44 protein-coding genes, 3 tRNA genes and 1 pseudogene (1 of these 48 only partly in view) are annotated in these 45,497 nt (G+C 44.8%); 33 read left to right on the top strand and 15 right to left on the bottom strand.

The annotated features are described in order from the left end of the window. The first annotated feature begins 3 nt into the window (after positions 1-3). From FE810_RS00455 to FE810_RS00440, 4 genes are all read left to right on the top strand, one after another. Positions 4-79: transfer RNA gene (locus tag FE810_RS00455), tRNA-Glu, on the top strand. A 109-nt stretch (positions 80-188) separates the two neighbouring features. Then, positions 189-264, top strand: a tRNA-Glu gene (locus FE810_RS00450). Positions 265-343: 79 nt separating this feature from the next. Beyond that, positions 344-419, top strand: a tRNA-Glu gene (locus tag FE810_RS00445). A gap of 282 nt (positions 420-701) precedes the next feature. Then, positions 702-947 (top strand): DUF6868 family protein, encoded by a 246-nt coding sequence (locus FE810_RS00440; RefSeq protein WP_138318062.1) that lies wholly within the window; start codon positions 702-704, stop codon positions 945-947. 22 nt (positions 948-969) lie between these two features. Here FE810_RS00440 and FE810_RS00435 read toward each other — a convergent pair whose 3' ends face one another. Next, the gene (locus FE810_RS00435; protein WP_138318061.1) at positions 970-1,590 is read right to left on the bottom strand and encodes an arylesterase; all 621 of its coding nucleotides are present in this window, start codon (positions 1,588-1,590) and stop codon (positions 970-972) included. Between FE810_RS00435 and FE810_RS00430 the strand changes: the two genes are divergently transcribed. Together FE810_RS00430 and FE810_RS00425 are read left to right on the top strand one after the other, a co-directional pair. Continuing rightward, positions 1,589-2,296, top strand: a complete 708-nt coding sequence (locus FE810_RS00430; protein ID WP_138318060.1) for an ABC transporter ATP-binding protein — start codon at positions 1,589-1,591, stop codon at positions 2,294-2,296. The two genes, FE810_RS00435 and FE810_RS00430, sit on opposite strands and share 2 nt — an antisense overlap. 2 nt (positions 2,297-2,298) lie before the next feature. Next, complete coding sequence (locus FE810_RS00425) at positions 2,299-4,806, top strand: ABC transporter permease (RefSeq protein WP_138318059.1); 2,508 nt, start codon at positions 2,299-2,301, stop codon at positions 4,804-4,806. A 90-nt stretch (positions 4,807-4,896) separates the two neighbouring features. On the opposite strand, the gene FE810_RS00420 is transcribed toward FE810_RS00425, so the two are convergent. Next, positions 4,897-5,802, bottom strand: coding sequence for a TIGR01777 family oxidoreductase (locus tag FE810_RS00420; RefSeq protein WP_306416792.1), 906 nt, complete (start codon positions 5,800-5,802; stop codon positions 4,897-4,899). 170 nt (positions 5,803-5,972) lie between these two features. On the opposite strand from FE810_RS00420, the gene FE810_RS00415 reads away from it, so the two are divergent. Next, complete coding sequence (locus tag FE810_RS00415; RefSeq protein WP_138318058.1) at positions 5,973-7,100, top strand: AI-2E family transporter; 1,128 nt, start codon at positions 5,973-5,975, stop codon at positions 7,098-7,100. 23 nt (positions 7,101-7,123) lie between these two features. After that, positions 7,124-7,921: a polysaccharide deacetylase family protein gene (locus FE810_RS00410; RefSeq protein ID WP_138318057.1), complete on the top strand. Its 798-nt coding sequence runs from the start codon at positions 7,124-7,126 to the stop codon at positions 7,919-7,921. Positions 7,922-8,068: 147 nt separating this feature from the next. On the opposite strand, the gene FE810_RS00405 is transcribed toward FE810_RS00410, so the two are convergent. The 10 genes from FE810_RS00405 to FE810_RS00360 form a co-directional block, all read right to left on the bottom strand. Next, the gene (locus FE810_RS00405; protein ID WP_138318056.1) at positions 8,069-8,365 is read right to left on the bottom strand and encodes a YciI family protein; all 297 of its coding nucleotides are present in this window, start codon (positions 8,363-8,365) and stop codon (positions 8,069-8,071) included. Position 8,366: 1 nt separating this feature from the next. After that, positions 8,367-8,957, bottom strand: a complete 591-nt coding sequence (locus FE810_RS00400; protein ID WP_138318055.1) for a septation protein A — start codon at positions 8,955-8,957, stop codon at positions 8,367-8,369. Between the two features lie 91 nt (positions 8,958-9,048). Then, positions 9,049-9,714: a sulfotransferase gene (locus tag FE810_RS00395; RefSeq protein ID WP_246036819.1), complete on the bottom strand. Its 666-nt coding sequence runs from the start codon at positions 9,712-9,714 to the stop codon at positions 9,049-9,051. Then, positions 9,707-10,933, bottom strand: coding sequence for a M24 family metallopeptidase (locus FE810_RS00390; protein ID WP_138318054.1), 1,227 nt, complete (start codon positions 10,931-10,933; stop codon positions 9,707-9,709). Before FE810_RS00390 ends, FE810_RS00395 begins: the two co-directional genes overlap by 8 nt. 160 nt (positions 10,934-11,093) lie before the next feature. Further along, a complete protein-coding gene (yfaE, locus tag FE810_RS00385; RefSeq protein WP_138318053.1) occupies positions 11,094-11,360 on the bottom strand; it encodes a class I ribonucleotide reductase maintenance protein YfaE in 267 nt (88 codons plus the stop codon). A gap of 12 nt (positions 11,361-11,372) precedes the next feature. Then, positions 11,373-12,503 carry a class Ia ribonucleoside-diphosphate reductase subunit beta gene (gene nrdB, locus FE810_RS00380; protein ID WP_138318052.1) on the bottom strand — a complete coding sequence of 377 codons (1,131 nt, stop codon included), beginning with the start codon at positions 12,501-12,503 and terminating at the stop codon, positions 11,373-11,375. Between the two features lie 137 nt (positions 12,504-12,640). Further along, complete coding sequence (nrdA, locus tag FE810_RS00375) at positions 12,641-14,914, bottom strand: class 1a ribonucleoside-diphosphate reductase subunit alpha (protein WP_138318051.1); 2,274 nt, start codon at positions 14,912-14,914, stop codon at positions 12,641-12,643. Positions 14,915-15,339: 425 nt separating this feature from the next. Then, positions 15,340-16,005 carry an HAD family hydrolase gene (locus FE810_RS00370; protein ID WP_138318050.1) on the bottom strand — a complete coding sequence of 222 codons (666 nt, stop codon included), beginning with the start codon at positions 16,003-16,005 and terminating at the stop codon, positions 15,340-15,342. Between the two features lie 106 nt (positions 16,006-16,111). After that, the gene (gene ubiG / locus FE810_RS00365) at positions 16,112-16,834 is read right to left on the bottom strand and encodes a bifunctional 2-polyprenyl-6-hydroxyphenol methylase/3-demethylubiquinol 3-O-methyltransferase UbiG (protein WP_138318049.1); all 723 of its coding nucleotides are present in this window, start codon (positions 16,832-16,834) and stop codon (positions 16,112-16,114) included. A 92-nt stretch (positions 16,835-16,926) separates the two neighbouring features. Continuing rightward, positions 16,927-17,139, bottom strand: a complete 213-nt coding sequence (locus FE810_RS00360) for a TIGR02922 family protein (protein WP_138318048.1) — start codon at positions 17,137-17,139, stop codon at positions 16,927-16,929. Between the two features lie 355 nt (positions 17,140-17,494). Between FE810_RS00360 and gyrA the strand changes: the two are divergent. The 10 genes and pseudogenes from gyrA to FE810_RS00310 form a co-directional block, all read left to right on the top strand. Further along, a pseudogene (gene gyrA, locus FE810_RS00355) lies at positions 17,495-19,951 on the top strand (DNA gyrase subunit A); the annotation flags it as partial. Positions 19,952-20,266: 315 nt separating this feature from the next. Next, positions 20,267-21,352: a 3-phosphoserine/phosphohydroxythreonine transaminase gene (gene serC / locus FE810_RS00350; RefSeq protein ID WP_138318046.1), complete on the top strand. Its 1,086-nt coding sequence runs from the start codon at positions 20,267-20,269 to the stop codon at positions 21,350-21,352. 55 nt (positions 21,353-21,407) lie between these two features. Next, a complete protein-coding gene (gene aroA / locus FE810_RS00345; RefSeq protein WP_138318045.1) occupies positions 21,408-22,742 on the top strand; it encodes a 3-phosphoshikimate 1-carboxyvinyltransferase in 1,335 nt (444 codons plus the stop codon). Beyond that, positions 22,735-23,421, top strand: a complete 687-nt coding sequence (gene cmk / locus FE810_RS00340; RefSeq protein WP_138318044.1) for a (d)CMP kinase — start codon at positions 22,735-22,737, stop codon at positions 23,419-23,421. The genes aroA and cmk overlap by 8 nt, the downstream gene beginning before the upstream one ends. Positions 23,422-23,523: 102 nt before the next feature. Further along, positions 23,524-25,185 carry a 30S ribosomal protein S1 gene (gene rpsA / locus FE810_RS00335; protein ID WP_138318043.1) on the top strand — a complete coding sequence of 554 codons (1,662 nt, stop codon included), beginning with the start codon at positions 23,524-23,526 and terminating at the stop codon, positions 25,183-25,185. Positions 25,186-25,266: 81 nt separating this feature from the next. Then, on the top strand, positions 25,267-25,554 hold the full coding sequence (ihfB, locus tag FE810_RS00330) for an integration host factor subunit beta (RefSeq protein ID WP_138318042.1): 288 nt from the start codon (positions 25,267-25,269) through the stop codon (positions 25,552-25,554). Between the two features lie 125 nt (positions 25,555-25,679). Further along, entirely contained in the window at positions 25,680-25,907 is a 228-nt protein-coding gene (locus FE810_RS00325; RefSeq protein WP_246036816.1) for a lipopolysaccharide assembly protein LapA domain-containing protein, read from the top strand. Positions 25,908-25,935: 28 nt separating this feature from the next. Continuing rightward, complete coding sequence (gene lapB, locus FE810_RS00320; RefSeq protein WP_138318040.1) at positions 25,936-27,105, top strand: lipopolysaccharide assembly protein LapB; 1,170 nt, start codon at positions 25,936-25,938, stop codon at positions 27,103-27,105. A 4-nt stretch (positions 27,106-27,109) separates the two neighbouring features. Then, positions 27,110-27,811, top strand: coding sequence for an orotidine-5'-phosphate decarboxylase (pyrF, locus tag FE810_RS00315; protein ID WP_138318039.1), 702 nt, complete (start codon positions 27,110-27,112; stop codon positions 27,809-27,811). Positions 27,812-28,019: 208 nt separating this feature from the next. Then, complete coding sequence (locus FE810_RS00310; RefSeq protein ID WP_138318038.1) at positions 28,020-28,316, top strand: ComEA family DNA-binding protein; 297 nt, start codon at positions 28,020-28,022, stop codon at positions 28,314-28,316. Between the two features lie 230 nt (positions 28,317-28,546). Here FE810_RS00310 and rne read toward each other — a convergent pair whose 3' ends face one another. Beyond that, positions 28,547-31,669, bottom strand: coding sequence for a ribonuclease E (gene rne / locus FE810_RS00305; protein WP_138318037.1), 3,123 nt, complete (start codon positions 31,667-31,669; stop codon positions 28,547-28,549). A gap of 677 nt (positions 31,670-32,346) precedes the next feature. Here rne and rluC point away from each other — a divergent pair. After that, on the top strand, positions 32,347-33,351 hold the full coding sequence (rluC, locus tag FE810_RS00300; protein WP_138318036.1) for a 23S rRNA pseudouridine(955/2504/2580) synthase RluC: 1,005 nt from the start codon (positions 32,347-32,349) through the stop codon (positions 33,349-33,351). A gap of 54 nt (positions 33,352-33,405) precedes the next feature. On the opposite strand, the gene FE810_RS00295 is transcribed toward rluC, so the two are convergent. Beyond that, the gene (locus FE810_RS00295) at positions 33,406-33,996 is read right to left on the bottom strand and encodes a Maf family protein (protein ID WP_138318035.1); all 591 of its coding nucleotides are present in this window, start codon (positions 33,994-33,996) and stop codon (positions 33,406-33,408) included. A gap of 222 nt (positions 33,997-34,218) precedes the next feature. Here FE810_RS00295 and yceD point away from each other — a divergent pair, with 222 nt between their 5' ends. The 14 genes from yceD (at position 34,219) to FE810_RS00225 (ending at position 45,159) form a co-directional block, all read left to right on the top strand. Continuing rightward, a complete protein-coding gene (gene yceD, locus FE810_RS00290; RefSeq protein ID WP_138318034.1) occupies positions 34,219-34,731 on the top strand; it encodes a 23S rRNA accumulation protein YceD in 513 nt (170 codons plus the stop codon). A 23-nt stretch (positions 34,732-34,754) separates the two neighbouring features. Continuing rightward, positions 34,755-34,925 (top strand): 50S ribosomal protein L32, encoded by a 171-nt coding sequence (gene rpmF, locus FE810_RS00285; RefSeq protein ID WP_138318033.1) that lies wholly within the window; start codon positions 34,755-34,757, stop codon positions 34,923-34,925. 11 nt (positions 34,926-34,936) lie between these two features. Next, positions 34,937-35,965: a phosphate acyltransferase PlsX gene (gene plsX / locus FE810_RS00280; RefSeq protein ID WP_281278306.1), complete on the top strand. Its 1,029-nt coding sequence runs from the start codon at positions 34,937-34,939 to the stop codon at positions 35,963-35,965. 9 nt (positions 35,966-35,974) lie between these two features. Then, positions 35,975-36,934, top strand: coding sequence for a beta-ketoacyl-ACP synthase III (locus FE810_RS00275; protein ID WP_138318031.1), 960 nt, complete (start codon positions 35,975-35,977; stop codon positions 36,932-36,934). Positions 36,935-36,946: 12 nt separating this feature from the next. Then, complete coding sequence (gene fabD / locus FE810_RS00270) at positions 36,947-37,876, top strand: ACP S-malonyltransferase (RefSeq protein ID WP_138318030.1); 930 nt, start codon at positions 36,947-36,949, stop codon at positions 37,874-37,876. Positions 37,877-37,888: 12 nt separating this feature from the next. Then, positions 37,889-38,635, top strand: a complete 747-nt coding sequence (fabG, locus tag FE810_RS00265) for a 3-oxoacyl-ACP reductase FabG (RefSeq protein ID WP_138318029.1) — start codon at positions 37,889-37,891, stop codon at positions 38,633-38,635. Between the two features lie 332 nt (positions 38,636-38,967). Beyond that, the gene (gene acpP / locus FE810_RS00260) at positions 38,968-39,201 is read left to right on the top strand and encodes an acyl carrier protein (protein WP_138318028.1); all 234 of its coding nucleotides are present in this window, start codon (positions 38,968-38,970) and stop codon (positions 39,199-39,201) included. 76 nt (positions 39,202-39,277) lie between these two features. Continuing rightward, positions 39,278-40,513 carry a beta-ketoacyl-ACP synthase II gene (gene fabF / locus FE810_RS00255; protein WP_138318065.1) on the top strand — a complete coding sequence of 412 codons (1,236 nt, stop codon included), beginning with the start codon at positions 39,278-39,280 and terminating at the stop codon, positions 40,511-40,513. Positions 40,514-40,611: 98 nt separating this feature from the next. Beyond that, positions 40,612-41,400, top strand: coding sequence for an aminodeoxychorismate lyase (gene pabC / locus FE810_RS00250; protein WP_138318027.1), 789 nt, complete (start codon positions 40,612-40,614; stop codon positions 41,398-41,400). Beyond that, positions 41,400-42,392, top strand: coding sequence for an endolytic transglycosylase MltG (gene mltG / locus FE810_RS00245; protein WP_138318026.1), 993 nt, complete (start codon positions 41,400-41,402; stop codon positions 42,390-42,392). Before pabC ends, mltG begins: the two co-directional genes overlap by 1 nt. Then, on the top strand, positions 42,389-43,024 hold the full coding sequence (gene tmk, locus FE810_RS00240; protein ID WP_138318025.1) for a dTMP kinase: 636 nt from the start codon (positions 42,389-42,391) through the stop codon (positions 43,022-43,024). Before mltG ends, tmk begins: the two co-directional genes overlap by 4 nt. 5 nt (positions 43,025-43,029) lie before the next feature. Beyond that, positions 43,030-43,995 carry a DNA polymerase III subunit delta' gene (gene holB, locus FE810_RS00235; protein ID WP_138318024.1) on the top strand — a complete coding sequence of 322 codons (966 nt, stop codon included), beginning with the start codon at positions 43,030-43,032 and terminating at the stop codon, positions 43,993-43,995. Positions 43,996-44,007: 12 nt separating this feature from the next. Beyond that, the gene (locus tag FE810_RS00230; protein ID WP_138318023.1) at positions 44,008-44,334 is read left to right on the top strand and encodes a PilZ domain-containing protein; all 327 of its coding nucleotides are present in this window, start codon (positions 44,008-44,010) and stop codon (positions 44,332-44,334) included. Between the two features lie 54 nt (positions 44,335-44,388). Then, positions 44,389-45,159, top strand: a complete 771-nt coding sequence (locus tag FE810_RS00225) for a TatD family hydrolase (RefSeq protein ID WP_138318022.1) — start codon at positions 44,389-44,391, stop codon at positions 45,157-45,159. A gap of 42 nt (positions 45,160-45,201) precedes the next feature. Here the strand turns inward: FE810_RS00225 and FE810_RS00220 are convergent, their stop codons facing one another. Then, positions 45,202-45,497 carry the end of a BatD family protein gene (locus tag FE810_RS00220; protein ID WP_171022163.1) on the bottom strand. It continues 1,081 nt past the right edge of the window, so the window shows 296 of its 1,377 coding nt (coding positions 1,082-1,377); the start codon falls outside the window, past its right edge — the gene reads right to left on this strand; it ends in the stop codon at positions 45,202-45,204.

Raw genomic sequence — 45,497 nt, 5'->3', positions numbered from 1 at the left:
TGCGTCCCCTTCGTCTAGAGGCCTAGGACACCGCCCTTTCACGGCGGTAACAGGGGTTCGAATCCCCTAGGGGACGCCAACTTATTTAATTACAATTAGGTGACTTGTTCTGGTGCCGATGAGGTTTACTCATTTCGCAAAATCATCAAGTTCATCAACCTTTATCGGTTTTTGAAAAAGATTTTTGCGTCCCCTTCGTCTAGAGGCCTAGGACACCGCCCTTTCACGGCGGTAACAGGGGTTCGAATCCCCTAGGGGACGCCACTTAATTGACATATATCCAAGGTCTCATCTGGTAACAGGTGACTTGTCGCGGTTTTTGATAACTCAACACAAAATCTGCGTCCCCTTCGTCTAGAGGCCTAGGACACCGCCCTTTCACGGCGGTAACAGGGGTTCGAATCCCCTAGGGGACGCCACTTCTTTGAAGTACAAAATAGCCGACGTAAGTCGGCTTTTTTGTCTCTGCGATTTATCGAATCAGCGAATTCTTAGCATGGTTTGTCGCCCTGTCATCTGGCGTTGACACCCATCCCAGCGTTGCTTCCCATTGTTCAATGCAATGTTATCGATTCAAATCAAACCTTCCATCATGGTTTACGGCTGGTAAGGAAAACCGCTCGCGGTCATTGTCGTGATTAGCCTTATTGTTATCTTGTGGTAGTCTATTGATAATGCACCAGTATTTTCGGAGTGTTTGTATGGGCGATATGCAAAATCTAGTCTGTTTCTTTGGTTGGTGCGCAGTGATTAATTTTGTCATGTTGTTGATGGCAACTCTGTTCATCAAGTTTGCTCAAAACTGGGCGATGAATATCCACAGCCAAATGTTTAATCTGGACAAGGAAGCGCTGCCAGCCATGTATTTTAAGTATTTGGGCAATTTTAAAATCGCCGCAATAATATTTAGCTTTACGCCATGGTTGGCATTAACACTGATGCGCTAAACCGAGTCAGCCATTTGGCGTGTTATTGAGCACGAACGATTGGGTCGAGTAACTCGCGCATCCGCTCAGCAAGTTGCGGCTGCGCTTCTTTGGTTGGGTGAATGCCATCTGCTTGCATAAGATCCGGGTTAACCGCCACGGTTTCGATAAAGAAGGGGATTAACACACTATCGGTTTGTGTTGCAGTATCAGTAAACACCGCATTGAACATTTTGTTATAGCGCTGGCCATAATTTGGTGGGATTTTCACCTCACTGAGGATGACTTTAATGTTTTCTTGTTGGGCCAGTTCAATCATTTGTAACAAATTATTTTTGATGAGTTTTGGGGGAAAACCCCTAAGCCCATCGTTACCGCCCAATTCGATCAGTAAGTAATCAATCTCCTGAGACGCCAGTATTTTCGGTAGTCTGGCTAAACCACCATCGGTTGTCTCGCCACTGATACTGGCGTTTATAATACGATAGTCAGCCTGATCTTGAGCCAGGTTTTCATTGAGAATGGACACCCAACCTTCATTTTCCTGCATACCATAACTTGCACTTAGGCTATCACCTAGTAGTAAAATAGAGTATTGAGCTAAAACCGGGTTGGCATACGTACAACACAGTAGTAATAACCAAGGGAAAAATTTTTTCATCATGCTTCAGGATCCTGATTTAATTTTACAATGTCGACAAGTCACCAAACAGGTCACGACCGGCGAGAAAACACTGGAAATTCTACAACCTATCAATTTGCAGGTTCGACCGAGTGAGACTGTCGCCATCATTGGCGCCTCCGGCTCGGGTAAAACAACACTTTTATCGCTGCTTGCCGGATTAGATACACCATCTCAAGGGGAAATTTACCTCAAACAGCAACCATTGCACAAGTTTGATGAAGAACAACGCTCCGCAGTAAGGGCGAAACATGTGGGTTTTATCTTCCAATCCTTTCTCCTTATTAACAGTTTGACGGCGTTAGAAAATGTTATGCTGCCGGCAGAGCTTGCCGGGGACAGTAACGCCCAGGAACGCGCGTTATCAATGCTGGCAAAAGTTGGTCTAAAAGACAGAGCAGAGCATTTTCCTTCGCAATTGTCTGGCGGTGAGCAGCAGCGTGTTGCCATTGCACGTGCCTTTATCAGTTCACCAGATATTTTATTTGCTGACGAACCAACCGGAAATCTCGACAGTAAGACAGGTGACACGGTCAGTGAATTACTGTTTGAACTCAATCAACAGCAAGGAACGACACTGGTGTTGGTTACCCACGACAATGATTTAGCGGCCCAATGTCAGCGTCAATTAGTGATGCATGCCGGTGAATTAACGGAAGCCGTAAAACCTGTTGCTGAGGTAGTATAATTATGTCGGCTTGGGCTACACAATCCTGGCGATTGTTCCGTCATGAATTAAAGCGTGGTGAGCTAACCATCATTGCGCTAGCGCTGATTATTGCGGTTGCTAGCGTATTTAGTTTATCTGGGTTTTCCGCACAAATTAAATCTGCCTTGATTCAACAAAGTAATAGCTTTATTGCAGCGGACCGGGTATTGCAATCATCACGACCGGTAGAGGAAAAATATCTCAATAAAGCCGACGAGATGGGCTTACAACATGCACAATTACTGCAGTTTTCATCGATGGTGTTTGGCGGTGACGATATGGTGCTCGCTTCCGTCAAGGCGGTTAGTAATGGCTATCCTTTGCGCGGCAGCTTGTTGGTCGCGACACCAGATGATCAAAATCAATTGAGCGTTGGCAGTGTTGCTCCACCGAAACAGGGTAGTGCTTACGTTGGCCAATCTTTATTAAATAACCTCAACCTAAACATTGGCGACCGCTTTGAACTCGGCAACAGCGAATTTACAATCTCGGGGGTTATTGACAAAGAGCCTGACGCATCCTTTAGCGTGTTCACATCCGGCCCTCGAGTGATGATTCATGTCGATGATGTGCCCGCCACGGATATTGTCCAACCTGGTAGTCGGTTAACCTATAAGTATTTATTTGCCGGAGATGCCATCGTGGAATATTCCGAATGGGCAAAACCGCAAATTCTTGAAACCCAGCGTTTTCGTGATATTAAAGATCAACAAAGCCCATTGGCGAATGCCCTCAATCGGGCAGAAAGTTACTTGTCGTTGGCGAGCATGCTGGGAATTATTTTAGCCGCAGTGGCTGTTTCAGTAGCATCTCGACGTTATGGTCAACGTCATCAACCTATGGTAGCTGTGTACAAGTCTATTGGCGCATCGGCTTCTTTTATCAGCAAATTGTATCTACTACACTGGGGCGCCTTAGCAGGGTTTTCAATCTTGGTTGGATTGATTATTGGCTACGGTATTCAATACCTGGGGATACAGTTTATGGCGGATGTTGTGCCTGGCGTGTCCTTAACGGTTTCCGCTTATCCTGTGCTGGTTGCGGTGTTCACTGGGGTGATTTGTGCGGTGGCATTTGCGATCACACCATTGCGACAATTAATTGCAACGCCGGCGATATCGGTGATTCGTGGCTTCGCCGGTTTTGAAAGGGCACAAAGCTGGCTTGAACGTACCCCACCTTTATTGGCGGTGGTTTTATTGCTGTGGTTATTTAGCCAGGATTTGCTGCTAACAACGGCGCTGATGCTTGGTGCTGGCGCGATTATCTTTACGATTTTGGTGCTGGGACACGTATTGATCAACGCTGGACGTTCCGTGGGAAGTCAGGCCGGACAGGCATTTCACCTGTCTATGGCAAACTTGAAACGTCGCGCCAAAGCGAATCAAGTGCAGTTAGTGAGTTTCACTATCGCCATTCAATTATTATTGTTGATGCTGGTAGTGCGCAACGATTTGATCAATGAGTGGCAAGCACAATTGCCCCAAAACACGCCGAATCAGTTTTTAGTCAATGTTAGCCAAACTCAGGTTCCCGCGGTAGAAGAGTTTTTGCACACGCAAGGCTTAGCAGCCAGTGATCTCTATCCGATTGTGCGCGGGCGGTTGTCAGCAATCAATGAAGAGCAGGTTCGCCGTCGGGTGTCGAAAGAGGAAGAGGATGCCAGTGAACAAGGACGGCGGGGCATCGGCCGTGAGTTAAACCTGACCTGGCATCAAAAATTACCGAGTGAAAACGAAGTGATTGCTGGGCAATGGTTTAATCAAGACAACCCGAAGCCGGAAGTGTCAGTTGAACAAAAACTGGCAGAGCGTTTGCAAGTGAGTGTCGGTGATGAACTCACATTCCAAATTGGCAGTGAAACGGTTTCAATGCCGGTAACCAGTATCCGGACCGTAAATTGGCAATCAATGCAACCGAACTTTTATATGATTTTTTCGGAATCCGTACTCGCCGATTTTCCGGCTACCTACATCGCCGCTATTTATGTACCAGCGCTGCAAAAGACAGAATTCCAGACGTTTTTGCAAGATTATCCGACCATTAGCATCATAGATGTCGACGCGATTATCAATCAGTTACGGACGGTCATTTCTCAGGTTTCCCTGGCTGTGGAATTTATCCTGATCCTGGTGTTAATTGCGGGGGCTTTGGTATTGGTCGCACAGGTTCAAGCGAGTATGGAAGAGCGTGAGCGGGAACTGGCCATTCTCAGAACGCTGGGCGCGAAGGGCAGCTTGCTTGCCAATAGTGTACTGTTAGAATTTGTGATCTTAGGTGCATTAGCCGGATTATTGGGCAGCTTGTCGATGGAGATAGGCGTGTTTATTCTACAAACTCAGGTGTTCGATATGAGCGCTGCGATACACTGGCAATATTGGCTGCTGGGAACGGTATTAGGGGCGGTTATTGTTGGCGCGTTGGGAATGGCGTCCTGTTATCGATTATTAAAGCTATCTAGCTTAACTCTGATCCGACGCACGTTATAACGCCAAGCAACGCCAAGCAACGCCAAGATGATGTAAGCGCAATTAGAACCGGCTTTTGGCCGGTTCTTTGTTATGGATTCTTATGGCGTGCTACGGTTTTAAGATCTGCTCTAATGCGCCTTTAAGCTGATCATATTGAAATACAAATCCTGCTTTTAATAACGCCATGGGTAACACCCGTTGCCCATAGAGTAATAAATCGGCCATTTCGCCAAACATTCCCCGTAAAACAAAGGCTGGCATGGTGGCGATATTCGGGCGTCCCAATACCGTTGCCAGACTTTCGCTAAAGTCGCGATTAGAGACGGGATTTGGCGCGGTCATATTTATGGGGCCGCGTAATTGTTCATTTTCGATAATGAACTGCATCGCATTCACCATATCGTCGATATGGATCCATGACATCACCTGTTTACCATGGGATAGACGTCCGCCTAAGCCAAGGCGATAGGGAGGGATCATTTTGGCCAATGCGCCGCGATTACGTTCGAGCACTATCCCGGTTCTTAACAAGCACAAACGTGTTTTGCTTTGACACAGTCGTGCCTTATCTTCCCACACCTTACACACTTGATGACTAAACTCGGGATAAACCTGAGCAAAGTTTTCATCAATTTCCTCATCACCCTGGCGCCCATAAAAACCAATGGCAGAGCCCGATAAAAATACGTTTGGCGGATTATCACTGTCGTTGATACGTTTGCTAAGTTGCTCGGTAATTTGCCAGCGACTCTGACAAATCTTTTGTTTTTGCTTACGAGACCAGCGTTTATCAACAATCGGCTGGCCCGCAAGGTTAATCACAACATCAAAGTCATTGAGGTTTGGCAAGGCATCTAAGTCGTTAAGAATGGTGATACGTTCAGGGTTGATACCGCTGGAGAGGATCGGAGTATGCTGGCGAGATACCAGTGTAAACTGATATTTGTCCTGGTATTTTTGTATAAAGTGGCTACCAATCAAGCCCGTGCCACCGGTAATAAGAATCTTCATCATAAGCCGTTTTATCATTGCTGTACGTTAAATTTAGCGCAACATTGGCCAGGGCAGGTAGTGACGCTGTGAATATTTTTACCAGATAATATCTTGGTTAACAGTATACTGGCTGGGTTACTATCCCGATCATTTTTTGCTAAGGTAAATGAAAACAACAAGTTGGATATTTTATGGGACAAGCAAATCAAGGACAGCCTAGTGATAGTGGCGTAGTCAGAGGACTATTTGTACTGGCGCTATTAGTGATCATTATGGCTGGGGTTAAAGTTGCGACGAACTTGCTGGTTCCGTTTTTACTGTCGATATTTATCGCCATTGCCTGCAACCCTTTGGTAAATAAAGCCGTGGAATGGCGGGTGCCGAAAGTCCTTGCGGTGTTAGTCGTCATCGGCTTGTTTTTTGGCGCTGGCTTTTTAATTACCGGTTTACTGGGCAATTCCCTCAATGAATTATCCGCCTCGATGCCCACCTACAAAGCACAGGTCACCGAAAAATTCTCCGGATTAATTGATACCCTTGCGTCTAACAATATTCGAGTCTCGAAATCGTTTTTCATGCAATATCTTGATCCCGGTGCGGCAATGGGTTTTGCCGCTGACATGTTGTCGAGCTTTGGCAATATCATGGCGAATCTATTTTTCATTATCCTGACCGTGGTATTTATGTTACTCGAAGCCTCTACCATACCGACAAAACTGCATCTGGCATTCCAGGATCCGCAGATGAAAATGGCGCAGATAGATAAGTTCCTCTCATCGGTGAATCAATATTTAGCAATCAAAACGGTGGTGAGCATAGGTACGGGTATTTGCGTCAGTACAATGTTGTGGGCGTTTGGTCTGGATTTTTATCTGCTGTGGGGGGTTGTTGCATTCTTATTTAACTTTATCCCGAACATCGGCTCCATCATTGCGGCAGTGCCTGCGGTGTTGCTTGCCTTAGTGCAATTGAATCCTGCAATGGCCGGCTTTATTGGTTTAGGTTATATCATTATCAATACCGTAATGGGCAATATTGTTGAACCAAAATATTTAGGTAGAGGGTTAGGGCTTTCAACGTTAGTGGTATTTTTGTCGTTAGTATTTTGGGGTTGGTTGCTTGGTACGGTGGGAATGTTGCTATCGGTACCGCTAACCATGATCATTAAAATCGCCCTTGAAAATTCCGCAGAGGGACAGTGGTTTTCAGTATTGCTCAGTGACTCCGATCGACTGGATTCGCAAGTCGAACAATTGCAACAAGATGAGTCATTGGACGATGAAACCGCTTATGATGCAGAAAAGTCCGATAAGCAATAATGGGCATAGGCTATCCTCGCATTATGCTAATTAAGTTCTTTCACAAAGGCTGGTTGGCGCTTTTGATATTGAGCGTTTCGCATGTGCTGCTGGCGGCGCAACCGAGTGAAATTACCTGGCCGGATAATCAACAGGTCGCTGTCAGTCTCAGTTATGACGATGGCCTTAATTCCCATTTGGATAATGCCATACCGGCATTGAATCGATATGGTTTTAAAGCCAGCTTTTACCTGACCCTAGCATCCCCGGTGATCAGCGCACGCTTATCCCAGTGGCGCGAGGCCGCAAAACAAGGTCATGAATTGGGAAACCATAGTCTGTTCCATGGCTGTGCGAAAAACATAGACGGGCGGGAATGGGTTGATGAACATCTCGACTTATCGAAACGGACACCGGGTGATGTGGTGAGTGAAATTCGTCTCGCCAATGATTACCTTTATGCGATTGATGGTAAACAAAAGCGGACGTTTACACCGCCATGCAACGATGTATTGGTGATCAATGACCAGCCGTTTTTAGACGCATTACAAGACGACTTCGTCGCCATAAAAGGCAATCAACATGACCTACCGGAATCTTTTAACCAGTTGTGGGCGCCCGCGGATATTCGCGCTGATCAATTGATTGCTTATGTCGAGCAGCAAGCTGGAAAAGGCGGGGTGATTAATATCATTTTTCACGGGGTGGGCGGTGATCACTTAAGTGTTAGTCTGGAGGCCCATAATGCCTTGCTAGCCTATTTAGACGCGAACAAGAGCCGCTATTGGGTAGAGAGTTATTTGACCATTATGGAATACGTCAATGGCCAGAACGGCCATTGAATGGGTATTGCATGGGCATTGCTTGGGTATTGAATGGGCAAACCAAGGCGGCAATTTTTCACTCGCTGCTAGCTAAAGCAACTCGCCAGGACAACTAGCAAGAGCGCAATGTCCGAAAACATTGCCTCAACAAGTCCTGTACAGACCCTAGAATACCTGTTTAAACGGTTTGACTGTGACTGATTTATAGACGCCTGCTGCGATGTATGGGTCGTCATCCGCCCAGCTCTGGGCAGCCTCTAAGCTATCAAATTCCAAAACTAATAAAGAGCCAGTAAAGCCAGCTTCTCCCGGGTTGTCATCGTCAATTGCCGGACAGGGGCCAGCAACAACCAATCGCCCCTGATCGTTTAACTGCTGCAATCTTGCAAGGTGTTTGTCTCTTACTGACATTCTTAATGCTAAGCTGTTTTCAACGTCTTCACTGATGATGGCATACAACATATTATTGTCCTGAATCGTCTTTGTTATTGAGGGGATTATCAACGCCTGTTTCAGTCGGTTCAGGCTCTGGCTCAATATGTTTGTAGATCAAAAGCAGCGAGCTAAAGGCAAAGACAAACGTTAATATCGTCAACCCGAATACCTTGAAATTGACCCAGGTTTCCTGATCAAAATTAAATGCCACATACAAATTAAGAATGGCACAGGTTAAAAAGAACAGGCTCCAGGCATTGTTTAAACGGGTCCATATTTTCTCAGGCATACGCATCGACTCGCCTAACATAGACTGCAGTACATTTTTATTGAAAAATGCCTGACTGACCCATAACCCAAGCGCAAAGAAAACATTGACGATAGTGACTTTCCATTTCAGAAACGCATCATTTTGGAAGATCAAAGTCAGCGCACCGAATACAGCAATGAGACCAAATAACCACCACTGTTTTTGTGGGATCTCTTTGCCTTGCATCTTCATGATGATCATTTGCAAAGCCGCTGCGGCGATTAATGCGCCGGTTGCCCAGTAGATATCGACGGTTTTGTACACGGCGAAAAAGATAATAAGGGGGATAAATTCAAAAATTGCGGTCATAGAATATTGTTACTTTCCTTTAAGTTGTTTTCATTTTAGCGAAACATCGATAAGGACACTAGCGCTATCCTTGATAAAAATGTAACGGAGTTTAACGATACAGTTGCACTGTAAGATCATCACATCGACCATTGCGAGTCGAATCGACTTTCAAGGGATGCTTTAACTCATTCCAGCTAGTGACTTTAGCACCGATGTTGACGTGCGGAAACGGGGCTTTTGTCATCGGTTGACTGCTAAGCTGCGCGATTTTTTGCCACCAATTGTTATCGTCTGGGTTGAAACGAACAAAGTCTTGTTCACGGGCACTAAAATATTCCGTCACTTGCTGTTGGTGGCGGTAGAAACAATCTAACAGGTATTGATCACTGTTAAGATCTGAGTCAGAAAAATGGCCAAATACCTGGGTGTAACAGCGCTTTAATATTGGGTTGAAGCCACCATCCGAGCGTTGTAAATTATTTTTCATGCGCGATAAAAGCTGGCGAATAGACACTAGCCACTGTTCAGCATCGCGCTCAATGTAGACAAATTTGGCCTGCGGGTAAATCTTATCCAAGGCGGCATAATCATTAAACACTGGGGTATCGGCGATCACATTCGCGTTTTTGAAAGCCTCCAACGTATACGCGGTATGCGCCACTTTAAAACCTTGTTCGATCATCGCCAGGCAAAAGCTGGTGGTGGCCGTTCTTGGCAAACTGACCACAAACAACTTCTGCTGTTCAAGCATGTCTGCGCTATTGGGTCTATTCAACGCCATAGCCAAACGGATTATCAATACTGTGCGATGGTTGTGTAAACCACTGTGGGCCGTCGTCGGTCATATAAAAGTGATCTTCTAAACGAACCCCAAACTCTCCGGGAATACAAAGCATTGGCTCATTGGAGAAGCACATACCTTTGGTCAGAGGGGTTGCGTCATTTCCAACTAAATATGGCCACTCATGGATATCTAAACCAATACCATGACCAGTGCGATGCGGTAAACCCGGCAGTTGATATTCCGGTCCATATCCGACGGAGGCCAGATAGCTTCGGGCAGCTTGGTCCACTTGTGCGCATGGGCGATCAAGTTGCGCCGCGTTAAATGCCATCAATTGCGCTTGTTTTTCATGTTCCCAAACCTGGCGTTGACGATCATTCGGTTGTCCGAATACATAGGTACGGGTGATGTCTGAGTGATAACCATATAATTCACAGCCGGTATCAATTAATACCATGTCATTCGTATCTAAGGATTTTGGTTTGGCGACACCATGGGGGTAGGCGGTGTCTTCGCCAAATAACACAATGCAGAAATAGGAGCCTTGAGATGCCCCCAAACGACGATGGGCAGCATCAATAAACTGTTCAACTTCGGTGACGGTTATCCCTGGGTGCAATATGCGCGCGGCGGCTTGTTGTACAATCAGGGTGATATCTTTTGCGCGTTGCAATATCGCAATTTCCTGTCGTGATTTGTGCATCCGGCATCCCGCGGTAACCGGTTTCGCATCTAACCATTGATAGCTTTGCGTGAGTTGGGCTATGCCGTTGGCGATAAAAAACGGTGTCGCTTCGTCAAGACCGACGTTACCCTCATGGATATTCAGTGATACCAGAGCATCTAAAAAGGTTTGGTATGGGCTAATGTGTTCATGCCAGGTATGCACCTTGCCAGGCACGGCCATGTATTGTGTTAACGTATCTAACTCAAAATACGGGGCAATATACTCTACCTTACCGGTTGCTGGTAAAATTGCGCCGACCATGCGCTCGGACGGGTACCAGTGAGTCCCGGTGAAATACGCGAGGTTATTGCCGGCGTTAAGGTATATGGCGGCGATCCCTTGTGCTTGCATAATCGCTTGAGCGCGGGCAATTCTTTGTTGATACTCTGATCCATCGATGCCGCGCAGATCCGCGCACATATCTTTTAGCTTATCCAATTCTACCGCGGCGGTTGAGCCACCAATACCATAGTTACTGTTCATATTTCACTCAAAAAGATTAACATTTATGTTGTATACAATAGGCGGATTATCGACGATTTGAAGGAATGAATGCAATCCTTATTCGCGACTGGATCCAAAACTGGATTGGTTCAATTTTGCCATCAGCTGGTGGGGATGTTTTTGAGTTGGGAAGGGCGTTTTAATCGCAGGATAGTTTGATATCGGTGGTCGGTACTGAGCAGCAAAGCAATATTTCGCCGTCGCGAATAAATGCCAGAGGTTCACCATTGGTATATTCTACGGTGCCTTGGTGTAAATCTACGCGACAGGCTCCGCAAAACCCGTCGCGACAATGAAAATGGGTCTCAATATTATGGTGCTCTAAAAACTCGAGTAAGTTTTTGTGAGTTTGATCATCGAATTGAGTTTCGATGATCTGCTCATTAACACAAACTTTATGTCCCATTCTGGTAATGAATTACAAATCGAAGTCTTCGAAGTCACTGCTATCGACAGCGCTATCGGTTTGACCCACCAGGTAAGACGATATTTCCGTTTCCTGTGGTGCCACCTGAACATTATCGCTTGATAGGTACGAATTAATCCAAGGTAATGGATTCGATTTGACCGCAAATTGCGGCTCATAACCAATCGCGACGAGTCGCTGATTCGATAAATACTCGATGTATTGTTTAAGGATTTCGGCATTCAAACCAATCATCGAACCGTCTTTAAACAAGTAGTCAGCCCATTGTTTTTCCTGCTCGATAACATCTAAGAACAGCTCTAAGCCTTGATCATGAAATTCTTTACAAATTTCTGCCATTTCAGGATCATCTTTGCCGCTCGCCCAAAGATTTAAAATATGTTGAGTGGCGGTTAAATGTACCGCTTCATCACGGGCAATTAGCTTGATAATTTTGGCATTACCTTCCAATAGCTCCCGTTCTGCAAAGGCAAATGAACAGGCAAATGATACGTAAAAACGGATCGCTTCCAGAGCATTGGTTGAACACACCGAAAAATATAAGGCTTTTTTGATTTCCCGTTGATTTACGACGACTTGTTCACCGTCAATTTCATAGGTACCTTCACCTTGAGATTGATAAAGTTGAGATAACAAAATCAAACGGTCGAAGTAGTGAGAAATCGCACTGGCTCGGTTCAAGATATTTTCGTTAATGACGATATCGTCAAACACTTCACTTGGATCGGTGAACAAATTTCGCAAAATGTGCGTATATGAGCGAGAGTGAATGGTTTCGTAAAAACCCCAGGTTTCAATCCAGGTTTCTAACTCTGGAATTGACACTAACGGTAATAAACAAACATTGACACTGCGCGCTGCGATTGAATCGAGCAGCGTTTGATATTTTAAATTAGAGATGAAAATGTGTCGCTCAGAATTGGTAAGTTGTTGCCAGTCAGCTCGATCTTTGGAAATATCGACTTCTTCTGGACGCCAGAAAAACGAAAGCTGTTTCTCAATTAACTTTTCAAAAATCGGGTGTTTTTGTTGGTCATAACGGGAAACATTGACTGTGTTACCCATGAACATTGGCTCGAGTAATGGATCATTTTTTACTCGGTTAAACGTTGAATACGCCATGTTTGCTCCTGCAGTTTCACATTGGTGAAACTGGCTAAAAAATTCGGTAAATTAAAACGAAAGAAACCTCAGCGACTTTAACGGGAAAGTGCACTGGGGTCTCTGTAATTTTCTTTTCGGTCAGTCGGACCTACTCGTTATATCTTACAAGCGCCGCCGGCACAGCCATCATCTTCCATATCACCCATGCTGTCATCAGCACCATCGCGGGTATTGTGGTAGTACATGGTCTTAACCCCTAATTTGTATGCATGAAGCATGTCTTTTAGGATTTGCTTGACCGGCACCTTGCCATTCTCAAACTTTGATGGGTCGTAGTTGGTATTGGCAGAAATCGTTTGGTCGACAAATTTTTGCATAATACCGACTAACTCTAGGTAGCCTTCGTTGCTCGGGATATTCCACAGCAGTTCATAACTGTCTTTTAGACGCTCATACTCAGGAACAACCTGTTTTAACACACCATCTTTGCTGGCTTTTACGCTAATAAGACCGCGTGGTGGCTCGATACCATTGGTCGCATTGGAAATCTGCGACGAGGTCTCTGATGGCATTAACGCTGACACGGTTGAGTTGCGCACACCGTGTTGTTTGACACTTTCGCGTAATCCTTCCCAGTCCAGGTGTAATGGCTCACTGGTAACTTTATCGATCTCTCGCTTGTAGGTGTCGATTGGTAAAATGCCCTGGGCCAAACGCGTTTCATTGAACTTAGGACACGCACCTTTTTCTTTTGCCAATTGGTTTGATGCTTTCAATAGATAAAATTGAATCGCTTCAAATGTACGATGGGTCAGGTTGTTGGCGCTGCCGTTTGAGTAAAACACTCCGTTTTTGGCAAGATAGTAGGCATAGTTAATCACACCAATACCGAGAGTACGACGACCCATGGTTGCAGAAAGTGCCGCTGGTACCGGGTAATCCTGATAATCCAGCAAGCTATCCAATGCTCGTACCGCCAGATCCGCAAGTTCATCTAACTCATCCAGACTTTCAATCTTACCTAAGTTGAACGCAGAAAGGGTACAAAGGGCGATTTCGCCATTAGGATCATTAACATCTTCGAATGGCTTGGTTGGCAATGCAATTTCCAGACACAAGTTGGATTGGCGAACCGGTGCAACACTTGGGTCGAATGGACTGTGAGTATTACAGTGATCGACGTTTTGCAGATAGATTCGGCCAGTACTTGCTCGCTCTTGTGCAAACAAGGTGAACAATTCGATTGCTTTGATGCGTTTTTTACGAATCGATGAATCGCCTTCGTATTTCACGTATAGCTCTTCAAACTTATTCTGATCTTCGAAGAAAGCATCATACAAACCAGGCACGTCTGATGGGCTGAACAAGGTGATGTAATCGCCTTTGATCAAACGTTGGTACATAAGCTTATTGAACTGCACGCCATAATCGAGGTGACGTACACGGTTTTCTTCCACACCACGGTTGTTCTTAAGTACTAACAGGCTTTCGACTTCTAAATGCCATAGTGGGTAAAACAACGTTGCCGCACCACCGCGAACACCACCTTGAGAACAGCTTTTTACTGCGGTCTGGAAATGCTTATAAAACGGAATACAGCCAGTATGGAATGCTTCGCCATTGCGAATTGAGCTACCAAGGGCACGAATGCGACCAGCATTGATGCCGATCCCTGCGCGCTGAGAGACATATTTTACAATGGCACTGGTAGACGCGTTAATCGAATCCAGGCTGTCACCGGCTTCAATAAGAACGCAGGATGAAAACTGACGTGTTGGGGTGCGAACACCCGCCATAATTGGCGTTGGCAACGAAATCTTGAACATCGAAATCGCGTCATAAAAGCCTTTTACATAATCTAATCGATTGTGTTTTGGATACTTGGCAAACAGGCATGCTGCGACAAGCAAGTATAAAAACTGGGCACTTTCGTAAATTTCACCGTTTACGCGGTTTTGCACCAGGTACTTACCTTCAAGTTGCTTTACCGCGGCATAGCTAAATGTTTTATCACGTTCATGATCGATAAACGCATCCATAATCGCGAATTCTTCCGCACTATAATCTTCAATCAGATGCTTATCGTATTTGCCGGTTTCTACCAGCTTTAATACATGCTCGTGTAAAGCTGGTGGCTCATATTTACCATAGGCTTTTTTACGCAGGTGAAAGATTGCCAATCGAGCGGCCAGATATTGATAATCCGGAGATTCTTCGCTGATTAAGTCAGCTGCCGCTTTAATGATGGTTTCATGAATATCTTCCGTTTTGATGCCATCATAAAATTGAATATGTGATTTTAGCTCTACTTGAGACACAGACACTGAGTCTAGTCCCTCAGCTGCCCAGTCAATGACTTTATGGATTTTGTCTAAATCAATGGGTTCTTTTTGCCCGTTCCGTTTGGTTACAAAGAGGTTGCTGTTCATGAAAAACCTGTAATTAATGTTTTATATTTATATTTATTTTTTTTATTGATACCACCAATAAAACTTGATGATCCGTTTAAACCAAGTCAACTCGCCAATAGTGGCTGTTGAAAATAAATGCACAATATCTAGGGGGTATTACAAGATATAGTCACAAGATAATGAGGTTTGCCGGTTAATGCAACCCCTGAAATTAGGCATTTATTTACGATGAATTTAGTTAGTGAATTTAGGTTAGTGGTAACTAACTTACTAGCTCCGGTAAAAAACCCGCTAAATAAAATGCAAGCGTTATTTCAAAAATTAAAATTATTTTACTGTGCTGGGCGATTATTTTTTTTGGTTCCTTAAGACAAACAATTGACTTTAAAAATTTCTATATAAAACAGAGGATTAAGGTCTTGGCTATAGTTTGTCCGATCCGTCTAAATAGTAAGCTGCAAAAGCTCTGTCGGAGCGCGTAAAATATGGCCAGCTCCCCAATCTTGAATATTAACAGTTGCGTGGATATAACCCCAGGCAGCGATGGCGGTGTGCATGTCTGCCCGAATCCCGGCATCGATATCCCGTTTGGCGTCACCTACATAAAGAATATTGTTGCCCTGATCGATGTTTAATGCCGCTCGGGCGTGGTGCATTGGCGCCGGATGCGGTTTTTTGAAACCCAGCGTATCACCACAAACCAGTGTTTTTGCCGTTTTCAACACTTGGTATTTAGCAAACAAAGGCAAGGTTAGTTTCGTCGGTTTATTGGTGACGATGCCCCACGGAATATGGTGTTCGTTGAAAGCCGCTAACACTTCTTCGATGCCGCTAAATAAGCGGCTGTGCCGGGGAGGATTTTGCTGATAAATCGCAATGAACTCAGCTCTGAGCCGTTGTTTGTTTTCAGCGGATAGCGGGGCTTCAAACGCCAAGTCCAATAACGGGTATATTCCATCAGAACCAATCGGTATTATTTGCTCCAATGAAACTGCAGGCCGCTGGTACTGGACCAGTAATTGGTTTAAAACGGCATGGAGATCGCCGGCGGTGTCAACCAGTGTGCCATCAAGATCAAATAATACGCCTTTTCCCTGCCATTGCCTCATTGTTGAACTCGCTAATCGACGCTGTTTTCCGAAAGTGGCTATTGCACTTACTCTTTATATCACCAAGCCACATAAACTAACCCCTAATTGTCAGGATTATCTGAATTTAGCTCGATTGATCCTTTGGCTTTTCAAATGCCAATAAATAATTCACATCCAGGCCAGGAGCCAGCTTATGGTTTTCATTGATCGGATTGTAATGGATCCCGGTCGCATCAATACATTTAAGGCCTGCGGATTCTGCCCAGCCGATGAGTTGCGACGGGCGAATAAATTTATTCCAGTCGTGGGTTCCGTTAGGGACAAGCTTGAGTAACTTTTCAGCGGCAACGATTGCCAACAAGTAAGATTTGGTGGTTTTATTCAAGGTTGAGAAAAACGCTTTTCCGCCGGGTTTAACCATCGCCGCACAGGCTTTAATAATGGATTCTGGGTCTGGAACGTGTTCCAACATTTCCATACAGGTGACCACATCAAAATGTGCAGGCAATTGCTCGGCTTTTTGTTCCACTGGAATTTTTTGGTAGTCGACTTCGACCCCAGCTTCCAAAGCGTGCAACATTGCGATATTCAGCGGCTCTTGACCCAAGTCGATGCCGGTGACGTTGGCACCAACGCGGGCCATGCTTTCGGCCAGAATGCCACCGCCGCAGCCAACATCTATGGTGGCTAAATCGAAAAGCGAACCACAATGGGACTGAATAAAACTCAGCCTTAATGGGTTGATTTGATGTAGCGGTTTAAAGTCACCTTCGGTATCCCACCATTGACTCGCGACTTTTTCAAATTTTTCGATTTCTTTGGGGTTGACGTTTACGTCTTGGCTCATAATTTGCGGATCCGACTGGGTTAATCAAGCTTGCTTACACAAGCTAACTTTTCACGTTAAGCACAGCGAAAATGGCTGACTCAGAACGATGGCTACTCGTTAATACGATCGCCGATTTTATTCAGAACTTTCACATCACCGCGACACACCGCGATAATCGATTTGTCTCGTTTAAATTCATCATCGATGATCACCCGGCCTTTGTCCGCTTGCGGAAACTGGCCAACCTGATGATTAAATTCTAAGGTGTGAATGTCGTAATAAAGCACAGTCACGGTTGTTAACGGATTTTCATTACTGCTCATAGTTGAATTTTCTGTTCCTGAAACATTACAAGCGCAGCCCATTGCTGGGGAACCCTCATTCGAAACCCCGACCGACAATCGATACGGCTTAACATTATTTGTGTACTGGGCACATTATATATCTAACCACAGTGGGTATGTAAACCGTGATATGTGAAATGTGTTGTGCAACGGATGATTTTCTATTCACAGTAAATTTACCTTCTGTTGTAATTAATGCTACTAATTTTCCGGGAAGTTTGGTAACGTCAGAAGCTTAATAAAGCCGTGCAGAGCATTCGCATTTTATGCTAGTATTCTGCACCAATAAAAATATACATAAAGCAACTTGCTGATTTAGGGAAAGCATCATTTTATGACCGATCTGGCAAAAGAAATCATTCCAGTTAACATCGAAGACGAGCTAAAAACGTCTTACCTTGATTATGCGATGAGTGTAATCGTTGGGCGGGCCCTACCCGATGTCCGTGATGGTCTGAAACCTGTTCATCGCCGTGTGTTGTACGCAATGCACGATTTAGGTAACGATTGGAACAAGGGCTACAAGAAGTCTGCCCGTGTTGTTGGCGACGTAATCGGTAAATATCACCCACATGGTGATACTGCGGTTTATGACACTATCGTTCGTATGGCGCAACCATTCTCCTTACGCTACATGCTGGTAGATGGTCAGGGTAACTTTGGTTCTGTTGACGGTGATTCCGCGGCAGCCATGCGTTATACCGAAATTCGTATGCAAAAGATCTCCCATGCTTTGCTTGCGGATTTAGAAAAAGAAACCGTGGATTTCGTTCCCAACTATGATGGTCAGGAACAAATGCCCGCGGTGATGCCAACTCGTGTGCCTAACCTATTAGTGAATGGTTCCTCAGGCATCGCAGTTGGTATGGCAACCAATATCCCTCCTCACAATTTAACCGAAGTCGTCAATGGCTGTATTGCCATGATTGATAATTCGGATATCACCATTGAAGAGTTATTCGAATATATCCCCGGTCCTGATTTTCCGACTGCGGGTATCATCAGTGGTAAAGCGGGTATTGAAGAAGGGTATCGTACCGGTCGTGGTAAATTAAATATTCGTGCTCGCGCGGATATTGAAGTTGACGAAAAAACCGGTAAAGAAACCATTGTCGTACACGAACTTCCTTACCAGGTTAACAAAGCTCGCCTAATTGAAAAAATGGCGGAACTGGTAAAAGAGAAACGTCTTGAAGGTATCTCTGCCTTGCGTGATGAGTCTGATAAAGACGGTATGCGCATGGTCATTGAAGTGAAACGCGGTGAAGTCGGGGAAGTGATTCTCAACAACCTTTACAAGCTGACACAAATGCAGGTTTCTTTTGGTATGAACATGGTTGCGTTGACGGACGGTCAACCAAAACTGTTTAACCTTAAAGAAATGCTCGAAGCGTTTATCCTGCATCGCCGTGAAGTTGTGACGCGCCGTACAATTTTCGAATTGCGTAAGGCTCGTGAACGTGCACATATCCTTGAAGGTTTAGCCGTAGCGCTGAGCAATATTGATCCGATTATTGAGTTAATCAAACGTTCACCGACACCAGCGCAAGCAAAAGAGGCGTTGGTTGAAAATGGTTGGAACCTCGGCAATGTTTCAGAAATGCTGGAACGTGCGGGTAATGATGCCGCACGTCCGGAATGGCTGGAACCTGAATATGGGATCCGCGATGGTAAGTACTATTTAACGGTACAACAAGCGCAAGCCATCCTTGACTTACGTTTACATAAGTTGACTGGTTTAGAACATGAAAAAATTCTAAACGAGTACAAAGAGTTATTAGAAATCATCGCAGAATTAATGCATATTCTTGCAAGCCCAGAGCGTTTGATGGAAGTGATTCGTGAAGAATTAGAAGCCATCCGCGAAGAGTTTGGCGATGAACGTCGTACCGAAATATCGCTTGCTTCTCATGATCTGTCGCTTGAAGATTTGATCAATGAAGAAGATGTTGTGGTGACCTTGTCCCATGAAGGGTATGTGAAGTACCAACCGTTATCTGAGTACGAGTCTCAGCGTCGAGGTGGTAAAGGTAAAGCAGCGACTAAGATGAAAGAAGAAGATTTCATTGAACGTCTGCTCGTTGCCAATACCCATGACACGATTCTGTGTTTCTCCAATCGCGGTCGCATGTATTGGCTCAAAGTTTATCAATTGCCATTAGCGACACGAACTGCGCGTGGACGACCCATTGTTAACCTATTACCACTGGAAAGCGATGAACGCATCACTGCGATATTGCCAGTTCGAGAGTATGAAGAAGATAAATTTATCTTTATGGCGACAGCTTCCGGTACGGTGAAGAAGACACCATTAACGGCATATTCACGACCTCGTGCAAACGGTATTATTGCGTTGAATCTTCGTGATGACGATACCTTGATTGGCGTTGATATTACCAACGGTGATAGTGAAATCATGCTGTTCTCGGACGAAGGTAAAGTGGTTCGTTTCCATGAACAGGGTGTTCGAACGGTTGGTCGTACTGCCACAGGTGTTCGCGGTATGAAGCTAGAAGAACAACAAAAAGTTGTTTCTTTGATTGTTCCGAAGAATCAAGGGCCAATTCTTACCGTCACCGAAAACGGTTATGGTAAGCGTACTGAACTGGAAGAATACCCAGCGAAGAGCCGTGCAACCAAAGGTGTTGTCTCAATTAAAGTGAGCGATCGTAATGGTTCGGTTGTTGGTGCGGTTCAGGTCGAAGAAGCGGATGAAATCATGCTGATCACCGACAATGGTACTTTGGTACGGACACGCGTTCATGAAGTCAGCGTGATTGGCCGAAATACCCAAGGGGTTCGGTTGATCAGAACGGCAGAAGACGAACACGTCGTTGGATTGCAACGCATCGATGAAATCGAAGAAGAGCCTGAATTGGAAGATGCCGATGATGCAGGGGAGGAGCCAGTAAATGATGCTTCTGAACCGGCTCAGGACGCAGCGCCCGAGGCAGATGACGAGTAAAGTTTTTTACACGACATAATAAATGGGCGGTTTTTACCGCTCATTTTTTTTCTGGTCAGGACTCGTTCCTGACTATTAGTTTCTAGCTTTGCCAAATTCAGGTAAAGCTTAATCGCAGATAATCTATACAAGTAGTTAGTCATGAACGAGATTTATAATTTTTGTGCCGGACCTGCCATGTTGCCCAAACCGGTAATGGCCCAGGCCCAATCGGAGTTTTTAAACTGGAATGATACCGGCTGTTCGGTGATGGAATTAAGTCATCGTGGCCCGGAATTTATGGCGCTTGCCGCTCAAGCAGAGCAAGATCTTCGGGATATCCTTGGTATTCCGGATAACTACAAAGTGCTATTTTGTCATGGCGGCGGCCGTGGGCAGTTCTCAGCGGTGCCGCTAAATTTATTGACGGTATCGGGAAAAGCCGACTACGTCGTCACCGGCTCCTGGTCAAAAAGCGCGGTGTCAGAAGCGCAAAAATATGGCGATATCCGTGTGATAGAGCCCGTTGTTGCAACCCATGATGAACAGCATGTGTTGCCGTCAGCGCAATGGGGTTTGTCCACAGATGCCGACTATGTGCATTATTGTCCCAATGAAACCGTTGATGGTATCGAAATCTTTGAAATCCCGGAAACAGGCAACGTGCCACTCGTTGCCGATATGTCTTCAACGATTTTGTCGCGACCTATTGATGTCAGTAAATTTGGTTTAATTTATGCTGGTGCGCAGAAGAATATTGGTCCTTCGGGGCTGACCATAGTCATTGTTCGCGATGACTTGTTAGGACGCGCAATGCCAACTGTTCCGGGGATCTTCAATTATCAGACACTCGCGGATAATGGCTCAATGTTCAATACCCCGCCTACCTATGCCTGGTATCTGGCAAGCTTAGTGTTTGACTGGCTTAAAAACTTGGGTGGTTTATCCGTGATGGCGGAAAAAAATCGAATCAAGGCGAAGCATTTGTACGATTATATTGAACAAAGCGAATTTTATTACAGCAAAGTGGCGCGAGAAAATCGCAGTACTATGAATGTGCCATTTTATTTAAACGATGAAAGCCTCAACAGTGAATTCTTACAACAGGCAAAAGCGGCAGGCTTGTTGGCGTTGAAAGGGCACCGTTCAGTCGGTGGCATGCGCGCCAGTATTTACAATGCTATGCCGTTTGAAGGCGTAAATGCATTGGTTGAATTTATGCAAACATTTGCTGAGCGCCGCCGCTAGATAACACGAATATACCGATTAAAGATTAGTAAACTGACGTAAAAAGGAAGTACCCATGAACCAATCACCTTCAACTCTGATTTTCCATGCAGCGCCTGCCGGCCCGGTAAACGGCGATATCACCATTCCCGGTGATAAGTCCATATCGCACCGTTCTATTATGTTTGCGTCTTTAGCCGAAGGCACAAGTCATATCCGTGGTTTTTTACCAGGCCAGGATTGTCTGGCGACGATGAATGCGTTTAAAGCCATGGGGGTTGAAATCCACGGACCGGATGAAAACAATAGTGTTGTGGTGCATGGGGTTGGCATGCATGGCCTGAAAGCACCAGAGCAAGCCATGGATGTAGGTAATTCCGGGACGTCTATTCGCCTTTTATCCGGGATCCTAGCGGGTCAGGCATTTGCGAGTGAAATGATTGGTGATGAGTCGTTAAATAAACGCCCAATGATGCGAGTTGTGAATCCTCTTCAAAAAATGGGCGCAAGTATCAGCGCAGAAGAAGACGGCACGCCACCGTTAAAGGTTGCAGGAAAAAGCACATTGACGGCAATTGACTATCCATTGCCTATGGCATCGGCTCAGGTTAAGTCCTGCGTTCTACTTGCCGGTATGTACGCACAAGGTACCACGGTTGTTACTGAGCCAGGTATTACTCGGGATCATACCGAGCGTATGTTAAATGCATTTGGTTACCCGGTAACGGTCGAAGGCAATAAGGTCTCTCTTAATGGAGGCGGCAAACTCACCGCATGCGACATAACTGTACCAGGCGATATCTCCTCTGCAACTTTCTTTATTATTGCCGGACTAATTGCTGAGCAAGGCACATTAACCTTGCGCAATGTGGGTATGAACCCTACCCGAATCGGGGTTTTGAATATTGTTCGTAAAATGGGCGCTAATATTGACGTTGTGAATGCGCGCTTGGCAGGCGATGAGCCGGTCGCAGATTTAATTGTCTATGCCAGTGAACTAAAAGGTTGTGATATTGATGATGCCGATGTTCCTCTTGCTATTGATGAATTCCCCGCTATATTTATTGCCGCTGCCTGCGCCAAGGGAATAACCCGTTTAAGAAATGCCGAAGAGCTGCGAGTTAAAGAAAGTGATCGCATTCAAGCGATGGCTGATGGCCTGAAAATACTTGGTATTGATTGCACAGTATATGATGATGGCATTGATATCACTGGTGGACAACTAACCACAGGTACCGTAGATAGCCAGCACGATCACCGAATTGCGATGGCTTTTGCTATCAGTTCACTGCGCTCTAGTGGTACAATCCACATATTGGATTGCGATAACGTGGCCACGTCATTTCCGGTTTTTGTCGACCTGGCAAATGACGTTGGTTTAAACATTACTCAGGAATTAGTAAATGAATGAACAAATCCCTTTAATCACCATTGATGGTCCCAGCGGCGCTGGGAAGGGTACCGTTGCCAGGATTGTAGCGGAACAATTAGGATGGAATCTGCTGGACAGTGGCGCGATCTATCGCGTGTTAGCCGTTGCCACTAACCACCACAATATTGATATTGAAAGCGAGGAAGCATTAATTCCTCTGGCATCGCATCTGGATGTTGAATTTGAAATTCAGAAAAAAGGTGAGTCGCGTGTGTTGCTTGAAGGCGAAGACGTGACGAACGTGATCCGTACCGAAGACGTCGGTGCTATCGCGTCAAAAATTGCCGCATTTCCCCGGGTACGCGAAGCATTATTAAGACGCCAGCGAGCATTTAAGCAAATGCCCGGTCTATTGGCAGACGGTCGAGATATGGGCACAGTGGTGTTTCCTGACGCACCGGTAAAAGTATTTTTAACCGCCAGCCCGGAAGAACGCGCCAAACGTCGTATGCTGCAGTTGCAAGATAAGGGTATTGATGTTAACATCGGGCGCCTTTTGGCGGACATCAAGCAACGAGATGAGCGAGATCAAAACCGTTCGGTTGCACCATTGTTGCCAGCAGAAGGTGCTTTGTTAGTTGATTCTACTGAGCTGAGCGTGCCTCAGGTGGTAGAAAAAATACTGGCATTTGCCAATGACAAATTATCGGAATTTTAATAATTCCAATGTAGTTCGCTGCAGGGAAGATAGTGGACTTTTTTAACAACCCCATGAAACATGTATGTTGAATGGATTAATAACTGAGTTAACTTACAAGTTATGACTGAAAATTTTGCACAGCTTTTTGAAGAAAGCTTAAAAGAAATCGAAACACGTCCAGGTTCTATTATCAAAGGCATGGTCGTTGCAATCAATAAAGACAACGTTCTAGTTGACGCTGGCCTGAAATCTGAGAGTGTTATCTCTTTAGATCAGTTTAAAAACACAGCTGGTGAAGTAGAAATTAACGTTGGTGATTCGGTTGACGTAGCGCTAGATGCTACTGATGACGGTTTCGGTGAAACTATCCTTTCTCGTGAAAAAGCGAAGCGCTTCGAAGCTTGGCAGTTCCTTGAAAAAGCTTACGAAGAAAAAGAAACTGTTATCGGTGTTATCAACGGTAAAGTTAAAGGCGGCTTCACAGTTGAAGTTAGCAACATTCGTGCGTTCTTACCTGGTTCTCTAGTCGATGTACGTCCAGTACGTGACACGGCTCACTTGGAAGGTAAAGATCTAGAATTCAAAGTTATTAAGCTTGATCAAAAGCGTAATAACGTTGTTGTATCTCGTCGTGCTGTTATCGAATCTGAAAGCAGTGTTGAACGCGATCAACTACTTGAGTCTCTTCAGGAAGGCCAAGAAGTTAAAGGTATCGTTAAGAACCTTACTGACTACGGTGCATTCGTTGACCTTGGCGGCATCGATGGTCTACTACACATCACAGATATGGCTTGGAAGCGTGTTAAGCACCCAAGTGAAATCGTTAACGTTGGTGATGAGATCCCAGTTAAAGTTCTTAAATTCGACCGTGAGCGTACCCGTGTATCACTAGGTATGAAGCAGTTGGGTGAAGATCCATGGGCAGCTATCGCTAATCGTTTCCCAGAAGGTTCTAAACTGACTGGTCGTGTTACAAACCTAACTGACTACGGTTGTTTCGTTGAAATCCAAGAAGGCGTTGAAGGTCTTGTTCACGTTTCTGAAATGGATTGGACTAACAAAAACATCCACCCATCTAAGGTTGTTAACCTAGGTGACGAAGTTGAAGTTATGGTTCTTGAAATTGACGAAGAGCGTCGTCGTATTTCTCTAGGTCTTAAGCAATGTATCCCGAACCCATGGGAAGAGTTTGCTAAGAACTTCAACAAAGGCGACAAAGTTAGCGGTAAGATTAAGTCTATCACTGATTTCGGTATCTTCATCGGTCTTGACGGTGGTATCGACGGTCTTGTTCATCTTTCTGACATTTCTTGGAATGGCGGTGAAGAAGTTGTTCGTGAATACAAGAAAGGCGATGAGATCTCAGCTGTTGTCCTACAGGTTGATCCAGAGCGTGAGCGTATCTCTCTAGGCGTTAAGCAAACTGAAGATGATCCGTTCAATATGTATCTGACAGACAACAAAAAAGGTGCTATTGTTACTGGTACTGTAGCTGAAGTTGACGCTAAGGGCGCGAAGATTGCTCTTATCGAAGGCGTTGAAGGTTACATCCGTGTATCTGACATCTCTCGTGACCGTGTTGAAGATGCATCCACTGAATTATCAGTAGGTGACAGTGTTGAAGCTAAGTTCGTCGGTGTTGACCGTAAGAACCGTGTAATCAGCCTATCTATCAAAGCGAAAGACCAAGCTGAAGAACGTTCAGCGATGGACAACTTGAACCAGGAAGAAGACACTGGTTTGAGCGCGATGGCAGAAGCATTTAAAAACGCTAAAGGCTAATTTAGCTCTTAGGTGAGGAGATAATTTTTATCTCCTCAATCTCTAATCCATCGGCTAGCGCCAAAATGAACTGGAGGTCAAATGACCAAGTCAGAACTCATTGAGAAGTTAATTGATAAGATGGATCACTTGTCAGCTAAGGATGTAGAATCAGCCACTAAGGAAATTTTGGAAATGATGGCGGAAACCCTGGAAGGTGGTGACCGTATTGAAATTCGAGGATTCGGCAGTTTTTCACTACATTATCGCGCGCCACGGGTTGGACGCAATCCCAAAACTGGGGAATCTGTTGACCTAACGGGTAAATATGTTCCACATTTTAAACCGGGTAAAGAGTTGAGAGAAAGAGTAAATCTTTCATTAGCTTAATTGCAGAATAAGACAGAAAAAGGCATGCTATATAGCATGCCTTTTTTTTCATTGTGCCAGTTGTCGTCGGCAAATAAGAATTAAGGTTAAAATACTTATTTTTCAGAAAAAGAGCGGAGATTCTCGTGAAATTATTTATTTCGGTTGTATTTCTTTTTATACTGCTGGCCATTGCATTTGTCTTTGGCTCACAAAATGAGCAACTAATTGAATTAAATTATATCGTTGCTAAAGCTGAAATTAGTGTTTCCCAGGCGGTCAGTCTGTTTACCTTTCTCGGCTTTTTGATAGGTTTTTTAATCTCTTCGCTATTTTCTTTTAAACGCCGTCTGACGCGTAAAAAGTCTGGTTAAGTGAATTCCCTTATAAGAAATTATCGCCATGTTTGAACTGTTATTTTTATTACTTCCAGTAGCCGTCGGTTACGGCTGGTTTATGGGAAGAAACAGCGTCAAACAAAAAGATCAAAGTGCGAAAGAATCATTATCCATCAAATATTCCACCGGTCTGAATTATCTGTTGTCGAATCAACAGGATAAAGCTATCGACTATCTCCTGGAAGCACTAAAACACGAAGATGATACGGTTGAAGCTCACTTTGCCATGGCAAACTTGTTTCGTCGCCGTGGAGAGCTCGACAGAGCCCTCAAAGTTCACGAATATCTGGTGCGCCAACCGGTATTATCGGACAAAGAAAAACAACAAGCAGCATTCGAGCTAGGCAGAGACTTTCATAGTGCAGGTCTGTTTGACCGCGCTGAAAAAATGTTCCTCAAACTGACCAAATCACCTACCTACGGCATTAAAGCCCTGGCGTATTTGTTGCAAATCTACTTATCGACCAAGGATTGGCAAAAAGGCATTAAACTCGAAAAGGCGGTCCGTAAGTCTGAAGACAAGAAGTTGAATCATTCGTTAGCAAATTTTTACTGTGAACTGGCCGAATTGGCGATGCAGGATGATGAATATATCAAAGAGCTGGAACTTCTTGAACATGCTCTGGTGCTAAACCCAAATTCCAGCCGGGCGAAGGTAACCATGGCGAAAGTTTATGAAAACTCTGAGCAGTACAATGAAGCTTGCCGTTGCTATCAAGAAATATTTTTGCAGGATCAGGAGTTTTTTCCTGATGTAATTGATAGAATGCGCGACTGCTATATGCGAAGTGATCACAAAGACGAATTTTATCCTTTTATTAAAGGTGTGTTTGAGAAGACCGGTAGTAGCACTGCACTGATAACGTATCTTGAGTATATTCAACAAAGCCATTCACCTGAGAAAGCGGTTGAATACTTATTATCGGCTTTACATCGTCGTCCGACCATTCGCGGCTTTAAACATTTCGTCAAAATGCAAATTAATGAAGAGAATCCGCAAACACAGCAGGAATCACTGGATGTGATTAAAGAGTTGGTCACAGCCTATTTGAAATTGCGTCCCAGATATAGTTGTCGCAATTGTGGGTTTAACAGTACCGTGCACTATTGGTCTTGTCCATCCTGTCATGATTGGGAACAAATCAAACCAGTAAGAGGTTTGGAAGGAGAATAAGTATATGTCAATTGATCCAAAGGTTGTTGTTGCCCTGGATTTTCCTAACAAAGCTGACGCGTTATCATTTGTTGATAAAATTGAACCAGCAGATTGTCGCTTGAAAGTGGGTAAAGAAATGTTCACCCACTTTGGACCGCAATTTGTTCAGGATTTAACGCACCGTGGTTACGATGTGTTCTTAGACCTTAAGTTTCATGATATTCCTAATACTGTCGCTAAGGCTGTCGCAGCAGCAGCCGATTTAGGCGTATGGATGGTCAATGTGCATGCCAGCGGCGGTAGTGCGATGATGCAACGTGCCAAACAGGAATTGGAACGTTATGGTGATAAAGCGCCATTATTGATCGCGGTTACGGTTTTGACGAGCATGGGAACTGCCGATTTACGCGAACTCGGCATCGAATTGACTCCGGAGCAACAGGTTCTTGCGTTAGCGAAACTGGCACAAAAGTCCGGCCTTGATGGGGTCGTCTGTTCGGCTCAGGAAGCCCAGGTTTTAAAACAGACCTTAGGGGAAGCTTTTAAATTGGTCACTCCGGGTATTCGACCGGTAGGTGCCAGTGTCGATGACCAAAAGCGCATTATGACGCCACCTGAAGCGATTTCTGTTGGTGTGGATTATTTGGTCATTGGACGCCCAATCACCAAAGCTGAAGATCCTGCTGCGGTATTGAAAAGCATTAACGCTTCACTTGAACGTTAATGCATAAAACCGCAATAACCAAATAACAAAGCCACCTGATAAGGTGGCTTTTTTTCTGCCCGAAAAAATTTCATTGATGTGTCTAAGCTTAAAATGCACCACATGGGGTGGTCATATTGGTTCTCAAATTTAAACTTCAGCGAATTAATCCGCAGATATTTAATGGCGTTATTGAGATCCAATTGTTTATTACTAAAGGAAGAAATCAATGAATAAACTATGTTTAACGCTTTTTATAGCCTTATCTATTTTTGGCGGAGCTTGTCATGCCGCCAATGCGGCGTCAGTCAAAGTCGAACAATCAGCGCAAGTTGATTCCGTAAACTTAAATCAAGCTGATCTGCAGGAATTACAGAAAATCAGTGGGTTAGGGGCCAAAAAAGCGCAAGCGATAATTGACTATCGTGAAGTAAATGGCCCCTTCACTGATGTAAAGCAATTGCTTAATGTGAAAGGGATCGGCGAGAAGTTTTTACTGAAAAATGGCAAATCATTGCGATTGTAGGTAACAAACATCATGGATTCGCGGCTCAATAAGCGTCTCAGGGCCGATAATCCATGGGGTTAATATTATTGGCTGTGATAACGTATTTCAGGCGCCAGTAATACTCGTAGTTTAGGGAGCAAAAAAAAACGCCAGTTATCACTGGCGTTTTTGTATCAAAGAATCGACTTTAACTGGCGATGAGTTTCAATGACTCGGGGCGCAGACTTAACTAAAGTTTCAGTCTTTATTTAAGGTTTCGTCGGACCCGCTGAGCTATGGTTTGTCGCTGAGGCCTGGCTCGCAACTCTCACCGAACGACCAAATTCTGCTCGCTCTTCGCTAGCAAGTGCTGATGTCGGTAGTTCAGAATCAACTTCCGATGCTACCATCTCAGGCTTAGTCATTGGTGCGTTAGCCTTACCACTCAAACGATGAACTTTAGCCGCTTTAACTGGCTTAACCGTTTTTGCATCAATAATCTCAGATCCCGGTTTTTCTTCGGTATCGGTGATTTCACTTGTTGCATCGGCGCTCGGTATTGATTGAACGTTAACTTCGGGCTCCTGCTCGACAGTTGGCGCTTGAACATCTTCTGGCTGAACTATCTCTGCCTGTTGTGATGAATTATCTTCATTCGCTTGCGTAGTAGGAGCAACAACCGGAGTAGGCTCTGGGCTCACGCTGCTCTGTTCTACCGCTTGGACATCGCTCGTTGCTTGTTCAACAGCAGGCTCTGCAGCACTTGGCTCTGGGCTAGTTGGCAATTCAGAATTGTTCTCTGTCACTGGCACTGATTGAGTTTCCTCATGCGCAGACACTTCTAATTCCAATTGCGTACTACCTTCATCTTGTTGAGACGATGACGCTTGGGTTTGAACAACGGTCTCTTGTTCATCCTGAACCGCAGGTTTAGCCTCTTCAGGATTCAAATCCAAAGAGGTTTGCATCGCTTGCTCAGATTCTGCAACAGAAGGGTAGCGAGCAACGACAGCATCGTCGACAGGTTTTACGGTGTCTGATGCTTGCGCGGTATCGGCCTCTTGCTCAGCGTTTTGATCTTTGTCTTTACGACGACGTTGACCATGGGAGCGAAGATGACGAGGAGAACGACGGGTACGATTCTTACCTTCTTTCTCACGTTTCACATCCGACTCTGCAACCTCAGCTTGTGCTTCTGGTGCAGTTTGTGTTTCTTCAATTGGCGCTTCTACTGGTTTTTGAGCGGCAGTTGGTTTTTTCTGAGCCTGACGACGGTTGCCTTTGGCAGGTTTTTCCTTGGCGACAGGCTTCGCGTCTTGGCTTGCATCCGCACTCGTTTGGATCGCAGTTTCGGCAACGTTTTGTTCAACTCGGTCGTCATTTAAACGAACCTTTTTACGAGTGTTACGACGTTGACGACGCTCAGCGACTTTCTCTTCTTTGACTGCTTTTTCTTGCTGCTTTTCAGGCGCGCGCTTCACAGGCTTCTTCGCATTGCGGTTTGGTGCAGAGCTTTGGGTTTTTTCGCCCGGCTTATTGTCTCTGCTGCTTTCACGCTTGTCTTGATTGCCGTCACGCTTGTCTTGGTTGCGACTACGACGTTGTTGCTGACGAGGTTTGCGTTGACGGTGATCGCGTTTATCTTGATCAGAACGTTTACGGCTCTGTTGTTTAGATTTCGTCTTCGGTTTTTCTTCTGTTGCAAACAGCGATGTAAAAAATGCTGCTATTGCCGCAAATAACCCGCCTGACTGTTTCTCTTTTTCCGGTGCTTTTTGCACTGGAGTAGCTTTTGGCGCAGTCATGCCTTGTAATACAGGCTCGTCACGTTTTATCGCATCTTTCTGGAATTTTGGCATTACTGCTTCTTCCGCAACCGGCTCTGCGACTTTTACTTCATAGCTGGCCTGTGCAGTAGATTCATCATCTCGAACACGGATCACTTCATATTGCGGTGTATCCATATTCTGGTTTGGCAAAATCAGAACTTTAACATCATGACGCTTTTCGATATGACCAACGGCATTACGTTTTTCGTTTAACAGGTACGTAGCAACAGGCACAGGTACCTGAGCGTGCACTTGACTGGTTTTGTCTTTGATCGCTTCTTCTTCCATCAGACGCAATACAGACAGTGCCAGAGATTCAACCCCACGTACGTGACCGGTACCATTACAACGAGGACAGGCGCCCTGACTTGTTTCACCGATGGATGGACGCAAACGCTGACGCGACATTTCCAATAAGCCAAAACGAGAAATGCGGCTTAACTGAATACGTGCTCTATCAGAACGGACGGCGTCACGCATGCGATTTTCAACTTCACGTTGATGACGAACTGGGGTCATATCGATAAAGTCGATTACTACAAGACCACCTAAATCGCGCAAACGTAATTGACGAGCAACTTCTTCTGCGGCTTCAAGGTTGGTATTGAATGCGGTTTCTTCGATGTCACTACCTTTGGTTGCTCTTGCAGAGTTAATGTCGATAGACGTTAACGCTTCCGTAGGATCGATTACGATAGAGCCGCCAGAAGGCAGGCGAACTTCCCGTTGGAAGGCCGATTCAATTTGCGATTCGATTTGATAATGGGTGAATAGGGGGACATCGCCCTTATAAAGTTTAACTTTATTGACAAAATCCGGACGAACAAGTTGGATGTGTTCTTTAATGTTGTCGAACACTTTTGGACGATCAATTACGATTTCACCAATGTCGCGGCGCAGGTAATCACGAATAGCGCGCAGAATAACATTGCTTTCTTGGTGAATTAAAAATGGTGCCGGCTTAGAGCTGGCAACACTATCAATGGAGCGCCAATAATGTAATAACACACTTAAATCGTGGGCGAGTTCTTCGTACTCTTTGCCGACACCGGCAGTACGGACAATAAGTCCCATACCTTTTGGCAGGTCTAGCTTACTCAAAGACTCTTTGAGTTCGGTACGTTCATCGCCTTCGATACGACGGGAAATACCGCCAGCGCGAGGGTTGTTAGGCATTAGTACCAGATAACTACCGGCCAAGCTGATAAACGTAGTGAGCGCGGCACCTTTTTGGCCTCGCTCTTCTTTATCGATTTGAACGATGACTTCCTGGCCTTCACTTAACACATCTTTAATGTTTGGACGGCCCTGAAAACTATAACCCTGAGGAAAATAGCTTTTGGCAATTTCTTTCATTGGAAGGAAGCCGTGGCGGTCAGCACCATAGTCGACAAAGGCGGCTTCTAGGGAAGGTTCTACGCGGGTAATTTTACCTTTGTAAATATTGGATTTTTTTTGTTCGTGACCAGGGCTTTCGATATCAAGATCATAAAGACTTTGGCCGTCAACAAGTGCTACGCGGAGCTCTTCCGACTGTGTAGCATTAATTAACATGCGTTTCATTGATTATGTGACTCTATTTTTTGTCACAACATATGCGAGAGTGCAGGCAATCGTTGCTTAGTATTAGCTAAGCAAACAGAGGGTTGTCAGCCTCACGGTTGTCAACGCCAGTTAATCTGGATCTGTTATCTATCTGATTGTTTATTTTTTACGCTATTGCAAACAAATACAGCAATCTGGCAATAACGTGTATTAACTATTTACACTCAAAGCAGTGTTGTGCTTTTCTTAAGTTTTGCTCATTAATGCTGGATTTGATGTTTATGCTGCAGTTTCTGATAGGTTACACACATCAGAGCCAGCAAATGGCGATGCTATCCGTGTATCGGGCAAACCGATAATTGGGGTTTGCTAAATAAAATGTACAGGGACGTTGCCGCATCAAACCTCTTACAATTCATAAAGAGCTTCGTTTTTTCATGGTTATTGGAAAATCATCAATAACCTGTTCATTATCCCACTAAAGTGTAGGTTAAGGCAACAATTAAGGCGTGATAAATTTACTTTAATTACACTTACTTCGGATTCGAACCGCAAAGCGGCGGCTTGTCACCGAACCGCATTGCCGGTATATGCGTGGAGAACTCTGGATTCGTTGGCGATATAGGCCAGCATAATGATTACTCATGTGTTAAAATCCTTGCACGCTTTTCTTTATTTAATAGTCAGTGAATTACGTGAGCAACCATTCATCAACGACAGTCAACACTGGGCAATCGAGCACTTCGGATGCACCCAGACCCAAAGTACAATACCACGAAATTGACGAGGCCAGTGATGGTCAGCGCATCGATAATTTTTTATTAAAAACCTTAAAAGGTGTTCCCAAAAGCATGATCTATCGATTATTGCGTAAAGGGGAAATACGGGTAAATAAAAAGCGCATTAAGCCGGAATACCGTTTACAGCTCGAAGATATTGTCAGAATTGCGCCTATTCGCATGCCAGATAACCCGGAAAAGGTTTCCCCGCAGTTAAAGAAAGTTGCGTCTTTGGAACAGCAGATTATCTTTGAAGACGATTGCCTTATTGTTATTAATAAACCTTCTGGAATGGCGGTTCATGGTGGTAGCGGCCTGAGTTTTGGTTTAATCGAAGCGTTGCGGGCACTGCGCCCAACAGCAAAAATGTTAGAACTGGTGCATCGACTGGATCGCGATACATCCGGTTGTTTGGTTGTCGCCAAAAAACGATCAACGTTACGAAATTTGCATGAACAACTTCGCCATAAGAAAGTACAAAAGTTTTATCATGCGCTGGTCAAAGGGCATTGGTCGACTAAATTGACCCGAGTGACGGAAGGATTAAAGAAAAATGAACTGAAATCCGGGGAACGTGTGGTGGTGGTAGATAACCAACAAGGGAAAGAGTCCGAAACTCGTTATAAAGTACTGACCCATTATATTGGTGCAACCTTGGTTCGTGCCTTTCCGGTCACTGGGCGAACCCATCAAATTCGTGTGCATTGCCAGGTCAAAGGTCATCCTATTGCCTGTGATAATAAATATGGCGCCGAAGATTTTAGCGCGACGATGCAATCACTTGGTTTAAAGCGATTGTTTTTGCATGCTGCAAGTATTGAGTTTAATCACCCAAAAGATGACCAGCGAGTGAAATTTGAAGCGCCGTATGATCCGCAACTGACCGCGGCTTTGAAAAAACTGGATGTGAAAACTTTTTAACAACCTGAACGGTGATGATGAGGTTGCCTAAACAATCAGGTAACCTCAAAATAACTAAGCTTGCAGAGCGAGCACATCGATTCCCTGATTTGCCAAGAGTTTTGTCAGGCCTATCAAAGGTAAACCAATCAGACTGTTTGGGTCATCCCCCTCTAATCGTTCAAATAAGCAGATCCCTAATCCTTCACTTTTAAAGCTGCCGGCACAGTGCAAAGGTTGCTCGGCATTTACATAGGCTGTTACCTGGGTTAAAGAAAGCTCCCGAAAGTAAACATTGAACGGTTCCACAATAACTTGATATGAATCATCACCACTATTATAAAGACACAGTGATGTTAAAAATGTCACTTTATCGCCACTAAAACGCATCAGTTGATTGATGGCGTTCTCGCAACTACCTGGCTTCCCCAGTATTTCTCCCTGATGCACCGCAACTTGATCGGAACCAATGATCAATGCGTTGCGGTGGCTTTCAGCCACTTTCTTTGCTTTGCCTAGCGCCAGGCGCTCAACTAATTGCTCCGGGGTTTCGTGGGGCAGGGGCGTTTCATCAATATCGGGTTTGTCACAGATAAAATTGAGATTGAGTTTTTCTAAAATGGCTTTACGAAATACTGAAGTAGAGCCTAACACTAGTGTTTTCATTGTGGCGTTTGCTTGCGTTAATCATGATTCATGAAATATTTTACCTGACCGCTGCCGATAGCGAAAGCGATGTTATCGCGACATGGATATCGAATAACTGTGCACTTTTCACTTTAGGATTGTATTCAATGTGTTAAAATGTGTCATTAATTGAGCGAAAGCACTTAAAGTGTTTAATTTTCTTTTGACACAGGGGCCGACAGCCTTTATCATGCGCGCCTTATGCAGAACCTTAAACTTCCGATAACCATAGACCCATATAAGAGTGCTCAACGGCGCTTGGTATGTGAAGGATATTTTGAGTTATCTGGATTAGAACGATTGCAAGCTGTGACCAATGGCCACGGTGAGCATGTAAATGTAAAGATCACCTTTGATGTCGACGAGCAAGGTCTGATTACACTTTCAGGTCAAGCCCAGGCATCAGTGTCTTTAACATGTCAGCGTTGTAATGAAGATTTTTCACAGGATTTGCAGGTTGAATTCTGTTATTCTCCTGTGAAGAACGAAGAAGCTGTCGAACAGTTACCTTCGTATTATGATGCCGTAGAATTAGATGAAAATGGTGAAGTGAATTTACGCGAATTAGTGGAAGATGAGTTAATTCTCGCAATTCCGCTAATCCCGAAACATGAACTCGAAGATTGTCGTGCAAATGCCGACAGCACTTGGGGGAAGTTACCGGATACGCTTGAGAAACCGAATCCATTTGATGTATTGAAACAACTCAAGTAACTTGTGATTTTAGGAGTAAAGTAATGGCCGTACAGAAAAGTAAAAAGTCTCGTTCAAGACGTGGCATGCGCCGTTCACACGATGCGTTAACTGCAGAAAATCTATCAGTAGATAGCGTATCTGGTGAAACTCATCGTCGTCACCACGTAACAGCCGATGGCTTTTACAAAGGTGTCAAAGTTATCGCTAAATAAGCGAGAACACTTTGGTGAGTCTAACGGTAGCGTTAGATGTTATGGGGGGCGATCATGGCCCCCTTATAACTTTGCCTGCAGCAAAATTGGCGGTCGAAACATTGCCAAACCTTCATCTCGTGCTCTGCGGTGATGAAGCAATTATTCAATCCCACCTCAATACTCTACAACTTTCTAATCATCCTCAACTATCGATTCAGCATGCCAGTGAAACCATTAGCATGGACGAAAAACCTGCCATTGCACTGCGTTGTAAAAAAGATTCTTCGATGCGAGCTGCTCTGAACTTAGTTCGAGATGATCAGGCTCAAGCCTGTGTAAGCGCTGGAAACACCGGAGCATTACTGGCGATAGCCCATTTTGTATTAAAAATGATCCCAGGCGTCGAACGTCCAGCCTTGATTACTCATCTACCTCTTAGTGATGGTAACTCCCATGTGTTTATGCTGGATTTAGGGGCGAATGTTTTTTGTAATTCTGACACCTTATTTCAATTTGCCTTAATGGGTTCGGTCATGGCTGAACAGGTTGACGGTATCAAAGAGCCCAAAGTTGCCTTATTAAATATGGGTGAAGAAGACATTAAAGGCAGTGACCATATTAAGCAAACTGCGGCACTATTAACCGCAAGCCCATACATCAATTACGCTGGGTTTATCGAAGGAAACGATATCTTTTCCGGAAAGGCCGACGTGATCGTATGTGATGGCTTCGTCGGCAATGTTGCACTGAAAACCTGTGAAGGTGTGGCGAAAATGGTCATGGACAAGGTTAAAAAAATCGTCAATGAAAGTCCTTTTACCCGATTTCTGGGTGTTTTATTAAATCCAACCTTAAAAAAAATCCTAAAACGACTGAACCCCGACCAGTATAACGGGGCAAGTCTGTTAGGATTACGTGGCATTGTGGTTAAGAGCCATGGTAATGCCAATAGTACAGCCTTTTATAATGCAATTTTAGAGGCCGTCAAAGAAGTCGAAAGGCAAGTTCCTGAGAAAATTAAAAATAAAGTTGAACTGGGATTAATCAAAAGGTCTTAACAAAACGTTATGTATTCAAAAATTATTGGGACAGGAAGTTATTTTCCTGAGCAAGTGCGCACCAATGCGGATTTGGAAAAAATGGTAGATACCACAGATCAGTGGATCACCGAACGCACGGGTATCAAAGAGCGCCGCATCGCCAATGAACAAGAAAATGTTGCCTATATGGGAGCAGAAGCTGCGAAAAATGCAGTAGCAATGGCAGGAATCGATGTGAAAGACATTGATATGATTGTCATGGGAACAACCAGTTCCCATGTTGATTTACCGAGTGCAGCCTGCCATGTGCAAAAATATCTGGATTTACCAAACATTCCAGCGTTTGACGTGGCCGCGGCCTGTTCAGGTTTTATTTATAGCTTGAGCGTTGCCGATCAGTTTATTAAATCGGGTATGGTAAAGCGTGTATTGGTTATTGGTTCCGATGCATTGTCACACATGTGTGACCCACAGGATCGTAGTACCATTATTCTATTTGGTGACGCGGCTGGTGCGGTTATTCTCGAAGCAAGTGAAGAGCAAGGCGTCATTTCAACGCACTTACATGCTGACGGTGAATATGGCGCATTGCTTGGGGCAGGTTCACCAAAACGTGGTGATTTGCTTACCGAAGAAAAAGCTTACCTATATATGAAAGGTAACGAAGTGTTTAAGTTTGCGGTCACTCGTTTAAGTGAAATCGTTACAGAAACGCTTGCCCACAACAATATGGACAAATCAGATATCGACTGGCTTGTACCACATCAGGCAAACCTGCGGATTATATCGGCGGCGGCGAAAAAGCTTTCGATGTCTATGGAACAAGTGGTCGTTACGCTACACAAGCACGGTAATACGTCTGCCGCGACAATCCCTACCGCATTAGATGAAGCCGTTCGAGACGGTCGCATCAAACGCGGACAAATCATTCTAATGGAGGCCTTCGGTAGTGGTTTTACCTGGGGTTCCGCACTGGTACGTTTTTAAAAGAGATTTAATATGCAAACGAATCTAGCATTTGTGTTTCCGGGACAAGGATCACAATCACTTGGTATGTTGGCAGATTTTGCTGATAACGAAACCGTTCAGCAAACATTTGCAGAGGCTTCTGATGCTTTAGGTTATGACCTTTGGCAGTTAATTCAGCAGGGCCCGGCGGATAAACTTAACCAAACTCACATTACTCAACCGGCGCTACTTACCGCAAGTGTTGCGATGTGGAGAGTCTGGCTGCAAATGGGGGGGAATAAACCTTCGCTTTTGGCTGGACATAGTCTGGGAGAATACTCGGCATTGGTATGTGCAGGCGTTTTGTCCTTGGCAACCGGCGTTAAATTGGTGGAAAATCGCGGTTTATATATGCAACAGGCGGTACCACAAGGCACCGGCGCAATGTTCGCCATCATTGGTCTTGATGATGAGGCAATTAAACTTGCCTGTGAGCAAGCGGCTCAAGACGAAGTCGTTTCACCCGTTAATTTTAATTCGCCAGGCCAGGTCGTGATCGCGGGTAATAAAGCGGCGGTCGAACGTGCCGGGGAATTATGTAAGGAAGCTGGCGCGAAAAGAGCATTACCTTTGCCGGTTAGTGTTCCGTCCCATTGTGCCTTAATGGCCAGTGCAGCAGAAAAGTTAGCTCAGGATTTAACCAATACTGATTTTAATGCACCACAAATTCCAGTCATCAATAATGTCGATGTTGCGACCTATAGCGATGCACAGCAAATTAAAGATGCTTTGATTCGACAACTGTACAGTCCAGTTCGCTGGACCGAAACGGTGAAAAAGATGGCTTCGCAAGGCGTCGATACCTTGGTTGAAGCTGGACCTGGTAAAGTGTTGCAGGGTCTGACTAAACGAATCGACAAGTCAGTATCTTGTACTTCCATAAACACAGCACAGAGCATGCAATCAGCTCTTGAAGATTAACAAGGATTTATTATGTCAGGACTTTTTAATTTAGATGGTAAAGTCGCATTAGTTACCGGTGCCAGCCGTGGTATTGGTAAAGCAATCGCACAACAATTGACTGACGCAGGTGCGACAGTCATTGGCACTGCGACCTCTCAAAACGGTGCGGATGCAATTAGTGAGTACCTAGGTGAACAAGGTAAAGGCTTTGCCTTAAATGTTACCTCTCAAGAATCGGTTGACGCATTATTTGTCGCAATCAAAGAAGAGTTTGGCGCGGTTGATATCTTAGTGAACAATGCCGGTATTACCCGTGACAACTTGATGATGCGTATGAAAAATGAAGAGTGGGACGATATAATCGCCACCAACTTATCTTCCCTGTATAAATTAAGTAAAGCGGTGATGCGTCCGATGATGAAAAATCGCGCTGGCCGTATTATTAGCATTGGCTCCGTGGTTGGCTCTATGGGCAACGCTGGACAGGTCAATTATGCAACCGCGAAAGCAGGCTTGCTTGGCTTTACAAAATCATTGGCCAAAGAAGTCGCGTCGCGCGGAATTACCGTCAATGCTGTCGCTCCGGGTTTTATCGATACGGATATGACACAGACGTTAAGTGATGAGCAAAAACAAGCAATTTTCTCACAGGTTCCTGCAAATCGTCTTGGTAAACCAGAAGAAATTGCCAGTACCGTGGTGTTTTTAGCATCCGATGCGGCGGCTTATATTAATGGTGAAACGATTCACGTTAATGGCGGTATGTATATGGCGTAATGGCATGAGTTACTCATCTGCCATTAGCCCAAGGAATAACCCAGATCATCACGATTAAAATAACTCGTTGATTATTTGAGTTAATTTTTAGAGAATATCTCTCTGAAAACGAATGTTGGTCGTTCGATAAGCGTTCGACCAATAACGCGCAAATTGACGTCTGCTAATTGAAAATAATTCATTTGCAAATTCGCCGTATTTTCGCGATAAATATTTGATTAGCCATCAGGTTTGACCAGCTGTAATTTACCGATAAATACTTGCATGGTGACCGGTTGGAGAATAAACTACAGGCAATTTTTATAATTGCTAATTTTAGTAAAGGAAAAAAAATGAGTACTATCGAAGAACGCGTTAGAAAGATTATTGTTGAGCAATTAGGTGTTAAAGAAGAAGAAGCAAAAAATGAAGCCTCTTTTGTCGATGATTTAGGTGCAGATTCTTTAGATACCGTTGAGCTAGTAATGGCTCTTGAAGAGGAATTCGATACTGAGATTCCTGATGAAGAAGCGGAAAAGATCACAACTGTTCAAGCTGCAATCGATTACGTTACAGCAAACAGCTAATCAGCATTGATTCGAAATAGGCGGTTAATACCGCCTTTTTTGTTTTTATTCATTTCAAACGGAGATTGGATTCGTGATGCGCCGAGTTGTGGTAACCGGACTGGGATTATTAAGTCCTTTGGCCAATGACCCTGAATCGACCTGGCAACATTTGATGTCAGGCACCAGTGGTATTGGTCCAATTGAACATTTTGACATTAGCAGCTTTCCTACCAAATTTGCAGGCCTGATCAAAGGCTTTGACGCCGAATCTTTTGGCATCGCCAAAAAAGAAACCCGTAAAATGGATTTGTTTATCCAATATGGCATCGCCGCGGGAAATCAGGCGTTGGCCGATTCAGGATTACAAATCAATGAAGAAAATGCACCACGTGTTGGTGTTGCTGTCGGTTCTGGTATCGGCGGTTTAGGTTTAATTGAAGAAAATCATGAAAAAGTATTAAAGAACGGGATAAGAAAACTGTCACCATTTTTCTGTCCGGCAACGATTCTGAACATGATTTCCGGTCATTTATCCATTTTGCATGGGATGAAAGGGCCAAATATTTCGATTGTTACTGCGTGTACAACAGGTGTCCACAATATCGGTCATGCGGCGCGAATGATCGCCTATGGTGATGCTGATGCGATGCTAGCCGGCGGTGCAGAAAAAGCGTCTACGGTACTCGGTATCGGTGGCTTTACCGCCGCCCGAGCTTTGTCGACCCGCAATGACGCACCACAACAGGCATCACGCCCTTGGGATCAAGATCGTGACGGCTTTGTGTTAAGTGATGGCGCAGGCGTACTGATGCTAGAAGAGTATGAGCATGCCAAAGCACGAGGTGCAAATATTTACGCCGAACTTGCAGGCTTTGGTATGAGTGGCGATGCACACCATATTACCTCACCGCCAGAAAATGGCAGTGGTGGTGCGTTGGCAATGAGTAATGCTCTGCGTGATGCAAAAATCAATCCTGAGCAGGTAGGTTATATCAATGCCCATGGAACCTCGACACCGGCGGGTGATATCGCTGAGACGAACGGCATTAAATCCGTATTTGGCGATCATGCATATAAGTTGGCGGTGTCATCAACAAAATCGATGACGGGTCATATGCTAGGTGCCGCAGGCGCTGCAGAAGCGATATTTACCATTCAATCTCTGGTAAATCAGACCATCACACCGACAATCAATCTGGATAACCCCGGTGAAGGTTGTGATCTTGATTATGTGCCACACCAGGCACGTGACGCGAAATTGGAATACGCTTTGTGTAATTCTTTTGGCTTTGGCGGCACCAACGGCACGTTATTGTTCAAAAAGATATAAGGGCTTAGATAATTTCATTTCGAATTGAAATTAATCCCTTGCACTTCATTAGATAAGTCTGTTTACTAGCGGGTAAACAGGCTTATTTTTTATCCTATATGTTATACAGCTCGGTTAATTTTTTCCCACAATCCAATATCACCATTTCCGACAGAGGGCTTGCATTTGGTGACGGCGTTTTTACGACCGCATATGTACAGCTCGGTCAGGTACAATGGCTGGCGCAACATATTGAACGATTGGGTAAAAGTTGCCAGCGATTGCACATCACCCCCCCTGATTTTGAGCAATTAACGTCACACCTAAAGCAAGTGTGTGCGCCGTTTCAACGAGCGACATTGAAGGTGGTGATTACCGCTGGCAGCTCCGGCAGAGGCTATGCAAGAAATCATGCGAATCCGGCCAATGTTATTGTCACAATTAACGACTACCCAGAGCACTATGATGATTGGCGTGCACAGGGTGTTCATTTAGGCGTTGCCAACACTCGCTTAGGCGTAAACCCAAGTCTGGCAGGCATAAAACATTTGAATCGTTTGGAACAGGTGTTAGTGCGCAACGAATTGGACAATCAAGCCTATGATGATTTAGTCGTTTGTGATCTCAATGGTTTTATCATTGAAACCAGCAGTTGTAATTTATTCTGGCAAATCGATAGCTGCTGGTATACGGCGGATCTGAGTAGCAGTGGCGTGAACGGATTGGTCAGGCAGCGATTGTTAAACGGCTTGGGAAACGTTAAAATTGTCCGACAAACAATCGAGCAGTTGCAGCAAGCTCACTCAATGTTTATTTGCAATGCTTTGCTGCAGATTGCCCCGGTAAGGCAGTTTTTGGACACACCGCTTTCAACAACATTAAGCCGGGAAATAAAGGAATTATTCTAATGTTGCGTTGGTTTTTGGGGCTATTTATAATTGCCGTGTTGGCGACAGTCGGACTCTATTTCAAAGTCGAACAGACCGTTGAACAACCGCTGAATATTAAGCAAATACAGCTATTTACGTTGAAAAAAGGCAGTAGTTATCACAGCTTGTTAAAACACGCGATGCAACAGCAGTGGATAGATTCCACCTGGCCTTATAAACTGTATGGCAAGGTCAACCCTCAGCTGACTCAGGTTAAAGCTGGCACCTATCAAATCAAACCTAACCTCACATTCGCGCAATTATTGGCATTGCTGGTCACGGGTCAAGAGCATCAATTCAAAATTACGTTTGTTGAAGGAAGTACGTTTAAAGAATGGCTAAAAATTCTCGTGCAGCACCCCAACATTCAGCAAACATTGCAGAATAAATCCTGGGAACAGATACAACACCAGTTTCCTGGAGCCATTCATCCAGAAGGGTTGTTTTTCCCGGATACCTACACATTCAGTCAGGGAACTCGTGATGTCGTTATCTTAAAGCAGGCGTATTCACGTATGCAAAAAGAGCTGGAAGATAGCTGGCAGCGACGCGCACAGGGTTTACCCTATGACAATGCCTATCAGGCCCTGATCATGGCTTCCATTATTGAAAAAGAGACAGCCGTTATCGCCGAACAACCGCTGATCAGCGCGGTATTTGTAAATCGCTTGCGTAAACGGATGCGATTACAAACGGATCCCACCATAATCTATGGTCTGCAAGAACGCTACACTGGCGATATTACCTACGCAAACATACGCGAAAAAACCGCGTATAACACTTATCAAATCAACGGTCTGCCACCAACACCTATTGCGATGCCAGGTAAAACGGCATTGGATGCCAGTGTCAATCCTGCCGACAGTGAATATTTATATTTTGTCAGTAAAGGCAATGGCGAGCATATATTCTCCACAAACCTGGCCGATCATAACCGCGCGGTAGATAAGTACCAAAGAGGAAAACCATGAGTCAATCTGGCAAATTTATTGTTATCGAAGGAATTGAAGGCGCAGGTAAGTCCAGCGCTATTGCTGTGATTGAACGGACATTCGCGCAATTTAACATCGATTATATTAAAACCCGTGAACCCGGTGGAACGCCGTTAGCCGAGTCATTACGAAGTCTGGTTAAATCCCCAGATTTAGAGGAAACCTTGACCCCGGAATGTGAATTGTTCCTGATGTATGCAAGCCGTTCGCAATTAATTCACAACGTGATTAAACCTGCCCTTACACTTGGGCAATGGGTGATTGGTGATCGTCACGATTTGTCTTCCCGCGCCTATCAAGGCGGCGGGCGCCAGATGGATGATAGCGTACTTGAGAGCTTAGCCAATATCACGTTGAAAGGCTTTAAGCCTGACCTGACATTATATCTGGATATTGATCCAAAAATTGGTTTGCAACGTGCAGCCAATCGTGGTGAACTCGATCGTATTGAACAGGAAAAAATTGATTTTTTCTATCGAGTGCGAGATAAATATTTGAGCTTCGCCAATCGGGATGAAAGTATCCTGGTAATTGATGCAGGCCAACCGATGCAGGATGTCCATGCTCAGATAGAGCACCGACTGCGCAGCTATTTACAGGAAAATCGTTAATTTATATGGGCGATAATACGCTTTCTCAAAAAAACTGGTTGGCACCAATAACTGAGCAATTGACTCAGTTGTTAGCGCAGCAAAAACTCCCACATGGCATTTTATTTAATGGTCATCCCGGCAGTGGCACATGGGATTTGGGTTACTGGTTGGCTCGCCAACTTCTTTGCCCTGAAAATGGTTTATGGGGGCCGGCCTGTGGTCATTGCAAAGCCTGTACATTAATTCTCGCTGGCAACCACCCGGACATTGTGCATATCGAAGCTGAAAAAGCTCACATTGGCGTGGAAAGTATTCGTAAGGCAAATCAGTTTCTGGTTAAAAAGGCGCAATTAGGTCAGAGTAAAGTCGTTATTATTCAACAAGCCGAATTAATGACTGAAGCGGCGGCGAATGCCTTATTGAAAACCCTGGAAGAGCCGACACCGTTCAGTTTTTTGTTATTAACCAGTTATGACAGTGATCGTTTATTGCCGACAATTCAATCGAGGTGTACACGGTTTGATATTCGGCCCCCGGTAGGCTCAGCATTGAAACAAAGCCTGGGAGACTCGCCGTTAATTGATGACTATGCCAATATGAGTCATTTAACACAGTTGCAGGACAAAGAGCAGGGGCAACTGTTTACCACGTTTGAAACCGTATTCAATGCCTGGCTAATGCAACCGCAACAAACCGAAGAGCTGGTCGCATTTTTAACTGAGCATTCATTCGCGTTGGGCTGGTTAATGCAACAGTTTACCGCCGCGACACGAAAGGCGTATCAATGGCAGGGGATCAGAGAGCATGAGGGCCTTGCCAAACTGAGCCAGAGCCGTCCGGATACTTTAATTCAGGCAATAACCTTGATCACCCATGCTAGCCGTCAATTGAAACAACTTACACAGGCCAATAAAAAGTTTGTGATTGAGTCCTTAGTTATTGATTTACTTAAATTGATAAGTAACAATGCAGAAAAGCGTCCGCGTTAACAGGAAGTAAAAATGACCCAAATTACCTTGGAATTTGCCAATGAAAAAGACCTGTATTTATCTTACATGCCTTTTTTAAAACAAGGCGGATTATTCATAAAGACGACCCAGCCATATGAGCTTGGTGATAGTATTTCTTTGCAGGTATTACTGCCAGGCCAAGAAGAGCATGTCACGTTGAAAACGCAGGTTTGTTGGATTACGCCTGCTGGCGCACACAATGGTACCGAGTCGGGTGTCGGTGTTGCGTTTTTAGACGATGAATTTAATGTGCGTAACCAAATTGAGACCAGTCTTGGGCGTATGTTGAACTCAAAAGAACCGACCTATACGATGTAGCCTGCGCGGCAGGTTACGTGCTAAAATTCGGTTTTTTCTGAACCGGAGCTTTTTGTGTTTATCGACTCTCATTGTCATCTCGATCGCTTGAAACTGTCTGAATTCCCCGGCGGTATCCGCGAAGTCATCGATCTTGCAAGCAAAGCCAATGTTTCCCGGATGCTTTGTGTGTCTGTAACTCTGGATGAATTTCCAGCGATGGCTGAAGCAACCAAGCCATACGAACAGGTAGACATTTCCTGTGGCACTCACCCATTAAATCAGGGCGATGAAATTGATATTGAGCGCCTGACTCAGCTAAGTAATGACCCGCGGGTAGTCGCGATCGGTGAGACCGGGCTGGATTATTTTTACGCGCCAGAAACCAAACAGGTACAGCAGGATTCTTTTCAAAAACATATCAAGGTTGCAAAGCAATTAAATAAACCTTTGATCATCCACACTCGTGATGCCCGCCAGGATACGCTGGATATCATGCGCAACGGCGGAGCCGAACAGGTTGGTGGCGTTTTACATTGTTTCACGGAAAGCTGGGAAATGGCCGAACAAGCCTTGCAAATGGGCTTTTATATCTCATTCTCTGGTATTGTCACCTTTAAAAATGCTGACGAGTTAAGAGAAGTGGCCCAAAAGGTTCCAGATGACAGGTTCTTAATCGAAACTGACGCACCTTATTTAGCCCCAGTCCCTCATCGTGGTAAACAAAACCAACCCGCGTTTGTCGTCCATGTGGCCGAACTATTGGCCGAGGTTCGTGGCCAAACCGTCGCGCAAATTGCCGAATTGTCCAGTGCCAATTACCACCGGCTTTTTCACAAGTCTTAATATTCCCCGCATTATCAATCGCCACAGATTGAGGTGCTTTAGCTAATCGTCAGGGCATTGCCGGGGGTTGATCGTTAGCAATGCCAGGTTTTCCCTGATATGGCCAGTGGCTAAGGCTTCGGGTTTTAACAAACTGAGCATATTACGACGCGCGAAGCTGCCCCGAGTGACCAGTTTTTTCTGTGGGATAGGTTCATTGATATCATAGGCAAGAGCGACGAGCTCTTTTAAGGCGGTACGTTGCGGCTCTGATGGAAAGTAGTCGTGTAACGTCTCATGGCGGGTCTTGCCTGTTTGCAGAAACCGGAATAAACATTCGCATGCCTTTTGGTATTCAC

The sequence above is a fragment of the Thalassotalea litorea genome, assembly GCF_005843925.1.
Taxonomy (GTDB): domain Bacteria; phylum Pseudomonadota; class Gammaproteobacteria; order Enterobacterales; family Alteromonadaceae; genus Thalassotalea_A; species Thalassotalea_A litorea_A.
The sequence above is the reverse complement of the archived record's forward strand: the minus strand, read 5'-3'. Positions and strand labels throughout refer to the sequence as shown.

Bases quoted from the DNA above. Each gene is read 5' to 3' on its own strand.
- FE810_RS00440 (WP_138318062.1), top strand. From the start codon at position 702: ATGGGCGATATGCAAAATCTAGTCTGTTTCTTTGGTTGGTGCGCAGTG.
- FE810_RS00430 (WP_138318060.1), top strand. From the start codon at position 1,589: ATGCTTCAGGATCCTGATTTAATTTTACAATGTCGACAAGTCACCAAA.
- FE810_RS00435 (WP_138318061.1), bottom strand. From the start codon at position 1,590: ATGATGAAAAAATTTTTCCCTTGGTTATTACTACTGTGTTGTACGTAT.
- FE810_RS00425 (WP_138318059.1), top strand. From the start codon at position 2,299: ATGTCGGCTTGGGCTACACAATCCTGGCGATTGTTCCGTCATGAATTA.
- FE810_RS00420 (WP_306416792.1), bottom strand. From the start codon at position 5,802: ATGATGAAGATTCTTATTACCGGTGGCACGGGCTTGATTGGTAGCCAC.
- FE810_RS00415 (WP_138318058.1), top strand. From the start codon at position 5,973: ATGGGACAAGCAAATCAAGGACAGCCTAGTGATAGTGGCGTAGTCAGA.
- FE810_RS00410 (WP_138318057.1), top strand. From the start codon at position 7,124: ATGCTAATTAAGTTCTTTCACAAAGGCTGGTTGGCGCTTTTGATATTG.
- FE810_RS00405 (WP_138318056.1), bottom strand. From the start codon at position 8,365: ATGTTGTATGCCATCATCAGTGAAGACGTTGAAAACAGCTTAGCATTA.
- FE810_RS00400 (WP_138318055.1), bottom strand. From the start codon at position 8,957: ATGACCGCAATTTTTGAATTTATCCCCCTTATTATCTTTTTCGCCGTG.
- FE810_RS00390 (WP_138318054.1), bottom strand. From the start codon at position 10,933: ATGAACAGTAACTATGGTATTGGTGGCTCAACCGCCGCGGTAGAATTG.
- yfaE (WP_138318053.1), bottom strand. From the start codon at position 11,360: ATGGGACATAAAGTTTGTGTTAATGAGCAGATCATCGAAACTCAATTC.
- nrdB (WP_138318052.1), bottom strand. From the start codon at position 12,503: ATGGCGTATTCAACGTTTAACCGAGTAAAAAATGATCCATTACTCGAG.
- nrdA (WP_138318051.1), bottom strand. From the start codon at position 14,914: ATGAACAGCAACCTCTTTGTAACCAAACGGAACGGGCAAAAAGAACCC.
- FE810_RS00370 (WP_138318050.1), bottom strand. From the start codon at position 16,005: ATGAGGCAATGGCAGGGAAAAGGCGTATTATTTGATCTTGATGGCACA.
- ubiG (WP_138318049.1), bottom strand. From the start codon at position 16,834: ATGAGCCAAGACGTAAACGTCAACCCCAAAGAAATCGAAAAATTTGAA.
- FE810_RS00360 (WP_138318048.1), bottom strand. From the start codon at position 17,139: ATGAGCAGTAATGAAAATCCGTTAACAACCGTGACTGTGCTTTATTAC.
- serC (WP_138318046.1), top strand. From the start codon at position 20,267: ATGAACGAGATTTATAATTTTTGTGCCGGACCTGCCATGTTGCCCAAA.
- aroA (WP_138318045.1), top strand. From the start codon at position 21,408: ATGAACCAATCACCTTCAACTCTGATTTTCCATGCAGCGCCTGCCGGC.
- cmk (WP_138318044.1), top strand. From the start codon at position 22,735: ATGAATGAACAAATCCCTTTAATCACCATTGATGGTCCCAGCGGCGCT.
- rpsA (WP_138318043.1), top strand. From the start codon at position 23,524: ATGACTGAAAATTTTGCACAGCTTTTTGAAGAAAGCTTAAAAGAAATC.
- ihfB (WP_138318042.1), top strand. From the start codon at position 25,267: ATGACCAAGTCAGAACTCATTGAGAAGTTAATTGATAAGATGGATCAC.
- lapB (WP_138318040.1), top strand. From the start codon at position 25,936: ATGTTTGAACTGTTATTTTTATTACTTCCAGTAGCCGTCGGTTACGGC.
- pyrF (WP_138318039.1), top strand. From the start codon at position 27,110: ATGTCAATTGATCCAAAGGTTGTTGTTGCCCTGGATTTTCCTAACAAA.
- FE810_RS00310 (WP_138318038.1), top strand. From the start codon at position 28,020: ATGAATAAACTATGTTTAACGCTTTTTATAGCCTTATCTATTTTTGGC.
- rne (WP_138318037.1), bottom strand. From the start codon at position 31,669: ATGAAACGCATGTTAATTAATGCTACACAGTCGGAAGAGCTCCGCGTA.
- FE810_RS00295 (WP_138318035.1), bottom strand. From the start codon at position 33,996: ATGAAAACACTAGTGTTAGGCTCTACTTCAGTATTTCGTAAAGCCATT.
- yceD (WP_138318034.1), top strand. From the start codon at position 34,219: ATGCAGAACCTTAAACTTCCGATAACCATAGACCCATATAAGAGTGCT.
- rpmF (WP_138318033.1), top strand. From the start codon at position 34,755: ATGGCCGTACAGAAAAGTAAAAAGTCTCGTTCAAGACGTGGCATGCGC.
- FE810_RS00275 (WP_138318031.1), top strand. From the start codon at position 35,975: ATGTATTCAAAAATTATTGGGACAGGAAGTTATTTTCCTGAGCAAGTG.
- fabD (WP_138318030.1), top strand. From the start codon at position 36,947: ATGCAAACGAATCTAGCATTTGTGTTTCCGGGACAAGGATCACAATCA.
- fabG (WP_138318029.1), top strand. From the start codon at position 37,889: ATGTCAGGACTTTTTAATTTAGATGGTAAAGTCGCATTAGTTACCGGT.
- acpP (WP_138318028.1), top strand. From the start codon at position 38,968: ATGAGTACTATCGAAGAACGCGTTAGAAAGATTATTGTTGAGCAATTA.
- fabF (WP_138318065.1), top strand. From the start codon at position 39,278: ATGCGCCGAGTTGTGGTAACCGGACTGGGATTATTAAGTCCTTTGGCC.
- pabC (WP_138318027.1), top strand. From the start codon at position 40,612: ATGTTATACAGCTCGGTTAATTTTTTCCCACAATCCAATATCACCATT.
- mltG (WP_138318026.1), top strand. From the start codon at position 41,400: ATGTTGCGTTGGTTTTTGGGGCTATTTATAATTGCCGTGTTGGCGACA.
- tmk (WP_138318025.1), top strand. From the start codon at position 42,389: ATGAGTCAATCTGGCAAATTTATTGTTATCGAAGGAATTGAAGGCGCA.
- holB (WP_138318024.1), top strand. From the start codon at position 43,030: ATGGGCGATAATACGCTTTCTCAAAAAAACTGGTTGGCACCAATAACT.
- FE810_RS00230 (WP_138318023.1), top strand. From the start codon at position 44,008: ATGACCCAAATTACCTTGGAATTTGCCAATGAAAAAGACCTGTATTTA.